The sequence below is a fragment of the Kytococcus schroeteri genome, from assembly GCF_002847825.1.
GTDB lineage: Bacteria > Actinomycetota > Actinomycetes > Actinomycetales > Dermatophilaceae > Kytococcus > Kytococcus schroeteri.
In genome coordinates this window covers 13,017-56,338 of record NZ_PKIZ01000015.1, presented here as the reverse complement: position 1 = coordinate 56,338, position 43,322 = coordinate 13,017, and the positions used below count along the sequence as shown (strand labels likewise).

General features: G+C 72.6%; 37 protein-coding genes. 8 read left to right on the top strand and 29 right to left on the bottom strand.

Translation table 11 applies throughout. The annotated features are described in order from the left end of the window. The 5 genes from CYJ76_RS08515 to CYJ76_RS08495 form a co-directional block, all read right to left on the bottom strand. Positions 1-1,631 (bottom strand): ribonuclease J (locus CYJ76_RS08515; protein WP_101849840.1); only part of this gene is annotated, 1,631 nt, incomplete at its 3' end. Positions 1,632-1,766: 135 nt separating this feature from the next. Next, a complete protein-coding gene (locus CYJ76_RS08510; protein ID WP_144043062.1) occupies positions 1,767-2,957 on the bottom strand; it encodes a cytochrome P450 family protein in 1,191 nt (396 codons plus the stop codon). Continuing rightward, a complete protein-coding gene (gene bioD, locus CYJ76_RS08505) occupies positions 2,954-3,733 on the bottom strand; it encodes a dethiobiotin synthase (RefSeq protein ID WP_101849838.1) in 780 nt (259 codons plus the stop codon). Before bioD ends, CYJ76_RS08510 begins: the two co-directional genes overlap by 4 nt. After that, positions 3,730-4,890: an aminotransferase class I/II-fold pyridoxal phosphate-dependent enzyme gene (locus tag CYJ76_RS08500; protein ID WP_180802260.1), complete on the bottom strand. Its 1,161-nt coding sequence runs from the start codon at positions 4,888-4,890 to the stop codon at positions 3,730-3,732. The genes bioD and CYJ76_RS08500 overlap by 4 nt, the downstream gene beginning before the upstream one ends. Beyond that, positions 4,887-6,263 (bottom strand): adenosylmethionine--8-amino-7-oxononanoate transaminase, encoded by a 1,377-nt coding sequence (locus tag CYJ76_RS08495; protein WP_238138202.1) that lies wholly within the window; start codon positions 6,261-6,263, stop codon positions 4,887-4,889. Before CYJ76_RS08495 ends, CYJ76_RS08500 begins: the two co-directional genes overlap by 4 nt. Before the next feature lie 70 nt (positions 6,264-6,333). Between CYJ76_RS08495 and CYJ76_RS08490 the strand changes: the two genes are divergently transcribed. Then, on the top strand, positions 6,334-7,128 hold the full coding sequence (locus tag CYJ76_RS08490) for a thymidylate synthase (protein WP_070705126.1): 795 nt from the start codon (positions 6,334-6,336) through the stop codon (positions 7,126-7,128). A gap of 84 nt (positions 7,129-7,212) precedes the next feature. Beyond that, entirely contained in the window at positions 7,213-8,217 is a 1,005-nt protein-coding gene (locus tag CYJ76_RS08485; protein ID WP_101849836.1) for a dihydrofolate reductase, read from the top strand. Positions 8,218-8,248: 31 nt separating this feature from the next. Here the strand turns inward: CYJ76_RS08485 and CYJ76_RS08480 are convergent, their stop codons facing one another. Both CYJ76_RS08480 and CYJ76_RS08475 read right to left on the bottom strand, forming a co-directional pair. Then, positions 8,249-8,743: a hypothetical protein gene (locus CYJ76_RS08480; protein ID WP_070705124.1), complete on the bottom strand. Its 495-nt coding sequence runs from the start codon at positions 8,741-8,743 to the stop codon at positions 8,249-8,251. A gap of 35 nt (positions 8,744-8,778) precedes the next feature. Next, entirely contained in the window at positions 8,779-9,696 is a 918-nt protein-coding gene (locus tag CYJ76_RS08475) for a PhzF family phenazine biosynthesis protein (RefSeq protein WP_070705127.1), read from the bottom strand. A gap of 122 nt (positions 9,697-9,818) precedes the next feature. Here CYJ76_RS08475 and CYJ76_RS08470 point away from each other — a divergent pair, with 122 nt between their 5' ends. Together CYJ76_RS08470 and CYJ76_RS08465 are read left to right on the top strand one after the other, a co-directional pair. Next, positions 9,819-10,214 (top strand): selenium-binding protein SBP56-related protein, encoded by a 396-nt coding sequence (locus CYJ76_RS08470; RefSeq protein ID WP_070705123.1) that lies wholly within the window; start codon positions 9,819-9,821, stop codon positions 10,212-10,214. 20 nt (positions 10,215-10,234) lie between these two features. Next, positions 10,235-10,921 (top strand): hypothetical protein, encoded by a 687-nt coding sequence (locus CYJ76_RS08465; RefSeq protein WP_238138201.1) that lies wholly within the window; start codon positions 10,235-10,237, stop codon positions 10,919-10,921. A gap of 91 nt (positions 10,922-11,012) precedes the next feature. On the opposite strand, the gene CYJ76_RS08460 is transcribed toward CYJ76_RS08465, so the two are convergent. Genes CYJ76_RS08460 through paaA form a run of 6 tightly spaced genes read right to left on the bottom strand, consistent with a single transcriptional unit; the run spans position 11,013 to position 16,630 of the window. Beyond that, positions 11,013-12,611: a DHA2 family efflux MFS transporter permease subunit gene (locus tag CYJ76_RS08460; protein ID WP_414467284.1), complete on the bottom strand. Its 1,599-nt coding sequence runs from the start codon at positions 12,609-12,611 to the stop codon at positions 11,013-11,015. A gap of 31 nt (positions 12,612-12,642) precedes the next feature. Next, positions 12,643-13,758 carry a 1,2-phenylacetyl-CoA epoxidase subunit PaaE gene (gene paaE / locus CYJ76_RS08455; RefSeq protein WP_070705236.1) on the bottom strand — a complete coding sequence of 372 codons (1,116 nt, stop codon included), beginning with the start codon at positions 13,756-13,758 and terminating at the stop codon, positions 12,643-12,645. 52 nt (positions 13,759-13,810) lie between these two features. After that, on the bottom strand, positions 13,811-14,359 hold the full coding sequence (gene paaD, locus CYJ76_RS08450) for a 1,2-phenylacetyl-CoA epoxidase subunit PaaD (RefSeq protein WP_371327515.1): 549 nt from the start codon (positions 14,357-14,359) through the stop codon (positions 13,811-13,813). Continuing rightward, positions 14,353-15,288: a 1,2-phenylacetyl-CoA epoxidase subunit PaaC gene (gene paaC, locus CYJ76_RS08445; RefSeq protein WP_238138200.1), complete on the bottom strand. Its 936-nt coding sequence runs from the start codon at positions 15,286-15,288 to the stop codon at positions 14,353-14,355. The genes paaD and paaC overlap by 7 nt, the downstream gene beginning before the upstream one ends. Next, complete coding sequence (gene paaB / locus CYJ76_RS08440) at positions 15,285-15,572, bottom strand: 1,2-phenylacetyl-CoA epoxidase subunit PaaB (RefSeq protein WP_070706257.1); 288 nt, start codon at positions 15,570-15,572, stop codon at positions 15,285-15,287. Before paaB ends, paaC begins: the two co-directional genes overlap by 4 nt. Then, positions 15,569-16,630, bottom strand: a complete 1,062-nt coding sequence (gene paaA / locus CYJ76_RS08435; RefSeq protein WP_101849835.1) for a 1,2-phenylacetyl-CoA epoxidase subunit PaaA — start codon at positions 16,628-16,630, stop codon at positions 15,569-15,571. Before paaA ends, paaB begins: the two co-directional genes overlap by 4 nt. A 68-nt stretch (positions 16,631-16,698) precedes the next feature. Between paaA and CYJ76_RS08430 the strand changes: the two genes are divergently transcribed. From CYJ76_RS08430 to CYJ76_RS08420, 3 genes are all read left to right on the top strand, one after another. After that, a complete protein-coding gene (locus tag CYJ76_RS08430; RefSeq protein ID WP_180802259.1) occupies positions 16,699-17,907 on the top strand; it encodes a heparan-alpha-glucosaminide N-acetyltransferase domain-containing protein in 1,209 nt (402 codons plus the stop codon). Between the two features lie 101 nt (positions 17,908-18,008). Continuing rightward, entirely contained in the window at positions 18,009-20,261 is a 2,253-nt protein-coding gene (locus tag CYJ76_RS08425) for a carbon starvation CstA family protein (protein ID WP_070706254.1), read from the top strand. Positions 20,262-20,263: 2 nt separating this feature from the next. Continuing rightward, positions 20,264-20,524, top strand: coding sequence for a YbdD/YjiX family protein (locus CYJ76_RS08420; RefSeq protein ID WP_070706253.1), 261 nt, complete (start codon positions 20,264-20,266; stop codon positions 20,522-20,524). Positions 20,525-20,568: 44 nt separating this feature from the next. Here CYJ76_RS08420 and CYJ76_RS08415 read toward each other — a convergent pair whose 3' ends face one another. From CYJ76_RS08415 to CYJ76_RS08360, 12 genes are all read right to left on the bottom strand, one after another. Further along, on the bottom strand, positions 20,569-23,031 hold the full coding sequence (locus CYJ76_RS08415) for a polyribonucleotide nucleotidyltransferase (RefSeq protein ID WP_070706252.1): 2,463 nt from the start codon (positions 23,029-23,031) through the stop codon (positions 20,569-20,571). A gap of 180 nt (positions 23,032-23,211) precedes the next feature. Continuing rightward, positions 23,212-23,538, bottom strand: coding sequence for a 30S ribosomal protein S15 (gene rpsO / locus CYJ76_RS08410; protein ID WP_237769858.1), 327 nt, complete (start codon positions 23,536-23,538; stop codon positions 23,212-23,214). Between the two features lie 40 nt (positions 23,539-23,578). After that, positions 23,579-25,843 (bottom strand): peptidoglycan D,D-transpeptidase FtsI family protein, encoded by a 2,265-nt coding sequence (locus CYJ76_RS08405; RefSeq protein ID WP_141494352.1) that lies wholly within the window; start codon positions 25,841-25,843, stop codon positions 23,579-23,581. Continuing rightward, complete coding sequence (gene mreD, locus CYJ76_RS08400; protein ID WP_070706250.1) at positions 25,843-26,331, bottom strand: rod shape-determining protein MreD; 489 nt, start codon at positions 26,329-26,331, stop codon at positions 25,843-25,845. Before mreD ends, CYJ76_RS08405 begins: the two co-directional genes overlap by 1 nt. Further along, positions 26,331-27,533: a rod shape-determining protein MreC gene (gene mreC / locus CYJ76_RS08395; RefSeq protein WP_070706249.1), complete on the bottom strand. Its 1,203-nt coding sequence runs from the start codon at positions 27,531-27,533 to the stop codon at positions 26,331-26,333. The genes mreD and mreC overlap by 1 nt, the downstream gene beginning before the upstream one ends. Next, on the bottom strand, positions 27,533-28,564 hold the full coding sequence (gene mreB, locus CYJ76_RS08390) for a rod shape-determining protein (protein ID WP_070706248.1): 1,032 nt from the start codon (positions 28,562-28,564) through the stop codon (positions 27,533-27,535). Before mreB ends, mreC begins: the two co-directional genes overlap by 1 nt. Before the next feature lie 80 nt (positions 28,565-28,644). Beyond that, entirely contained in the window at positions 28,645-29,097 is a 453-nt protein-coding gene (ndk, locus tag CYJ76_RS08385) for a nucleoside-diphosphate kinase (protein ID WP_070706247.1), read from the bottom strand. Positions 29,098-29,194: 97 nt separating this feature from the next. Beyond that, entirely contained in the window at positions 29,195-30,040 is an 846-nt protein-coding gene (locus CYJ76_RS08380; protein WP_070706246.1) for an undecaprenyl-diphosphate phosphatase, read from the bottom strand. After that, entirely contained in the window at positions 30,040-30,471 is a 432-nt protein-coding gene (locus tag CYJ76_RS08375) for a DUF4233 domain-containing protein (RefSeq protein WP_237769857.1), read from the bottom strand. The genes CYJ76_RS08380 and CYJ76_RS08375 overlap by 1 nt, the downstream gene beginning before the upstream one ends. A 22-nt stretch (positions 30,472-30,493) precedes the next feature. Further along, positions 30,494-31,876 (bottom strand): bifunctional folylpolyglutamate synthase/dihydrofolate synthase, encoded by a 1,383-nt coding sequence (locus CYJ76_RS08370; RefSeq protein ID WP_070706245.1) that lies wholly within the window; start codon positions 31,874-31,876, stop codon positions 30,494-30,496. Next, on the bottom strand, positions 31,873-35,259 hold the full coding sequence (ileS, locus tag CYJ76_RS08365; protein ID WP_101849832.1) for an isoleucine--tRNA ligase: 3,387 nt from the start codon (positions 35,257-35,259) through the stop codon (positions 31,873-31,875). Before ileS ends, CYJ76_RS08370 begins: the two co-directional genes overlap by 4 nt. Before the next feature lie 318 nt (positions 35,260-35,577). Continuing rightward, positions 35,578-37,149: an alanine/glycine:cation symporter family protein gene (locus CYJ76_RS08360; protein ID WP_101849831.1), complete on the bottom strand. Its 1,572-nt coding sequence runs from the start codon at positions 37,147-37,149 to the stop codon at positions 35,578-35,580. Between the two features lie 191 nt (positions 37,150-37,340). On the opposite strand from CYJ76_RS08360, the gene valS reads away from it, so the two are divergent. Beyond that, a complete protein-coding gene (gene valS, locus CYJ76_RS08355) occupies positions 37,341-39,995 on the top strand; it encodes a valine--tRNA ligase (RefSeq protein ID WP_101849830.1) in 2,655 nt (884 codons plus the stop codon). Between the two features lie 82 nt (positions 39,996-40,077). Here valS and CYJ76_RS08350 read toward each other — a convergent pair whose 3' ends face one another. The 4 genes from CYJ76_RS08350 to CYJ76_RS08335 form a co-directional block, all read right to left on the bottom strand. Further along, positions 40,078-40,704, bottom strand: coding sequence for a hypothetical protein (locus CYJ76_RS08350; protein ID WP_101849829.1), 627 nt, complete (start codon positions 40,702-40,704; stop codon positions 40,078-40,080). Between the two features lie 45 nt (positions 40,705-40,749). Then, positions 40,750-42,021, bottom strand: coding sequence for an ATP-dependent Clp protease ATP-binding subunit ClpX (gene clpX / locus CYJ76_RS08345; RefSeq protein ID WP_070706242.1), 1,272 nt, complete (start codon positions 42,019-42,021; stop codon positions 40,750-40,752). Positions 42,022-42,163: 142 nt separating this feature from the next. Next, on the bottom strand, positions 42,164-42,817 hold the full coding sequence (locus CYJ76_RS08340) for an ATP-dependent Clp protease proteolytic subunit (RefSeq protein WP_180802261.1): 654 nt from the start codon (positions 42,815-42,817) through the stop codon (positions 42,164-42,166). Between the two features lie 50 nt (positions 42,818-42,867). Beyond that, a partial coding sequence (locus CYJ76_RS08335) for an ATP-dependent Clp protease proteolytic subunit (protein ID WP_101849828.1) occupies positions 42,868-43,322 on the bottom strand: 455 nt, incomplete at its 5' end.

Here is a 43,322-nt window from a genome sequence, read left to right as displayed (position 1 = left end):
ATGTACCCGCCCATCGCCCGGCGCACGACCTGCTGCAGCTGGTGCACGTCCGTGGTGCCCTTCAGGCGGGCCTCCTCCAGGGCCTGCTCCACCTTGGGCACCGCGCGCTGCAGGATCTTCTCGCCCTCGGACACGCCGCGGGCGTGGATGTCCGGGCCGGAGATGATCTTGCCGGTGTCGGCGTCGCGCACCACGACGATGGAGACGAAGCCCTCGTCGCGCAGGATGCGGCGCTCCTTGAGCAGGTCCTCGTCAGAGGTGCCGACGTTGCCGCCGTCCACGTAGACGTGCGCGGCCGGCACCTGGCCGACGATCGAGGCCTTGCCGTCCACGAGGTCGACGACCACGCCGTCCTCGGCCACCACGACGTTCTCCTCGGGCACACCGGTCTGCTTGGCCAGCTCGGCGTTGGCCAGCATGTGGCGCCACTCACCGTGCACGGGCAGCACGTTCTTGGGCTTGACGATGTTGTAGGCGTACAGCAGCTCACCGGCGCTCGCGTGGCCGGAGACGTGCACCATCGCGTTGCCCTTGTGCACCACGTTGGCGCCCAGCTTCATGAGGCCGTTGATGACCTTGTACACCGACTTCTCGTTGCCGGGGATGAGCGAGCTGGCCAGCAGCACGGTGTCGCCCTCGCCCACCTCGATCTGGTGGTCCTGGTTGGCCATACGGCTCAGCGCGGCCATCGGCTCACCCTGCGAGCCGGTGCAGATGAGCACCACCTGGTGCGGGGGGAGCTTGGCCAGCTTGCGCACGTCCACCAGCACGTTGTCCGGCACGTCGAGGTACCCCAGGTCGGAGGCGATGCCCATGTTGCGGATCATCGAGCGCCCCACGAAGGCGACCTTGCGCCCGGTAGCCGCGGCGGCATCGAGGATCTGCTGCACGCGGTGCACGTGCGAGCTGAAGCAGGCCGCGATGATGCGCTTCTCGGACTTCGCGAAGACGCGCTCGATGGCCGGGGCGATGTTGCGCTCCGGGGTGGTGAAGCCGGGCACGTCGGCGTTCGTGGAGTCGGTGAGGAACAGGTCCACCCCCTCCTCGCCGAGGCGGGCGAAGGCCCGCAGGTCGGTGATCCGGCCGTCCAGCGGCAGCTGGTCCATCTTGAAGTCACCGGTGACCAGCAGCGTGCCGCCGGGGGTGTGGATGAACACCGCGAGAGCGTCCGGGATGGAGTGGTTGACGGCCACGAACTCGCACTCGAACTTGCCGAAGTTCTCGATGTCGTCCTCGCGCACCGTGATCGTGCGCGGGGTGAGCTTGTGCTCCTTGCACTTGGCCTCGACCAGGGCGAGCGTCAGCTTGGAGCCGACCACGGGGATGTCGGGGCGGTTGCGCAGCAGGTACGGCACGGCGCCGATGTGGTCCTCGTGGCCGTGGGTCAGCACCAGGGCGACGATGTCGTCCCAGCGGTCGTCGAGGTACTCGAAGTCCGGGAGGATGAGGTCGACGCCGGGCTGCTGGCTGTCGTCCGGGAAGAGCACGCCGCAGTCGACGATGAGCAGCTTGCCGCCGTACTCGATGACGGTCATGTTGCGGCCGACCTCACCGAGGCCACCCAGGGCGACGACGCGGACGCCGTTCTTGGGCAGCTTCGGGGGCTCGGGCAGGGTGGTACGAGGCGTCACGTGGATCCTTCGTGTCGATCGGTCTGGACGGTGCCCGCCACCGGTCATCGATGCCGTGGCTCGGGCAGGAAAATCAGGGGGGACCTGCGCTCGGGCGCGGGGTCCGTCGGGGTCCACGGTACTCGCCCGACCGCCTCAGGCCCCAAGCGGGAGGGGCGCGACCCGCACGGCGCCGGGCGACTGGAACGAGAAGAGGTCCACCCGCGGGCCGGTCGACCGGAGCTCGACCGGCCCGAGGGTCCGGGCGGTGGCCGCCAGGATCTCCTCGGTCTCCACGCGGGCCAGCTCCCCGCCCAGGCACCGGTGCGGGCCGACGCCGAACGCGAACGACCCGGGGCGGCCCACGCCGGTGAGCTCGACGGCCACCGGGTCGCCGGCGGTCACCCTCACCGGGCCGCCGGGGCCTTCCCCCAGGGTCGCCCCAGTGGTGGCGGTCCGGCGCCACCGGGGCACGGACGAGTGGTGCGCGAGCACCTCCTCGGTGGCCGCACCGGGGTCGGCGGCCAGCCGGGCCCACGCGTGCGGCTGCGCCGCGGCCCGCGCCAGGGCGCCCGCCACCAGCCAGCGCGTCGTCTCGTGGCCCGCCACGACCGTGAAGAAGGCGGCCGAGGCCGCGACCCGGTCGTCGCACCCGGCCCGCACCAGACGGCCCAGCAGGCCGTCGGCCTCGGCCCCGGCATCGGCCCAGGGCCCGGTGCCGTCCCCAGGGCCATCCCCACCGACGGCCGGCACGGCCGCCCGGACGCGCCGCAGCTCCACCCGGATGGCCCGGTACAGCTCGGCGCACGCGCCGGCGAGATCCACCTGGCGGGAGTCGTCGGCCTCGCCCCAGAACAGCTCGAGGGCCGGGGCGGCGGAGCGAGCCAGCAGGTCGTGCGGCAGCCCCTCACCGATGCCGAGCAGCTCCGTCATCACCGCGAGCGGCACCCGACCGGGTCCGACCACCGCGAGGTCCACCTCGCCGTCGCGCCGGGCCGCCGCCAGGGCCTCCTCGGCGCCCTGCTGCGCCAGGGCGGCGATGCGGGGGCGCCACGCCCGCACCCGGCGGGCGGCCAGCAGCGGTGCCACCGCCCCACGCAGCACCGGGTGGGAGGGGGTGTCGTTGTTGGCCAGGGCCGGGGGCAGCGCGAAGCCGGCCCGGGCCAGCACCCGCAGGGCGGCGGGGCACAGCGGACGGTGCGCCACCATCGAGCCGGCCGGGCTCCAGGTGGCGGGGTCGAGCATCACCGCGGCGCCCAGGGCGGGGTCGAGCACCGTGGGCACGCCGCGGTGCGGGACGACCGGGAGAGCGGGCGCATGGTGCCCGGTGACGGGGCAGCCGGTCACGGCCACACCAACCAGCGGGCCGCCCCCGCGACGAGGTCCTCCGGCGACAGGTCCCCGGCCCCCGCGGGGACCGACCCCAGCAACGGCAGGCCGGTGACGCGCGGCAGGTCCTCCACGTTGCACCGCTCGGCCAGTCCCGGGTCCTCGCTCGAGGCGCCCACGACGAGGCCGGCCAGCGTGCGCGCCGGGAGCCGCTCGCCGAGCGGGCCACGCAGGGCCTCGACCGTCAGCGCCGCGTGGTTGAGGGTCCCCAGACCGGCGCGCGCCACGACGACCACCTGCACCGACAGCGCGTCACCGCCCCCCTCGTGATCCGGCGTGCCGGTGGCGAGCTCGCGCACGAGGTCGCGCAGGGTTCCCCCGGCGGCGTCCATCTCCACCAGCACGCCCCCGGCGCCCTCGAGCACCAGGGTCGCGCCGGCCGTCTCCCGCGCCAGCGCACGGGCCAGTTCACGGACCTGCTCGGCGTGCCGGGCCACGGTCGGGGCCTCCACGCCCGCCCGCCGGGCCGCCGTCGCCGGCGCCAGCGGCTCGGGCAGCCGCACCCCCTCGGAGGTGGTGAGGCCGACCGGCGCCCCGAGCATCCGCCGGACGGTCTGCACGTCGCCCTCCTCGTCCGCGGCCACGCCGGTCTGGGTGGGCTTGTGCAGGTGCACCCGCTGCCCGTCGGCCAGCAGCCGGGCGCACAGCGCCGCGGTGACCACGGTCTTGCCCACGTCGGTGTCCGTACCTGTCACCACCACCACACGGACCACCCCCGGGGCCTGCCCGCTCATGCGCCCGCCTCCGGCAGCGCCCGCTCGAGCGCGCTCTCCGGCACCGGCCCCAGGACCGACTCCAGGACGGCCGTACCGCGCTCGAGCGCGGCGTCGTCCAGCCCTGCCGAGGCCGTCACCCGCAGGCGGGAGACCCCATCTGGCACCGACGGCGGCCGGAAGCACCCGACGGCCACCCCCTGCTCCTGGCAGGCGGCCTGCCAGGCCAGGGCCGTGGCGGCGTCCGGGGCGGGTCGGGCCATCACCGCCCCGGGCGGTGCCTCGACCCCCAGGGCACCGGCCAGGCGGTCGCGCACCCGGTGCAGCCGCTCCACCCGCTCGGGTTCGTCGGCCAAGACGCCGAGCGCGGAGAGGGCCGCACCCGCCGGGGCGGGGGCGAGCGCCGTGTCGTAGATGAAGGCCCGGGCCGTGGCCGCCACGTGGCGCACCACCGCCGCCGGGCCGAGCACCGCCCCGCCCTGTGCCCCGAGGGCCTTGGAGAGGGTGACCACCTGCACCACGTCGGGCCTCCCGGCCAGGCCCGCGTGCGCCACCAGCCCCCGGCCTCCGCCGAGCACGCCCAGGCCGTGCGCCTCGTCCACCACGAGGAGCGCGCCGTGGCGGGCGCAGACCGCGGCCAGCTCGGCGAGCGGCGCGACGGCCCCGGTGACGCTGTCCACGGACTCCACGAGCACGAGCGCCCGCGGGGAGCGGCTGGCCGCGAGCACGGCCTCGAGCGCAACCGGGTCGTCGTGGGCGACGACCTGCTCCTGCCCGCGGGCCAGGCGCACGGCATCGTGCACCGAGGCGTGCATCCGGTCGGTGGCCACGAGGGTGGTGCCGCGGTCGGCGAGCGCCGTGACGACGCCCAGGTTGGCCAGGTAGCCGCTGGAGAAGACCAGGGCCGCCTCGGCGCCGCACCAGTCCGCGAGAGCCTCCTCCAGCGCCGTGTGCACGGCGGTGGTGCCGGTGACCAGCCGGCTGGCGGTGGCCCCCGCCCCGTGGAGCTCCAGCGCCTCCCGGGCGCCGGCCAGCACCCGCGGGTGGCGGGCCAGGCCCAGGTAGTCGTTGCCCGCGAGGTCGACGGCGCCCCGCGGCAGCGCACGCGGCCGACGCACGAGGTCGCGCCGTTCCCGCACGGCGGCGGCGCGCTGCAGGTGCTGCTCCCAGGCGCTCACCGGGGGCCGGCCTCGGTGACGGTCTCGGAGACGGCCTCGACGAGGCCGGTGGCGATGGTGGCCACCTCCTCGGGCGTGGCGACGTAGGGCGGCATCGTGTAGACGAGCGTGCCGAAGGGGCGCACCCACACGCCGCGGCGCAGGGCCGCCTCGGTGAGGGCCGGAAGGTCCACCGGCGCGGTCGTCTCCAGCACCCCGACGGCCCCGAGCACGCGCACGTCCCGGACGGTCGGCAGGTCCAGCGCCGGGGCGAGGTGCTGCTGCAGGCCCGCCTCGATGCAGGGCACCTGCGTGCGCCACTCCCCCTCGGCCAGGAGGTCGAGGCTGGCGTTCGCCGCCGCGCAGGCCAGGGGGTTGCCCATGAAGGTGGGGCCGTGCATCAGGGCGCCGGTGGCGTCGACGGCGGCGGCCACCTCGTCGGTGGCGACAACGGCCGCCAGGCTGAGGTACCCGCCGGTGAGCGCCTTGCCCACGCACAGGACGTCCGGCACCACCGGGCGGCCCTCGGGGTCCACCCCCGCGGCGTGGTCGGCCCCGAAGAGCGTACCGGTGCGCCCGAAGGCGGTGGCGATCTCGTCGAGGACCAGCACCAGGCCGTGCTCGTCGGCGATCTCGCGCAGCACGTGGAGGGCGCGCGGGTCGTAGGCACGCATGCCCCCGGCCCCCTGCAGGACGGGCTCCACGACGATGCCGGCCAGCTCGTGCGCGTGCTCGGCGGCGATGCGGCGGGTCTCGGCGGCCCAGGAGGCCAGCGCGGCGTCCGCCGACGGGCTGGCCGCCTGCGTGCCCCACCCGGCGCCGGCCGCCAGGGAGGTGGGCGCCCAGATCGGCGGGCGCGGGGCGAACACGTGCTCGGTGAGCACCCCGCGGAACATGGCGTGCATGCCGTTGTCCGGGTCGCAGACCCCCATCGGCGCCAGGGTGTCGCCGTGGTACCCGCCGGCCACGGTGAGCATGCGGTGCCGGCCGGTGCGTCCGCGGCCCAGCTGCACCTGGGCGCAGATCTTCAGGGCCACCTCCACGGACACCGAGCCGGAGTCCGCGAGGAAGACGTGGCGCAGCGGCTCGGGGGTCATGGCGACGAGGCGCTCGGCCAGCTCCACCGCCGGGGCGTGGGTGAGGCCGCCGAACATCACGTGGCTGAACCGGTCCACCTGCGCGTGCACCGCGGCGTCCAGGCGCGGGTGCCGGTAGCCGTGCACCATGCACCACCAGGAGGACATCGCGTCCAGCGGGGTGGAGCCGTCGGCCAGGTGCAGGCGGCAGCCCTGCGCGCCGACCACCTCGCGGGGCGGCACGGCCCCGGAGCGGCGCGAGTACGGGTGCCAGAGGACGGCGGCGTCGCGGGCGGCGGCATCGGTGCTGCGGGTCACAGTGCGGGACCCTACTGCGCCGGGTGGCCCACGGTTCCCGGGTGGGCCCAGCCTCGGTAGTTTTGCCCCCATGCGCCAGTACCTCGACCTGCTCCGCGACGTGCTGGAGAACGGCGTCGCCACCGACGACCGCACCGGCACCGGCACCCTGGCCGTCTTCGGCCGCCAGGCCCGCTACGACCTGCGCGAGGGCTTCCCGCTGGTCACCACCAAGCGCATCTACCGCAAGGGCGTCGTCGGCGAGCTGCTGTGGTTCCTGCGCGGGGACACCAACGTCCGCTGGCTGCAGGAGCGCGACATCCACATCTGGAACGAGTGGGCCGACGAGAACGGTGACCTCGGCCCGGTCTACGGCGCGCAGTGGCGCTCCTGGCCCTCGCCCGACGGCGGCAGCGTCGACCAGATCGCGAAGGTGGTCCGCAGCATCCGGGAGAACCCGGCCTCGCGCCGCCACGTCGTCAGCGCGTGGAACCCGGCCGAGGTGGACGAGATGGCCCTGCCGCCGTGCCACGCGCTCTTCCAGTTCCACGTGGCCGACGGCCGCCTGAGCTGCCAGCTCTACCAGCGCAGCGCCGACCTCTTCCTGGGCGTCCCCTTCAACATCGCCAGCTATGCGCTGCTCACCCACATGGTCGCGCACGTCACCGGCCTGGAGGTCGGCGACTTCGTGCACACGATGGGCGACCTGCACCTGTACTCCAACCACCTCGAGCAGGCCCGCGCGCAGCTCGCCCGGGAGCCGCGTGCGCTGCCGACTCTGGAGCTCAACCCCGCCGTGCGGGAGCTGGACGCCTTCGACCTCGAGGACGTGACCGTCCACGGGTACGACCCGCACCCGGCCATCAGCGCCCCCATCGCGGTCTGAGCGCCGCCGTGGGGCTGACCCGGGCTGAGCCCGTCGGCGCACCGGCAGCCGCCCGCGGCGGGGCCCACCTGCGAGACTCCCCCCATGCCCTCCCCGCGCTTCCAGGTCGTCCCGTCCACCTACCTCGTGGTGCTGCGCCAGGCCCCCGACCAGCCCGGCCCCCGCACCGAGGTGCTCCTGCAGCTGCGCCGCGGCACCGGGTACATGGACGGGTGGTGGGCCTGCGGTGCCGCCGGGCACGTGGAGGCCGGCGAGTCCTTCCTGCAGACCGCCACCCGTGAGGCGGCCGAGGAGCTCGGCATCGAGGTGCACCTCGACGACCTCGAGCCCGTCAGCGTGCTGCACCGCCACGTGGCGATCTCCACCCCGCTGGAGGAGCGGATCGACGTCTTCGTGCGTCCCCGCCGCTGGACCGGGGAGCCCGCGCTGCAGGAGCCGGACAAGGCCGCCGACCTGCGCTGGTGGCCGCTGGACGCCCTGCCGGAGCGCACCGTGCCGCACGAGGCCCAGGTGCTCACCGCCCTGGCCGAGGCCCACGAGCTCGGCGAGCGCGTGCCCCCGCTCATGACGCGGGGCTTCGACCAGACGCTGACGCTCGTGGTGGCCGTGGGAGAGAACGGGGCGATCGGCCGGGACGGCGGGCTGCCGTGGCACCTGCCCGCCGACCTCAAGCACTTCAAGGACACCACCATGGGCGGCACGATGGTGATGGGCCGGCGCACGTTCGAGTCGTTCGGGCGGCCGCTGCCCGGACGCCGCCACGTGGTGCTCACCAGCGACCGGGACTGGCTGCCCGGCGGCCAGGTGGACCCGTGCGACCGGGAGGCCGGCCCCCGCTTCCCCGAGGTGCTCGTGGCCCGCACCTGGGCCGAGGCGCTGCTCATGGCCGGTGACGGGGAGGTGTTCGTCCTCGGGGGCGCGGGCGTGTTCGCCGACGCGCTGCCGCACGCGGACCGCCTCGTGGTGAGCGAGGTGCACCAGGCCCCGCAGGACGCCGACACGTTCTTCCCCGAGATCGGCCCGGACTGGCGCGAGATCTCCCGCCGCCCGGCCGACGGCTTCGAGGTGGTGGAGTACCGCCGGGGCTGAGGGGCGCGGGCCCCGGGCCCGCGGTGCGGGGTCAGCGCCGGTCGCCGAGGCCCGCGTCCAGGGCAGCGGTGATCTCCGCCCGCAGCCCGTCGTGCTCGGCTCCGAGAGCGCACGAGGCGGCGTCCGGGACCCCCGCCCACCAGGTCACACCAGCGGGCCATCGGACGAGGGGGTCGGGTTCCCAGGCGAAGCGGGGTGTGACGTGGGCGTGCAGGAAGGCATCCGTGTTGCCCTGCACCTCGAGGTTGATGCGGCGGTAGGCCGGGTCGCGCCGGCGCACCACGTGCTCCACCGCGCGGGCCAGCAGCGCGGCATCGGCCAGGAAGTCCTCCTGCCGCTCGACGGTCAGGTCGGTCAGCGTCGTGGCCGTGGGGTCGTCGGTGATGAGCACGCAGTAGCCGGGGAAGTGCTGCACGTCCCCGATCACGGCGAAGCCGGCCCGGAGGCGGCGCAGCACCGTGGGGTTCTCACCGCGCAGGGCGGAACCCACTCGGTCCCGTCTCCAGTCGGACGTGGCTGTCGTCATGCCGCATCGTAGACGGGGCAGGCCGAGGCCGTTCCTCACCCCAGGTGTAGGGTCCCGCTCACCCGGGTGGCGCACCGACCGCCCACCCACACGTCGTGCCCGTCGTCCAGGAGCTCCACCCGGCCGGCCCGACCCACGGACCCACCCTGCGCGGCCGTCCACCGTCGCGGCACCCGGCCACGCTCCCGCATCCACTGCGCCACGGAGGCCTGCAGGCTGCCGGTCACGGCGTCCTCGTGCTGGGAGGTGAAGGCGCGCACCTCGTAGGCGACGCCGGCACCCGGGTCCGTCTCGACGCCGACGACGCCACAGCGCAGACCCGTCCCCACGAGCGATCCGCCCACGGCCCGCACCGCCTCGGCGTCGGCGAGCTCCACCATCCGCCACTGCGGCCCGTTGCTGCCCCACGCGTGGGCCACGACGTCCGCGGCGGTGAGCCCCAGCGCGTCGAGGACGCGGGCCAGGTCGTCCTGGGCCAACGGGCCGGTGCGGGTGCGCTCCGGGGCGGCGAAGGACAGCAGCGCACCTGCCTGGTCCGTCCGGCCCGGTGCGCCCTCCGTCCCCTCCGCGCCCGCCCCGTCGCGGCGCACGGTGACCAGCCCGATGCCGCACTCCTGCACCACCGTTCCCGCAGTGCCCCCAGTTCCCACGGTGCCCGTGCCGCCGTCGGAGCGGCTCCCCGGCACCCCTCCGGCCCCGAGCCAGGCGTGGGCGGCCCCGAGCGTGGGGTGCCCCGCGAACGCGTACTCGGTCACCGGGGTGAGGATCCGCACCCGGTAGTCGGCGCCCGGCACGGTGGGGCGCAGCAGGAACGCCGTCTCGGAGAACTGGGTCCAGCGGGCGACGGCCTGCAGCTGCTCGTCGGTGAGGTGGTCGGCGCCGTGCACCACGGCCAGCCCGTTGCCGGTGAACGGGCCGGTGGCGAAGACGTCGACCTCGGTGACCCGGAGCATGGACCGCACGGTGACCTCCCGGACTGTGATCTCCCACCGGTCGGCGGGAGTTGGGGACACCCAGCCTCGCATGTGACGCTTCGTGATGCTGTCAATCACCTCAGCACACAATGATGACCTGCGTGTCCCGCACCTCGTGGAAGCCTGACGAGACCTTCTACCCCTCCCCCACGATGGCCACCCGCGCGCCCGCCGAGACGCTGGCGTACGTGGCCACCTTCCAGTTCGACGGCGCGGACCAGCCGAACGCGCTGGCCGTGGTGGACCTGGACCCCCAGAGCGCCGCGTACGGCTGCCGCGTTTACTGGACCAACAGCCTCTACGGCGCCTGGGACGACGACCTGTATCCCGAGGGCGTGGGTGCGTGGATGGCGAAGGCCGACGTCGACCCGGAGAACGGCGGCATGGTGCTGGACGAGACGTTCTTCCCGCACGGCGAGGACTTCCGCGGCAACCGGGTGCACCAGGTGCGCCTGCAGGGTGGCGACTCCTCCAGCGACTCGTACTGCTTCCGGTGACCGGTGGCGCGAGCCCGGGCGTGCTCCCGGCCCACGGCGGCCACGAGCACGCCCCGGCGGACCTCGGGCTCGGTGACTGGCTCGCCAGCGCCGGGCTCGGGGCCTTCCACGGGCTGAACCCCGGCATGGGGTGGCTCTTCGCGGTCTCCTTCGGGCTGCAGCAGCGCAGCCGTCGGGCGCTGCTCGGGGCGATCGTGCCGATCGCCCTGGGGCACGAGCTCTCCGTGCTGCCGACCGCCCTGGTGACCGCAGTGGTCGCCGGGGCGGTCACCCACGCCGTGGCGCTCGGCGTGGTCGCCGTGCTGCTCGTGGGCTTCGGCGTCTACCTGCTGGGGCGCCGCCGCCACTTCCGCTGGGTGGGCATGCGCCTGGGCTTCTGGGAGCTCGCCTGGTGGTCCTTCCTCATGTCCACCACCACCGGCGCGGGGCTGATGCTGGCGCCCGTCGTCGTGGGGGCGGGCGCCCCGACGCCCGAGGGGCTCACGCTGTCGCTGGGCACGGCCCTGTGGCAGGCGGCCGGGCTGGCCGTCGTCCACGCCCTGGCCATGGCCGTGGTCTCGGCCGCGATGGCGCTGGCCGTGTACGAGGTGATGGGGCTGGAGGTCCTGCGCAGCCACTGGGTGAACCTCGACCGGCTCTGGGCCTGGACGTTCGTGGTCGCCGGCGTCATCGTCGCGATCACGTGGGCCGTGGCGCTGCTGCTCTGAGCCCGCGGGCGCCCGCCACGAACGGCGCCACGCCGCGGTCGCCCACCCCGCCCCGCGAAGGGCACCGACGCCCCCACGACCCGAGCCCTGCTCAGGCCGTGGGGGCGTTCTCGTCCCGGTGCGCCACGAGGCAGACCGCCGCCAGAGCCCCGAGCACCAGCACGGCGGCGGGCAGCAGCATCGCCTCGCGCAGCGCGGCGCTCATGGCGTCGGCCACGACGGGCGGCACCTGGCCCCCGGCGTGGGCCATGGCCTCACCGCCGGCCGCGACACCGTCCGCGGACCCGCCGGCGCCGCTCCCGGCCGAGTCGGCCCCGCCGCCCGACGCAGGAGCGCCACCCGGAGCCCCGCCCGCACCCACGAGGTGCGCCGCCATCCGGGCCTCGATGAGGGCCGCGATGGCCGCCGACCCCAGCACCGACCCCACCTGCCGGGTGGTGTTGTACACGCCGGACCCGGCCCCGATGGCGTGCGGCGGCAGGGTGCGCGTGGCCGCGACCGACAGCGGCGCCCACACGAAGCAGCTGCTCAGCCCGATGAGCGCCCACGGCGCCAGGAGCAGCAGCAACGGGGTGCCCGGGGAGATCGTGAGGGCCGCCAGCAGGTAGCCGGCCGCCAGGCCCACCAGGCCGCCCGTGGCCAGGACCCGCGGGTGCAGCCGGTCGACCAGACCGCCGGCCCAGCGGGCCAGCAACATCGTGACCACGGACGAGGGGGCCAGCACGAGCGCGGCCTGCGTCGGCGACATGCCCCGCACGGACTGCAGGTACAGGATCATCGGGAACGCGGTGGCGATGGTGGCGAACCCCACCGTCGTGATGGCCAGGTTGGCCAGACTGAAGTTGCGGTGCGCGAAGAGCCCCAGCGGCACCAGCGGCTCGCCCCGCTGCACCGCCTGCCAGGCCACGAAGGCGCCGAGCACCACGAGGCCCGCGACGATGAGCAGGGGCACGCTCACCCAGCCGATGATGCGGCCCCAGTCGTAGGTCTGACCCTCCTGGATGCCGAACACCAGCAGGAACATGCCCAGGGCGCTGAGCACCACCCCCAGCCCGTCGAAGCGGTGCGCCCGCTGCTCGAACCGCGGCACGAGCCGGACGGCCAGCACGAACGCCAGCACCCCGACCGGCACGTTGACGAAGAAGACCCACTCCCAGCCCACCGAGTCCAGCAGCAGCCCTCCGAGCAACGGCCCCACGAGCGTGGCCACGCCAGCGGTCGCGCCCCACGCCGCCATCGCCCGGCCCCGGCGCTCACCGGGGAAGAGCCGCGTCATCACGGCCATCGTCTGCGGGCTCAGCAGCGCGGCCCCGAGCCCCTGCACCACGCGGGCGGCGACGAGCGCCTCGATGCTGTGCGCCAGCCCGCACCAGGCCGACGCGGCCGTGAAGACCGCCAGGCCCAGCAGGTAGATGCGGCGCGGCCCGAACCGGTCCCCCAGCCGCCCCGTCACCAGCAGCGGCACCGCGTAGGCGAGCAGGTAGGCGCTGGTCACCCAGACCACCTGGCTCACGGTGGCGTCGAACTCGCCCATGAGCGCCGGGGTGGCGATGGACACGATGGTGGAGTCCACCAGCACCATGAAGAAGCCCAGGCACAGGGCCCACAGCGCCGGCCACGGGTCCACCTCGCCCGGGTGGGGCGCAGCACGGTCCGGCACGGGGTGCGTCGTCGAGGGGTTCGCGGTCACGCGGCAACCCTAGGGCCGAGGACCGACGACCTCAGACGTCGAAGTCGACCTCGGCGGTGTCCGTCACCGGGTGGCTCTGGCAGGCCAGCGCGTAGCCGGCCTCCACCTCGTCGGGCTCCAGCGCGTAGTTGCGGTCCATGCGCACCTCGCCGGCGAGCACCTTGACGCGGCACGTGCCGCACACGCCGCCGGTGCACGAGAACGGCGCGTCCGGCCGCTCGCGCAGGGTGGCGTCCAGGATGGTCTCCCCGTCCCGGCTCGGCATCGGCACCTCGCTGCGGCGCCCGTCCAGGGTCACGGTCACCACGGCCTCCGGCGGGGCGGAGGTGTCCACCGGCTCCGGGGCGGACTGCGGCGGGGCGTCCTCCACGTGGAAGACCTCGTGGTGCACGACCTCCTCGGCGACGCCCTTGGCCGCCAGCAGCTCGCGGGCGGTCTCCACCATCCCGAACGGACCGCACAGGTACCAGTGGTCCACCTGGTCCACCGGCACCAGCGTGGAGAAGATGCGCTCCAGCCGCTCGGCGTCGATGCGGCCGTGGAGCAGCTCCACCTCCTGCGGCTCGCGGGAGAGCACGTTGAGCAGCTGGAAGCGCCCCGGGTACTGGTTCTTGTAGTCCGCCAGCTCCTCGAGGAACATGATCGAGTCCGTGCGGCGGTTGCCGAAGATCAGCGTGGCGCGCGAGCCGGGCTCCTCCTCCAGCAGGGTGCCCAGCAGGCTCATGACCGGCGTGATGCCCGAACCGGCCGCGATGGCCACGTGGTGGCGCACCGCATCGGGCTGCGAGGGGTTCACGAAGGTGCCCATCGGGGTCATCACCTGCAGCTCGTCCCCCTCGGACACGTGGTCCACGAGCCAGTTGCTCATCACGCCCTGTGGCACCGTGGAGACCGCCACGCGCACGTGCTTGTCGCGCAGGGCGCGCGAGCGCGGCAGGCAGATGGAGTACGACCGGCGCACGTCCACCCCGTCGATCTCGGCGCGCAGCGTCAGGTGCTGCCCGGGCTCGAAGGCGAAGTCCTCGGCCAGCTCGTCGGGCACGTCGAAGGTGATGGCCACCGAGGTGTCCGTCAGCCGCTCGACCCTGGCCACCCTCAGGGGGTGGAAGGTCGCGCGGCGTCGGGTCGGGGTGCTCAGGGGGCTCATCTCTCTCCAGGGTCTCGCAGGGTGTTCTCGGGTCGGGTCACGACGGCGGGCCTCACAGCGGCTTGAACTCGTCGAACGGCTCGCGGCAGGCGCGGCAGCGGCGCAGGGCCTTGCAGGCGGTGGAACCGAAGCGGGCCAGCTCCTCGGTGTCCGCCGAACCGCATGCCGGGCAGCGCACCTGGCGCACCTGCAGCTGCAGGCCCACCGGCCCGTCGGCGGGCCCGGACCGTGCTGCGCCGGCCGGGCCGGGCGGGGCGATGCCGAAGGCGCGCAGCTTCTCGCGGCCCTCGTCGGTCATCCAGTCGGTGGTCCACGGCGGGTCGAGCCGGCGCTCCACCTCGGGATCCCAGCCGCGCAGGGCCACCGCGCGGGCCACCTGGCCCTCCATGACCTCCATGGCCGGGCAGCCGGAGTACGTGGGTGTCATGACCACGTGCACCGTGCCGCGGTCCTCGTCGGCCTCCACCGAGCGCAGGACGCCCAGGTCCGCCAGCGTGATGACGGGGATCTCCGGGTCGGGGACCGACTCCAGGGCCCGGAGCACCTCCTCGACCGGGGCGCGCCCCGCCCCGGCCGCCGGCAGGTCCGCCCCGGTCACCACGAGGCGCCGGGGTGGGCCCGCGCCACCGACTGCATCTCGGCCAGCAGGTAGCCCAGCTGCTCGGAGTGCGTGCCCGTGCGCCCGCCGCCGGCGTTCCAGCGCCCGGCCGCGGGGCGCTCGAGGGTGGCCACCCGGAGCACCTCGGCCACGTACGCGATCGCCGCCTCGGCGGTGGTGCTCGGCAGCACGCCCAGCCCACGGCGCGCGGCCTCGGTGGCCACCGGGTCGTCCTCGGAGAGCTCGGCCACGAACGGCTCCAGGGCCGCCAGGGCGGCGGCGGTGCGCCGGCCGGACTCCTCGGTGCCGTCGCCCAGGCGGATCACCCACTGGGCCGCGTGGTCCCGGTGGTAGTCCACCTCCTTGAGCGCCTTGCGCGCGGCACCGACGCCGACGGCGTCGGCGCCCTCGGTGCGCACGAGGCGGGCCAGGGTCTCCAGCAGGTGGGCGGAGAACCACAGCATCCGCACCATCTCGTGGGCGAAGTCGCCGCGCGGCTGCTCGACGAGCCAGCGGTTGCGGAACTCCCGCTCGGTGCGGAAGTAAGCCAGGTCGTCCTCCGCCAGCTCCTGCACGCCGGGCAGGAGCTGGGCGTCCAGCTCGCCCACCCGGGTGTACAGCGTGCGCGCCTGACCGACGAGGTCCAGGGCCACGTTGCCCAGGGCCATGTCCTCCTCGATCTGCGGGGCACGGCTGATCCACTCCCCCAGGCGCTGGGCGTACACCAGGGCGTCGTCGGCCAGGCCCAGCAGGTAGCGCGCGGAGAGCTGCTCGTCGGTCATCGAGGCCGGGTCGCCGGCGGCGTCCCACGGGCGGGGCGCGCGGCCGACGGTCTCGGGGGTCGTGGGCACCGGCGCGCCGGGCTCGGGCTCGAAGCGCTGCGGCTCCTTCGGCGCGGTGCCGGGCATGGTGGCCAGCTGCTCGTCGCTCACAGGTACTCCACGTCCTCGGGGACGTCGTAGAAGGTCGGGTGGCGGTACACCTTGTCGGCGGCCGGGTCGAAGAAGCTGTCGCGCTCGTCCGGGCTGTTGGCCGTGATGTCGTCCGCCTTCACCACCCACACGGAGACGCCCTCACCACGACGGGTGTAGACGTCGCGTCCGTTGCGCAGCGCCATCTCGGCGTCCGGCGCGTGCAGCGATCCGACGTGCGTGTGGTTCAGACCGCGCTTGGCACGGACGAAGACCTCCCACAGGGGCCAGGCCTGCTCGCTCACGCAGCCACCTCCTTCTTCTCGTCACGGGCCTGCTTGGCGGCGTGGGCCGTCGCGGCCTCACGCACCCAGGCGCCCTCCTCGTGCGCCCTCACCCGGTGTGCGATGCGCTGTGCGTTGACCGGCCCGTTGCCCTTGACGACCTGCCAGAACTCGTCCCAGTCGACGGGGCCGAAGTCCCAGTGGCCGCGCTCGGCGTTCCACCGCAGGTCCGGGTCGGGCAGGGTCAGGCCGAGCTTCTGGGCCTGCGGCACGGTCATGTCGATGAACTTCTGGCGCAGGTCGTCGTTGCTGAAGCGCTTGATGCCCCAGGCCATCGACTGCTCGGTGTGGCCGCCGGAGGCGTTCTCGCCGGTGTCCGGCGGGCCGAACATCATGAGCGCGGGCCACCAGGTGCGGTTCACCGCGTCCTGGGCCATCTCGCGCTGCGCCTCGGTGCCCTGCATGAGCGCCCAGAGGATCTCGAAGCCCTGCCGCTGGTGGAAGGACTCCTCCTTGCACACGCGCACCATCGCGCGGCCGTACGGACCGTAGGAGCAGCGACACAGGGGCACCTGGTTCATGATCGCCGCGCCGTCCACGAGCCACCCGATGGCGCCGGCGTCGGCCCAGGTGAGCGTGGGGTAGTTGAAGATCGAGCTGTACTTCTGGCGCCCGGTGTGCAGGCGGTCGAGCATCTCGTCGCGGCTCATGCCCAGGGTCTCGGCGGCGGAGTAGAGGTAGAGCCCGTGGCCGGCCTCGTCCTGCACCTTGGCCATGAGGATGGCCTTGCGGCGCAGGCTGGGGGCGCGGGTGATCCAGTTGCCCTCCGGCTGCATGCCGATGATCTCGCTGTGCGCGTGCTGCGCGATCTGGCGGATCAGCGTGTCGCGGTACTCCTGCGGCATCTCGTCGCGGGGCTCGATGCGCTTGTCGGCCGCGATGAGCTCGTCGAAGTGGGGCGTGCCCTCGCCGTCCCGGTCCAGCACGCCGTCGGCCTGGTCCTGCAGGGCGGCGGAGTACTCAGGGGTCTCGGCCGCGTTCAGGGGTTCCTCGGGAACTGCGAAGTCGTTGCCGTACATGCACGCAGTATCGGCCACGGAATGTGATGCAGCAAACACCGGGGGGGTCACCTGAGAGACTGCCCCCCATGTCCCATGCCGTCCCCGCTCGCGTCGACGACACCCCGGCCCACCCCCGGGGCACCCGTCAACCCCGACTGCGGGGCATCGACCTCGCGCGGACCGCGGCGGTCGTCGGGATGGTGGGCACGCACCTCAACGTCCGCTACGTCGACGAGCCCTGGGGCGACCTCGGGTGGGTCGTCATCGGGCGGTCCTCGGCGCTCTTCGCCGTGCTGGCCGGGCTCTCCATCGCGCTGGTCACCGGGCGCAGCACCCCGCTGGTGGGCTCCCGGCTGCACGACGCCCGCATCAGCCTGTCGGTGCGCGCACTGCTGCTCTACCTGCTCGGGCTGGCCCTGGGCACCCTGGACTCCGGCATCGCGGTGATCCTGCCGGCCTACGGTGCGATGTTCCTGCTCGCGGTGCCCCTGGTGCACCTGGGGGCCCTGGCCCTGGCCACGTGGGCGGTGGCGTGGTGCTTGGTGGCCCCGTGGCTGGCCTCGCCGGCGCGCGCCTGGGTGGCCGACCCCAGCAGCCCCGTGCACTCCCTGCCCGACCACGGCGGGTGGCTGGCCACCACCGAGCAGCTCACCCTCACCGGCTTCTACCCGGTGGTGTTCTGGTTCGGCTACGTCCTGGCCGGCATGGCCCTGGGCCGGCTCGACCTCACACGCTGGACGGTCCAGCGCGGCATCGCCCTGGGCGGGGTGGCCCTGGCCACCGGCGCGTGGCTGGTGAGCCGGCTCGCCACCGCCCAGCCCTGGGTGCAGCACCGCATGCTGGCCACGTGGAACGACGCCCCCGTGGCGGACTTCGCCGGCCTGGACCGGGAGGCGCGCCACGGCCTGCACGGGCAGGCCCCGGCCGACTGGGTCTGGCAGCTCACCATGTACCCCCACGCCTCCACGATGATGGACCTCCTGCACACAGTGGGCACGTCGATGGCCGTCATCGGGATGGGGCTCCTGGTGGTGCAGGCGTGGCCGCGGGCCCAGCGGCTGTGGGTGCTGCTGGGCGCCATCGGCACCATGAGCCTCACCGCGTACACGCTGCACATCCTGGTGCGCACCTTCTACGACGGATCGGGCGACTACGGCGTGGAGGTGTTCGTGGTGCACCTGGCGGTGATGGCCGCCGTGGCCGTCCCGCTGGTGCTGCTCGGCCGCCGGGGACCGCTCGAGGCCCTGTTCTCCCGGGCCTGCCGCGGCGCCGCGGAGCTGGTGACGCGACCCTGAGGTCACGGTCGGGTCACGCCGTGCGCGGGGCCGGGTGCCACGGCCTCCGACGGGCGTAGGTTCGAGGCACCTCACGCCCCCATCCCCTCAGGAGGACCCCGATGTCAGCACCCCCGCAGGAGCGGCGGGCCCCCGAGGCCCGTGACCTGCCACCGGTCTCGGTCTCCGAGCCCCACACCGTGACGCCCAGGGAGAAGGTCGTCTTCGGCGTCGTGGCCCTGGCCGGAGCCGTCGCCTGGTGGATGATCGCGATCTCGCGCGGCGAGCAGGTCAACGCCGTGTGGTTCGTGCTCGCCGCCGTCGCCACCTACCTCATCGCCTACCGCTTCTACGCCCGGCTCATCGAGTACAAGGTCGTCAAGCCGCGCGATGACCGCGCCACCCCGGCCGAGCTGTACGACAACGGGCAGGACTTCATGCCCACCGACCGGCGCGTGCTCTTCGGCCACCACTTCGCCGCCATCGCCGGCGCCGGCCCGCTCGTGGGCCCCGTGCTGGCCGCACAGATGGGCTACCTGCCCGGCACCCTGTGGATCATCTTCGGCGTGGTCTTCGCCGGCGCCGTGCAGGACTACCTCGTGCTGGCGCTCTCCACCCGCCGCCGCGGTCGCTCCCTGGGCCAGATGGCGCGCGACGAGCTCGGCCCGGTCGGTGGCTGGGCCGCCATCGTGGGCGTGCTGAGCATCATGATCATCCTCATCGCAGTGCTCGGCATCGTCATCATCGGCGCCCTGGCACACAGCCCGTGGGGCGTGTTCTCACTGGCGCTGACCATCCCCATCGCCCTGTTCATGGGTGTCTACCTGCGCTTCCTGCGCCCCGGCCGCGTCTCCGAGGTCTCCCTCATCGGTGTGGCCCTGCTGCTGGCCGCCATCGTGGCCGGCGGCGTGGTCGCCGACACCTCGTGGGGCGCCGAGACCTTCACCCTCTCCCCGCTGGCCCTGAGCTGGTGGCTCATCGCCTACGGGTTCGCCGCCTCGGTGCTGCCGGTGTGGCTGCTGCTGGCCCCGCGCGACTACCTGTCCACCTTCATGAAGGTCGGCACCATCGTGCTGCTGGCCGCCGGCATCCTCGTGGCTGCCCCGGCCGTGCAGTTCCCGGCGCTGAGCCAGTTCGGCAAGGACGGCACCGGCCCGGTGTTCGCCGGCAACCTGTTCCCCTTCCTGTTCATCACCATCGCCTGCGGTGCCCTCTCGGGTTTCCATGCGCTGGTCTCCTCCGGCACCACCCCCAAGCTGCTGGAGAAGGAGGGCCAGGCCCGCCTCATCGGCTACGGGTCCATGCTCACCGAGTCGTTCGTGGCCATCATGGCGCTCATCGCCGCGGTCATCCTCGACCCGCACGTGTACTTCGCCATGAACGCCCCGGCGGCCGCCACCGGCGGCACCGCGCAGACCGCCGCGGACTACGTCAACGGCCTCGGCCTGGGCGGCACGCCCGTCACCGCCGAGCAGCTCGACCAGGCCGCCAAGCACCTCGGCGAGGAGTCCATCGTCAGCCGCACCGGTGGCGCGCCCACTCTCGCGTTCGGCATGAGCGAGGTGCTCTCCTCCTTCGGTGGTGGCGACGGCATCAAGTCGTTCTGGTACCACTTCGCCATCATGTTCGAGGCGCTGTTCATCCTCACCACGGTCGATGCCGGCACTCGCGTCGCGCGCTTCATGCTCAGCGACACCCTCGGCAACGTGCCGGGCCTGGGCCGCTTCAAGGACCCCTCGTGGAAGGTCGGCGCGTGGCTCTGCTCGGCCCTCGTCGTGGCCGGCTGGGGCTCCATCCTGGTCATGGGCGTCACCGACCCGCTGGGCGGCATCAACACGCTCTTCCCGCTGTTCGGCATCGCCAACCAGCTGCTGGCCGCCATCGCGCTGGCCGTGGTCACCACCATCGTGGTCAAGAAGGGCCTGGTGAAGTGGGCCTGGATCCCCGGCGTGCCGCTGGTGTGGGACCTCGTCGTGACGATGTCGGCCTCCTGGCAGAAGATCTTCTCGGACAACCCGAAGATCGGCTACTGGGCGCAGCACGACGCGTGCAAGGCCTTCCGCGACACCGGCCAGGGCGCCTGCGGCACGGCCAAGACCCCCGAGGCGGTGGACGCGGTCGTGCGCAACACCTTCATCCAGGGCACGCTGTCGATCGTGTTCGCCCTGCTCGTGGCCGTGGTGGTGCTGGCCGCCCTGTGGGTGTGCCTCAAGGCCGTCCGCGCCGGCGGGCTGCCCACCAGCGAGGACGAGCCGGTTCCCTCGCGCACCTTCGCCCCGCGCGGGTTCTTCCCCACCCCGGCCGAGAAGGAGGTCCTCGCCCAGTGGCAGGCCGCCGGTCTCGACCCGAGCGGCAGCCCGGCGCGGAGCCACTGACCGTGGCGCCCACCACCGACCGCTCCCCCGGCCCGGCGACCCCACCGCGGGCCGCCGGGCCGGGGGGCCAAGGCCCTGCCTGGCTCCGCGGGCTGCGCTTCGCCCGGTGGTACGTGGCCTCGATCATGGGCGACAACCACTACGAGCAGTACGTGGCCCGGATGCGGCGCGACCACCCGGACTGCCCGGTGCCCACCGAGAAGGAGTACTGGCGCGCCCGCATGGACGCCCAGGACACCAACCCGCAGAACCGCTGCTGCTGAGCACGCAGCACCCGGCACCGCTCGGCCACCCCGGCCGGTGGGGCTCAGTCCTCCGAGCCCTCACCACGGCCGCGGCCACCACGGGCGCCACGGCGGCGACGCGGACGACGACGCTCGCCGTCCTCACCGTCGGAGTCGCCCTCGACGGCCTCACGGGCCGGCTCGGCATCGGCGGAGTCCTCGCGGACGGACACCGGCTCGGGGCGCTCGGCCTCGTCCTCGGTGCGGGTCGCCCGGGCACCGCCACCGATCTTGCCGGACTGCGGGGCGGCCTCGGCCGCGCCCTCCTCGTCGGCCACCACGGCGCCCAGCGAGAGCTTGCCGCGCTGGTCGATCTCCTTGAGCTCCACCTGCACCTTGTCGCCGACGTTCAGCACGTCCTCGACCGCGTCGATGCGCTTGCCACCGACGAGCTTGCGGATCTCGGAGATGTGCAGCAGGCCGTCCTTGCCCGGCAGCAGGGAGATGAACGCACCGAAGGTGGTGGTCTTGACGACCGTGCCCAGGAAGCGCTCGCCGATCTCCGGCATCTGCGGGTTGGCGATGGCGTTGATGGCCGACCGGGCCGCCTCGGCCGAGGGGCCGTCGGTGGCGCCGATGTACACGGTGCCGTCGTCCTCGATGGAGATGTCGGCGCCGGTGTCCTCCTGGATCTGGTTGATCATCTTGCCCTTGGGGCCGATGACCTCACCGATCTTGTCGACCGGCACCTTCACCGCGATGACGCGCGGGGCGTTCGGGCTCATCTCGTCCGGGGCGTCGATGGCCTGCGACATCACGTCGAGGATGTGCAGGCGCGCGTCGCGGGCCTGGGTGAGCGCCTTGGCCAGCTCCTCGGCAGGGATGCCGTCGAGCTTGGTGTCCAGCTGGATGGCGGTGACGAAGTCCTTGGTGCCGGCCACCTTGAAGTCCATGTCGCCGAAGGCGTCCTCGGCACCGAGGATGTCGGTGAGCGCCTGGTACTGCACGCCCCCGTCGACCTCGGCGGACACCAGGCCCATGGCGATGCCGGCCACCGGCGCCTTGAGCGGCACACCGGCGTTGAGCAGCGACATGGTGGAGGCGCAGACCGACCCCATCGAGGTGGAGCCGTTGGAGCCCAGCGCCTCGGACACCTGGCGGATGGCGTACGGGAACTCCTCGCGGCTCGGCAGCACCGGCACGAGCGCACGCTCGGCCAGGGCGCCGTGCCCGATCTCGCGACGCTTGGGCGAGCCCACGCGACCGGTCTCACCGGTGGAGAACGGCGGGAAGTTGTAGTTGTGCATGTAGCGCTTGCGCGTCACCGGGCCGAGGCCGTCGATCTGCTGCTCCATGCGCAGCATGTTCAGCGTGGTGACACCCATGATCTGGGTCTCGCCACGCTCGAAGATGGCCGAGCCGTGGACGCGCGGCAGGGCCTGCACCTCGGCGGACAGGGCACGGATGTCCTTGGGGCCACGGCCGTCGATGCGGACGCCGTCACGCAGGATGCGCTCGCGGATGAGCTTCTTCTGCAGGGCCTTGAACGCGGCGGAGACCTCCTTGGCGCGACCGGCGAAGGGCTTGCCCTCCTCCTCGTCGGCCCCGGCCAGCTCGGCCTTGAGGGACTCCTTGATCTCGTCCAGGCGCGCCTCACGCTCCTGCTTGCCCGCGATGGTCAGGGCCTGCGCGGTGTCCTGCGCGGCGGCGGCCTCCACGGCGGCGTAGGCGTCGTCCTGGTAGTCCAGGAACAGCGGGAACTCCTGCACCTCCTTGCCGGCCTCGGCGTGCAGCTTCTGCTGGGCCTCGCACAGGGCGCGGATGAAGACCTTGGAGGCCTCGAGGCCCTGGGCCACGACCTCCTCGGTGGGGGCCGTCTTGCCCTCGTCGTTCACCAGGGTCCAGGTGGACTCGGTGGACTCGGCCTCGACCATCATGATCGCGACGTCGTCGCCGGCGATGCGGCCGGCCACCACCATGTCGAAGGTGGAGCGGGCGATGTCCGAGAAGTTCGGGAAGGCCACCCACTGGCCGTCGATGAGCGAGAGGCGCACACCACCGATGGGGCCGGAGAACGGCAGGCCGGAGATCTGGGTGGAGGCGCTGGCGGCGTTGATGGCCAGCACGTCGTACTGGTGGTCCGGGTGGTGGGCCAGCACGGTCACCACGACCTGCACCTCGTTGCGCAGGCCCTTGGTGAAGGTCGGGCGCAGCGGGCGGTCGATGAGGCGGCAGGTGAGGATCGCGTCGGTGCCCGGGCGGCCCTCACGGCGGAAGAACGAGCCGGGGATGCGGCCCGCGGCGTACATGCGCTCCTCGACGTCCACCGTCAGCGGGAAGAAGTCGAAGTGGTCCTTGGGCTCCTTGCCGGCCGTGGTGGCCGACAGAACCATGGTGCTGTCGTCGATGTCGTCCTCGACGAGGTAGGCGGCCACCGAGCCGGCGGCCTGCTGGGCGAGTCGCCCGGTCTCGAACCGGACCGTCTTGGTGCCGTGGGCACCGTTGTCGATGACGGCCTCGGCGAACGTGATCTCAGGACCCTCCATGGGGTCCTCCCTTCTGTTGGTCAGCACACGGGCATCGTCGTTGTGCCGTGTGTCTGGTGGTCCGGTGTTCCTCCCGGCGCGTGGTGCGACGGGTCACGAGGAGGCCGGTCGGACCGGCCGACCCCCTCTACTCATACCAAAAGCGGCCCCCGGGGGGGCCGCAGTCGGCAGAGAGCTCTTTCAGCGGCGCAGGCCGAGCTTCTTGATCAGCGCACGGTAGCGCTCGATGTCGGTGGACTCCAGGTAGCGCAGCAGGCGCTTGCGGCGACCCACCAGCAGCAGCAGGCCACGACGGGTGTGGTGGTCGTGCTTGTGCTGACGGGAGTGCTCGGTCAGGTCCTTGATGCGCTGCGTGAGCAGGGCGACCTGCACCTCCGGCGACCCGGTGTCACCCTCGGTGGTGGCGTACTCCTCGATGATGGACTTCTTCTTGGCAGCGTCCAGCGTGGTCAAGCGTGACTCCTCAGGGTCGTTGCGCGGCGCGCCCGGGCCTGTTCTCCGGGGCATTCGGCGTCCGCGGCCGATCGAACGGCAAGGTGTCACCTTATCACTGACGGGTGCGCCCCACGGCCGCCTCCGGGGCGGCCGACGCCGACGGGTTCTCCGTGGGCGCGTCGGCGGGTGCCCCGCCGTCCTGGAACTCCGTGTCCACCGGCCCCACGAGGGACTCCTTGGTGACGTCCTTGACGGTCACGGTCCGGGCCTTGGCCTCCTCGGCGCGCTTCGTGGCGGCCTCGATGTCGGCCTTCGTGTCGGCCGACGAGACGGGGGCGTCCGCTCCGTTGGCCTCGAGCAGGCCCTGCGTCTTCATCGTGTTCCAGATGGAGCGCGCAACCGGCGCCGCGTACTCGCTACCGGTCCCCGAGTCGCCGAGCACCACGAGCACCACGTACTTCGACTTCTGACCGGCGTCGTAGCTGACGAACCAGGAGGTGGGCGCCTGGTTGGCCACCTCAGCGGTCCCCGTCTTGCCGGCCAGGGGGTGGCGCGCGTTGTCCCAGTCCTTGAAGGCCCACGACGCGGTACCCCGGGTCATCACGCCCTCGAGGCCCTCGCGGAGCACTCGCAGCGACTCCTCGGTGAAGCCGACCCGCTGGCGGACGGTGGTGTCGTAGGTCTTGGCGACCTTGCCGTCGACGTCCACCGCCTCCTTGGCCAGCCGCGGCTCGATGACGTTGCCCCCGTTGGCGATGGCGGCGTAGACCACGGCCATCTGCAGGGGGGTGGTGGAGACGTCACCCTGGCCGATGGAGAAGTTCACCGCGTCACCGCCGCGGTACTGGTACCCACGCAGGCAGAACTCCTGCGCGCTCTCCTTGAGCTCCTTGCGCTTCTGGGCGTCGGGCACCTCCTTCTTGGTGTACCCGGTCTCCGCCCGCTTGCAGTAGCCCTCCTTGAGGGACTCCCAGTAGGCCAGCTTCCACTCGCGGTCCGGGATGCGGCCGGCCGACTCGTGCGGGAGGTCGATGCCGGTGCGCGAGCCCAGGCCGAAGCCGCGGGCCATCTCCACGTAGGGGTCGGCCACGTCCTTGGCGTTGAGGCCGCCCAGTCCGCGCCAGGTGCGGAAGGACCAGCGGTAGAAGGCGGTGTCGCAGGAGACCTCGATGATCTGCTGCAGCGTGAGGTCGCCGTGCTCCTTGGACTCGAAGTTGCGGAAGTAGCGGTCACCGATCTTGACGCGGGCCGGGCAGCTGTACATCTCCTTCGCGTCCAGCCCCTGGCTGAAGGCGGTCGGCAGCGAGACGGCCTTGAAGGTCGAGGCCGGCGGGAAGACCGAGGAGACGAGCTTGTTCGTCAGCGGCACCCCACCGTCCTCGTCCACCAGCTGCTCCAGCTGCTGGGAGTCCACGCCGCCCTTCCAGACCTCCGGGTTGTAGCCCGGCAGGCTCGCCGAGGCGACCACTCCCCCGGTCTCGACGTCCATGACCAGCGCAGCACCGGTCTTGGCGCTGCCCTTGTCGCCCGGCTGGGTCGCCCCGTTCTTGCGCGCCGCGGCCTGGCTGGCCTGCGCGAGTGCCTCCTCGGCCACGCGCTGCACCTCCGGGACCAGGTGGGTGCGCACGTCCAGACCGGCCTGCGGCTCGGTGTGGCTGATCTCCTCGAGGAAGCGGCCGGCCGGGGAGACGGCCACCTTGGTGACGCCGTTGCGGCCGCGCAGGTCGCCGTCGTAGAAGGCCTCCAGCCCGTCGCGGCCGATCATGGCCGTGGACTGCAGGTCGTCGCGCCCCTTGAGGTCCTCGGCGCTCACGCGCGTCAGGTAGCCCAAGGTCTGGGCCGCCAGGGCACCCTTCGGCTTGGGCCAGCCGCGCTCGGCGGTGGCGTCCACCTTGACGCCCGGGTAGTCCTCGGGGCGCTCCAGCAGCGGCAGCAGCTTCACCGGGTCCACGCCCTGGGCCATGGTGATGGGCTGGTAGGCGCCACCGGAGTTGCAGCGCGGCGGGCGGGGCGCGTCCTTGGCGCCGCAGGTGCGGGTGCGGCCCCACAGCGTGTCGGGGTCCTGCCCCAGCTCGGTGGCCACGGCCTCCACGATGCCGCGCCCCTTGTCCTCCTGCTCGCGCATCACCTGCGGGTCGATGGTCACCGTGGAGTGCGCCACGTTGCGCACGAAGGGGGTGCCGTCGGCGGCCAGGATGCGGCCACGCACCGCCGGGTGCACGATCGAGCGGGTGTTGGTGGTCTGCGCCGCGGTCGCGTACCGGTCGTGCTGCACCACCTGCATCTGGGCCATGCGTCCACCGAGCACGAGCAGCGCCACGAGCACCAGCACCCCCATGATCACGGTGCGGCGGCGGGCGGTCCTCAGGATCTGCATCACGTGGCGTTCCTCGTCAGGGCAGCGTTCTCCAGGTGCATCAGGGTGGGCACCACCACCACGCCCAGCAGCGCGGTGAGCAGCCAGGCCCACGGGTCGACGGTGTCGCCGGTCGGCTTCTGCAGGGCCAGGGCCATGACCCAGCGCACGCCCTGCACGGCCAGCGCCGCCACGGCGACGGTCACCGAGGTGAGCAACCACGAGCGGCGCACGGTGGCCGCGAAGGAGCCGGCCGCCCAGGCCACCAGGCCGTAGGTGAGGGCGGTGGCACCGGCCACCCCGGCGCCCGGCGGCACGAGGTCCACCAGCCAGCCGGCCACCAGGCCCCACACGAGGCCCGACCGCGCACCACGCAGCAGGGCCACTGCCAGCACCACGAGCAGCAGCAGGTCCGGCGCGGGGAAGGACACCCGCGGCAGCAGACCGGTGGTCACGACCGCCAGCAGCACCATGGCCACGACGCGGATGAGGCCGATCATGAAACGCATCACGGGGCTCCGGTGGGGGTCGGCGAGGCGGGCTGGGCGTCCGGGCGGGCGGCGTCGCTCGGGGCGTCGGTGGGCTGGTCCACCGGGGCCGAGGGGTCCACGAGCACCGACTCGTCGTCGCTCGGGTTGCCGTCCAGCGGACCGGTCTGGTCCCCGCTGGAGGACGGCTGGGAGGACGGGTCCGCCGAGGCGTCACCGCCCGGCGAGGCGTCCGGGCCCGACGGGCTGGGCTGCGACTCCGGCAGCGTGGTGGTCTCGCGCGAGCGGTCGCGCTCGGCGGTGCTCAGCACGCCCACCACCTCGAGAGTGGAGACCTGCACCCCGGGGCGCACCACGGCCGTCTCCTGGAGCTGGCCCTTGTCCGGGTCGATCGAGGCCACGCGGCCGACGGCCACGCCGGAGACGAACGGGCTGTTGGCCCCACCCAGCGTGGTGAGCAGGTCACCCTCCTTGAAGGTGCCCGGCTCGAAGGCCTGCAGGGTCAGCTGGTTGGCCTGGCGGGCGGGCGTGCCGGGGGGCGCGGTGGCCGAGAGCACCCCCATCGCGCCGGAGGAGGAGCGGACGCCCAGGGACAGCGCCGGGTCACCGAGGACCATCACCTCGCTCGTCCAGTCGGTCACCGAGACAACGCGGCCCACCAGGCCCCGGCGGGAGACCACGGTGAGGTCGGGCTCCACGCCGTCGCGCGAGCCCACGTCGAGGGTGACGCGGCGGTCCGGCGAGGTGGCCGTGGCCGCGGTGAACCCGATGACGCGGGCCGGGGTCAGCTCACGTCCGGCCACCACCTCGGAGTCGAACAGCCCCACGGCGGCGGAGTCCAGCCGGTTCTTCTCGCGCTGGGCGCGCAGCTCGTCGGCCAGACGGTCGCGCTCGGACTCCACGGCCTGCAGCTCGTCGGTGGGCGGCACCACCATCGCGCGCTGCAGGGGGGCGAAGGCCACCTCCGAGGCACTGCGCACGGGGTCGAGCACCGCCGGGGACACCGCGTCGACCCCCACGGCGGCGAGGGTGAGGGCCAGGGCCGCCAGGGGCCCCGCCCACGCGCGGCGCTCGGCGGAGCGGTCCCGCTGCTGCATGCCCAGCCGGCGGCCGGTGAGGCCCTCCCGGCGGACCACGCCCACGGGGACGCGGCGCTGGGAGTCACCCCGGCGCCGGCCCCGCACCCGACGGTCACCGGAGTACGGACGGATGCGGTCGGCCATCAGTACCGCTGCTCCCCGACCACGATGCGGCGCAGGCGCGCCAGGTCGTCGATGCACCGCCCCGCACCGCGGATCACCGCCCGCTGCGGGTCCTTGGCCACGTGCACCGGCAGGGCCAGCTCGCGGGAGAGGCGCTGGTCGATGCCGCGCAGCAGGGCCACCCCACCGGTGAGCACCACGCCACGGCCGGTGACGTCACCGGCCAGGTCCGGCGGGCACTGGTCCACCAGGCTGCGGGCGAAGGCGGCGATGCCGTCCAGCGGCGCCGCCATGGCCTCGCGGACCGCGGCCCCGGTGACGTCCACCGTCTCGGGCAGGCCGGTGCGCAGGTCACGGCCGTGCACGCGGGCCGTGGCCTCCTCGCGCTGCGGCACCGCCGAGCCCACCTGGGCCACGAGGTCCTGGGCCGTGCGCTCCCCCAGCAGCAGGTGGTGCTCGGTGCGCAGCCAGTCGCGGACGGCCTCGCTGAGGTCGTCACCGCCCACCCGGGCCGAGCCCGAACGGACGATGCCGCCCAGGGCCGTGATGGCCCCGTCGGCGGTGCCGCCGCCGAGGTCGAGCACCATCGAGGCCTGCTCGTCGTTGACCGGCAGCCCGGCCCCGATGGCCGCGACCATGCCCTGCTCCACGATGAAGACCTCGCGGGCGCCGGAGCGCAGGACCGTCTCCTCGACGGCGCGGCGCTCCACGGCGGTGATCTGCGAGGGGGTGGCGACCACCACGCGGGGGCGGTTCAGCCAGCTGGAGTGCACCTGGTCGACGAAGGTGCGCAGCATCGACTCGGCGACGTCCGCGTCGACGATCACGCCGTCGCGGACCGGGCGCATGATGTGCACGTGCGCCGGGGTACGGCCGATGAGGCCGCGGGCGCGCTCACCGGCGGCGAGCACCTTGCCCGTGCCCCCCTCGACCGCCAGCAGCGACGGCTCGTCCAGGGCGATGCCCCTGCCCTTGCGCCAGATCCGGGTCCGCGAGGTCCCCAGGTCCACCGCCAGGTCACCACCGCGCAGGCGCTGCCAACTCGAAGTCATGGGCGGCATCGTATGTCCCTCCCGAGACCGCCGGCCGGAGAACCGGCCGGCGGAGCCCGCTTCCGTGGGCGTCAGGGAGGTCACACCCCCTGCGGGAACCAGATGGCGATCTCGCGCTCGGCGGACTCCGGCGAGTCCGAGCCGTGCACGATGTTCTGCTGCACCTTCAGGCCCCAGTCACGACCCAGGTCGCCGCGGATGGAGCCCGGGGCCGCCTCGGTGGGGTTGGTGGCACCGGCCAGCGCACGGAAGCCGGGGATGCAGCCGTGGCCCTCCACGACGGCGGCCACCAGCGGGCCGGAGGCCATGAACTCCATGAGCGGCTCGTAGAAGGGCTTGCCCTCGTGCTCGGCGTAGTGGGCGGCCAACTGCTCACGGGTGGCCTCCACCACCGTCAGGGCGGCCAGGCGGTAGCCCTTGGCCTCGATGCGGGCCAGCACCTGTCCGGTGAGGCCGCGGCGGTAGCCGTCGGGCTTCACCAGCACCAGGGATCGCTCGATGGTCTCGTTCGTGTCAGCTGCAGTCGTGGTCACGGACCCACCCTAGCCAGCGAGCCGACGGCGCCCGTGGGGGCACCGCCGGCTCGCCGGTCGTGCAGGGGCGCGGCCCCCGCGTCGGGGCGTCCGCGACTCAGGCGCCCGTCGCCGAGAGCGTGCCGGTGCCCAGCAGGCCGAAGAGCACCAGGGCCAGCACGATGCGGTACACCACGAAGGCGGTGAAGTCGTGGCTCGAGATGTAGCGCAGCAGCCAGGCGATGACCGCGTAGCCCACGACGAAGCTGATGAGCGTGGCCACGACGATCGGGCCCCACTGCGGCGCCACCGGGTCGTCGGCGATCTTCACCACCTGCATGAGGCCCGAGGCCAGCACCGCCGGGATGGCCAGCAGGAACGAGTAGCGGGCGGCGGCCACACGCGAGTAGCCCATGAACAGACCACCGGCGATGGTGCCACCGGAGCGCGAGACGCCCGGGATGAGCGCCAGGGACTGCCACAGGCCGAACTTCAGGCCGTCGCCCCAGCTGAGCTGCTGGAGCTCCTTGGCCTCGCCCTGCGGACGGCGCGCGGCCAGCCGGTCGGCCACGCCGATCACCAGGGCGAACACCAGCAGCATCGAGGCGGTGAGCCACAGGTTGCGCAGCTTGGTCTCGATGAGGTCCTGGAAGAGCACGCCGAGCAGGCCGATCGGCAGGGTGCCCACGATCACCAGCCACCCCATCCGCACGTCCGGGTCGCTGTGCGGCACCTTCCCGGCCAACGCCTTGAACCACTTGGTGACGATGGTGGCGATGTCCTTGCGGAAGTAGATGAGCACCGCGGCCTCGGTGCCCAGCTGCGTGATGGCGGTGAACGCCGCTCCGGGGTCCTCGTCACCGAAGAACCGCCCCACCACCGACAGGTGCGCGCTGGAGGAGATGGGCAGGAACTCCGTGAGCCCCTGCACCAGTCCCAGCACGATCGCCTCGAGCCAACCCATCACCGACCACCTTCCGTGGAGTTCTCCTGCGCGGCCCCGGTGCCGCCGTGGCGGGCGGCGAACTGCCGGGTGAGCTCATCCATGCGGTGACCCCAGTAGAGCGCGGCCACCCACAGCCCGAGGAAGATCGCGGCGACCACGAACATCGCCGGCTCCACCAGGCCGCACAGGACGGTGAGCACCTGCAGGACCCACCCGAGGGTGACGCCCCAGCGGCGCTTGAGCACCACCATCGTCACCAGGCAGGCCACGGCCAACGCCGACCCGCCGACGAGGTAGGACGTGGAATGCACGTCACCCCGAGCGTGGGCCAGCGCCCGTGCGGTGAGGGCACCGAAGAAGACGGCGAAGGACTGGAAGAACAGGGTGACGCTGGTGAACCGGCGGGACATCTTGCCCAGCGGACCGACCACGGGGATGGGTGAACTCACGAGGGGGATCCTCCCACGCGGGTCACGAGACGTCCGTGGTGCCCAGCAGCATCCGCACGTCCGCAGCCGTGTGGATGCTGCCGGTGGCGATGACGCCGCCGCTCACGCCGCCCTCGTCGGCCAGCGAGCCGGCGAGGTCGAGCGCGTCGGGCAGGTTCTCGACCACGGTCACCATGTCGTCGCCGAGCAGCTCCCGGGCCAAACGGCCGAGCGCCTCGGGCTCCATGGAGCGCGGGCTGGAGTTGCGCGAGACCACGAGGTGGTCCACCGCCGGGGCCAGCGCGGAGAGCATGCCCTCGGCGTCCTTGTCCTCGAAGACCGCCACCAGGCCCACCAGGCGGGCGAAGGTGAAGGACTCCTCCAGGGCGCGGGCCAGGGTCTCCATGCCGTGCGGGTTGTGCGCGGAGTCGACCACCACGGTCGGCGAGCGCCGCACCACCTCGAGCCGGCCGGGCGCGGTCATGCCGGCCACGGCCTCGCGGAGCAGCTCGGGGTCCAGCGGCTGCTGGCCGTCACCGAGGAAGGACTCCACGGCGGCCACCGCCAGGGCCAGGTTCTGCGCCTGGTGCTGGCCGAAGAGTGGCAGCACGAGTTCGTCGTACTCCCCCGCCAGCCCGCGGATGCCGACGAGCTGGCCACCGACGGCCACGTCGTGCTCGGTGACGCCGAAGTCGACGCCGGCCGTGGCCAGGCGGGCGCCGGCGGCCTCCACCGCGTCGGCGACGACGGCGCGCGCCTCCTCGGCCTGCTCGGCCACCACCACCCGCGCCCCGGGCTTGACGATGCCGGCCTTCTCGGCGGCGATGGACTGCACGTCGCCCCCGAGGTAGCGCTCGTGGTCCAGCCCGATGGGGGTGATGACCGCGACGTCGCCGTCGGCCACGTTGGTGGCGTCCCAGCGGCCGCCGAGGCCGACCTCGATGACGGCGACGTCCACCGGGGCGTCGGCGAAGGCGGCCAGGGCGAGCACGGCGATGCACTCGAAGTAGCTCAGCGGCGGGCCGCCGGCGGCCTCGCTCTCGGCGTCGACGATGGCGATGAAGGGCGCCACGTCGTCCCACACCTCGAGGAAGTGCCGCGGGTCGATGGGCGCACCGTCGATGCTGATGCGCTCCAGCGGGTCGTGCAGGTGCGGGGAGGTGAAGCGCCCCGTGCGCAGCCCGGTCTCCCGCAGGATGCGCTCCACCATCCGGGTGGTGGAGGTCTTGCCGTTGGTGCCGGTCAGGTGCACCACCCGGTAGGTGCGCTGCGGGTCGCCCAGCAGCTCCATGCAGCGGGCCACCCGGTCCAGGGTGGGCACCACGTCGCTCTCGGGCATGCGGGCCATGAGCGCCTGGGTGACCTCCCGCACGCGGCGAGTGGTCTCCAGGTTCTCGGCGGCCTCTCGGCGGGGGTCGGCGCTCATGCGCGGGACTCCTTGCGGCGCAGCAGCACGGTGACGGTGCGGCCCTCGCCGAGGTCCACCTCGCCACGGTGCCAGTCGCCGCCGGCCGGCAGCGGGGTGTCCGGACCGCCGGCGCCGAACTGCACCGCGAGGGTCTCGTCCATGATGAGCTGCTGGTGGGCCACGGCCGCGGCCCACACCTGCTCGTCGCCCACCACGGTGAGCGAGATGCGGTCGCCCACCGAGAGCCCGGCGGCGCGGCGCTCGCCCTGCACGGCGCGGATGACGTCGCGGGCGGTGCCCTCGGCGGCCAGCTCGTCGGTGACCGTGGTGTCGAGCACCACGAAGCCGCCGCCGGGCAGCACGCCGGTGGCCGTGCCCTCGTCGTCGCCGGAGGTCACGGTCTCCAGGGTGTACTCCCCCTCGACCAAGGCGATGCCGCCGGAGGTGACGGTGCCGTCGGCGTCCACCGACCAGTCACCGGTCTTGGAACCCTTGATGACCGTCTGCACGTCCTTGCCCAGGCGCGGGCCGGCGGCGCGCGCGTTGACCACCAGGCGCTGCTCGACGCCGTAGGAGGCGGCCTCGTCGGAGTCCAGCGCCAGCAGACGCACCTCGCGGACGTTGAGCTCGTCGGCCAGCAGCGCCCCCTGGTCGGCCAGGGCCCGCGGGTCCTCGGTGACCACGGTGAGGCTCTGCAGCGGCAGGCGGGTGCGCAGCGACCGGGTCTTGCGCAGGCCCGAGCCGACGGAGGCCACCTGGCGGGCGGTCCCCATCGCGGCGGCCAGCGCCGGGTCGCTCGGGAAGTCCGCGGCGTCCGGCCAGTCGGCCAGGTGCACCGACTCGCCGCCGGTGAGCCCGCGCCAGATCTCCTCGGTGGCGAAGGGCAGGAGCGGGGCGGCCACGCGGCACACCGTCTCGAGCACCGTGTAGAGGGTGTCGAAGCAGGCGGTGTCGGTGCCCTCCCAGAAGCGGTCGCGGGACCGGCGGATGTACCAATTGGTGAGGGTGTCCAGGAAGTCGCGGACCAGCTCGCAGCCGCGGGCCAGGTCGTTGGCGTCCATGCACTCGGTCACCTCGCGTACCAGCGTGCCGGTGGCGTCCAGCACGTAGCGGTCCAGCGGGTCGGTCGAGGCCGTGGACCACTGGGCGCGGTGCCCGCCCTCGCCGGCGGCGTTGGCGTACATGGCGAAGAAGGACCACGCGTTCCACAGCGGGATCATCACCTGCCGCACGCCGTCGCGGATGCCCTGCTCGGTCACCACGAGGTTGCCGCCGCGCAGGATGGGGCTGCTCATGAGGAACCAGCGCATCGCGTCGGCGCCGTCGCGGTCGAACACCTCGGAGACGTCCGGGTAGTTGCGCAGCGACTTGCTCATCTTCTGGCCGTCGCTGCCCAGCACGATGCCGTGGCAGATGACATTGCTGAACGCCGGGCGGTCGAAGAGCGCGGTGGCCAGCACGTGCATCGTGTAGAACCAGCCGCGGGTCTGGCCGATGTACTCCACGATGAAGTCGGCCGGGAAGTGGTGCTCGAACCACTCGGCGTTCTCGAAGGGCACGTGGTTCTGGGCGTAGGACATCGAGCCCGAGTCGAACCAGACGTCCAGCACGTCCTCCACGCGGCGCATGGTGGAGCCGGTGTGCTCCCCCGGCGCGGCGCCGGCGTTGCGCGGGTCGTCCGGGTTGGGGCGGGTCAGGTGGTCCACCCACGGGCGGTGCAGGTCCACCTCGCCGGCGGCGTTGCGCGGCAGCTCGCCGAAGTCGGCCTCGATGTCGGCCAGCGAGCCGTACACGTCGGTGCGGGGGTACTCGGGGTCGTCGCTCACCCACACCGGCACCGGGGAGCCCCAGTAGCGGTTTCGGGTGATGGACCAGTCGCGGGCGCCCTCGAGCCACTTGCCGAACTGGCCGTGCTTGACGTTCTCCGGCACCCAGGTGATCTGCTCGTTGTTCTCGAGCATCCGGTCCTTGACGTCGGTGACCTTCACGAACCAGGACTCGACGCCCTTGTACATCAGGGGCGTGCGGCAGCGCCAGCAGTGCGGGTAGGAGTGGTCGTAGGTCTCGTGGCGCAGCAGCACGGTGCCCGGGCTCACCGACCCGGTGTCCTGCCCGGCCTGGCCGCCGACCGCCCGGGTGGAGGCCTTGAGGTGGGCGATGATCGGCGCGTTGGCGTCGAACACCTGCAGGCCCGCGTACTCGCCGACCGGGGCGGTGAAGGTGCCGTCGGCGGCCACCGGCATCACCGGCTCGATGCCCTCGCGGTCGGTGACCACCTTGTCGTCCTCACCGAAGGCGCCGGCCGAGTGCACCAGACCCGTACCGTCGGTGGTCGTCACGAAGTCGGCCTCCACCACGCGGTGGGCGTTCTCCTGGCCGCGGTAGTAGCTGAACGGCGGCTCGTAGGAGCGGCCCAGCAGGTCGGCACCCTTGAGGCGCTCCACCACGCGCGAGGCGGGATCCTCGCCGAGCTCGCGCGCGTACGCCTCGAGGCGCGCCTCGGCCACCACGTAGCGCTGGGAGGCGCCGGTCGGGTCGGTGGCGGGGTCGGACTCCACCACCACGTAGTCGATGTCGGGCCCCACCATCACCGCGAGGTTGCTGGGCAGGGTCCACGGGGTGGTCGTCCACACCAGCGCGGTCTCGCCGGTCTCCAGGCGCACGCCGACGGTGACGGCCGGGTCCTGGCGCATCTGGTAGACGTCGTCGTCCATGCGCAGCTCGTGGGCGCTCAGCGGGGTCTGGTCGCGCCAGCAGTAGGGCAGCACGCGGAAGTCCTGGTAGGCCAGCCCCTTCTCGTGGAGCTGCTTGAACGCCCAGATGACGCTCTCCATGTACTCCACGTTGAGGGTCTTGTAGTCGTTCTCGAAGTCGACCCAGCGGCCCATGCGGTGCACGTAGGCCTGCCACTCGTCGGTGTACTTCAGCACCGAGGCGCGGCACGCGTCGTTGAAGGAGTCGATGCCCTTCTGGAGGATCTCCTCCTTGGTGGTGATGCCCAGCTGGCGCATGGCCTCGAGCTCGGCCGGCAGGCCGTGGGTGTCCCAGCCGAAGCGGCGCTCCACGCGCTGGCCCCGCATCGTGCGGTAGCGCGGCACCACGTCCTTGACGTACCCGGTGAGCAGGTGGCCGTAGTGGGGCAGGCCGTTGGCGAAGGGCGGACCGTCGAAGAAGACGTACTCGTTCTCGCCGTTCGTGCCGGCCGGGCGGTTCTCCACGCTCTTGCGGAAGGTGTCGCCGGCCTCCCAGTGACGCAGCACGCCTTGCTCGATCTCGGGGAAGGACGGCGCGGTCACCCCGCTGCCGGGTGCGCCGGGGGTGCCGGTGCGCACGATGGGGTACACGCCCGGGCCGGCGGGCGGGGTCTGCTCAGCGGGGGTGGTCTCGGGTGCGGTGCTCATCGCGGCTCCTGGGAATCAGGCAGCGGGTGCTGCACGGTCTTCCTCGAGGACGAGACCTGCTGGGGGCAGGTTCCGCGGTACCACCTCGGTTGCCCCCGCAGGGGCCCCTTCATGACGGCTGTGACGGGCCTACCCGTCCGGGTCTAGTGGAACCGGCCCCTGGTGGGTTCGCGGTCCGTTCTTCCGGAGGCTCCCCGGTGATGGCCGGATCAGTGCCTGTGGTGCAGATGCTACCCGGTGCGGGCCGGCGGCCCCGACTCGTGGTGAGTCGGGGCCGCCGGGGGTCGAGCTCTCCGGGCGGGGCCGGAGGCGGTGGGGTCAGCTGCCCACCGTCATGCGGGTCGCACCCTCGCGGTCGTCCTCGCCGAGGATGTCCAGGCGGCCCGCCTTGCGGTCGGCCAGGTACTCCTTCATCTCCTGCTTGATGACCGGCAGCAGCAGGTACACACCGAGCAGGTTCAGGAAGGCGCAGAGGAACAACCAGCTGTCGGCGAAGTTCATGACCGCCGTCAGGGTCAGCACCGCACCCATGACCGTGAAGAACAGGTAGATGACCTTGATGGCGAACATCGAACCGCGGGAGTCACCGAACAGGTAGGCCCAGGCACGCATCGCGTAGTAGGCCCAGGTGATCTGGGTGGAGATGGCGAACAGGGCCACCGCCACGGCCAGCACGTAAGGGAACCAGGGGATCACGGTCTCGAACGCGTTGGAAGTCACCAGCACGCCGTCCAGGGCCTCGGTGGCCGGGTCGTCGTCCGTCGCGTTGGCGATGGACTGGTTGTACTCCGGGGTGTCGGCGATGATGATCGTCAGGGCCGTCATGGTGCAGATGATGACGGTGTCGGCCAGGGGCTCCAGCAGGGCCACGAAGCCCTCGGAGACCGGACGACGGGTCTTCACCGCGGAGTGGGCGATCGGGGCCGAACCCAGACCGGCCTCGTTCGAGAAGGCCGCGCGCTGGAAGCCGACGATCAGCGTTCCGATGACACCACCGGCGACGCCCTCGGGGTTGAACGCGTCGGTCACGATGCGGGTCGCGGCGTCCGGCACGTGGTCGATGTTGACCACGATGACCACGAGACAGGCCACCAGGTACAGCAGACCCATGGCCGGGACCAGCTTCTCGGTGACCTTGCCGATGGACTTGATGCCACCCATGATCACCAGACCGACGATCACTGCGAGGGCCAGGCCGAAGAGCAGCGAGGCGCCGGCGCCGCCGAGGAAGCCGTCGTCACCACCGGTGACGCTCTTCATCTGCGCGTAGGTCTGGTTGGACTGGAACATGTTGCCGCCGGCCGCGCCGAAGAACAGGATCGAGATGGCGAACAGGCCGGTCATGAGCGTGCCCACGACGGGGTGGATCTTGCCGTAGGCCACGGGCAGGTACTTGAACGGACCACCGTCGACGGTGCCGTCCTCGCGGACCTCGCGGTACTTCACACCCAGGGTGCACTCCGCGAACTTGGTGGCCATGCCGAGCAGGCCACAGATGATCATCCAGAAGGTGGCACCCGGTCCACCGACGGCCACGGCAACACCGACACCGGCGATGTTACCGAGGCCGACGGTGCCCGAGAGGGCCGAGGACAGTGCCTGGAAGTGCGTGATCTCGCCCGGATCGGACTTCGTGGAGTACTTGCCGCGGACCACGTCCAGGGCCGTCGGCAGGCCCCGGAACTGGACGAAGACGGTGTACAGCGTGACGATGATGCCGGCGAGCACCAGCCAGATCACGACGAAGGGGACCTCGATGTCGCCGAAGGTGATCGGGTAGAAGATGATCTCCGCGAAATCCTTCTGGATCGGATCGAAGAAATCGTTGATGTTCTCTTCAAGGGATGTCTTCCAGTCCGCTCGGGCTGGAAGGGGGCTGAGTGAGTTCATGTTCACCACCGAACCAACACCCGCCCCGGGCCACAAGCAAAGCGACACATCGTGCACAAAACGTTATCGACCCGGCACCTCAGGGTGACCTCCGCCGACCAGCAGCTCCCGGGGGCACCGGTACGAACCTGCCCTCCGCCGCCTCTCCGAGGAGCTGCCGACGGGGCGCCGGGAAGTGCGAAGATGGCCCCATGACTGACTCCACCGCCGGAACCCGCCCCGCCCAGCTGCCCGACAAGCCGTCCGTCGACGGCCTCGAGGACCGCTGGACCGCGGTATGGCAGGAGCAGGACACCTACGCGTTCGACCGCGAGCGTGCCGCCTCGCTGCCCCGCGACCAGCGCTTCACCATCGACACCCCGCCGCCCACCGCGTCGGGCTCGCTCCACGTGGGCCACGTCTTCGGCTACACGCAGGCCGACTGCATGGCGCGCTACCACCGCATGACGGGCAAGGAGGTCTTCTACCCCATCGGGTGGGACGACAACGGCCTGCCCACCGAGCGCCGCGTGCAGAACTACTACGGCGTGCGCGGCGACATCAACCAGCCGTACGTGGAGGGCTACGAGCCCCCGCAGCGCGGTGGTGAGGGCAAGTCCGTGAAGGCCGCCGACCAGCAGCCCATCAGCCGCCCCAACTTCATCGAGCTGTGCCACGAGCTGACCGTGGAGGACGAGAAGGCCTTCGAGGCGCTCTTCCGCCGCCTGGGCCTCTCGCTGGACTGGAACTTCCAGTACCGCACCATCGACGACAACGCCCGCGCCACCAGCCAGCAGGCCTTCCTGCGCAACCTGGAGCGTGGCGAGGCCTACTCCGCCGAGGCCCCCGGGCTGTGGGACGTCACCTTCCAGACCGCCGTGGCCCAGGCCGAGCTGGAGGCTCGCGACTACCCGGGCGCCTACCACCGGCTGGCCTTCCACGGCCCCGAGGGTGACGTGGAGATCGAGACCACCCGCCCCGAGCTGCTGCCGGCCTGCGTGGCCCTCATCGCCCACCCGGACGACGAGCGCTACCAGCACCTGTTCGGCACCACCGTGCGCACCCCGCTGTACGACGTCGAGGTGCCGGTGGTGGCCCACACCGCCGCCGAGATGGACAAGGGCGCCGGCATCGCCATGTGCTGCACGTTCGGTGACCTCACCGACGTCACCTGGTGGCGCGAGCTGCAGCTGCCGACCCGGTCGGTGATCACCCGCAACGGACGCCTGGTCGGTGAGACGCCCGAGTGGCTCGCCGACTCCCCGGCGGCCGACTTCTACGCCTCCTCGGTGGCCACCAAGACGGTGCACACCGCCCGCGAGAACACGGTCGAGGCCCTGCGCGCCTCCGGGGAGCTCATCGGGGAGCCGCAGAAGACCCAGCGCAAGGCGAACTTCTTCGAGAAGGGCGACAAGCCGCTGGAGATCGTCACCTCGCGCCAGTGGTACATCCGCAACGGCGGGCGCGACGCGGACCTCAACGCCGCCCTCATTGCCCGCGGGCAGGAGGTGGACTTCCACCCGGCCTACATGGAGCGCCGTCACGCCAACTGGATCGAGGGCCTCAACGGCGACTGGCTGGTGAGCCGCCAGCGCTTCTTCGGCGTGCCCTTCCCCATCTGGTACCCGCTGGACGCCGACGGCGAGCCGGACCACGAGCACCCCATCACCCCCGCCGAGGCCGACCTGCCGGTGGACCCGCAGTCCGACACCGCGCCGGGTTACGACGAGTCGCAGCGCGACCAGCCGGGCGGCTTCACCGCCGACCCGGACGTGCTGGACACCTGGGCCACCAGCTCGCTCAGCCCGCAGATCATCGGCGGCTGGCGCAACGACCCCGAGCTGTTCGACCTGGTGTTCCCGATGGACGTGCGCCCGCAGGGCCACGACATCATCCGCACGTGGCTGTTCAGCACCATCGTGCGCGCCCACCACGAGCACGGCTCGGTGCCGTGGCACAACGCCACCCTCAACGGCTGGATCCTGGACCCGGACCGCAAGAAGATGTCCAAGTCCAAGGGCAACGTGGTCACCCCGGTGGACCTGCTCGAGCAGCACGGGTCCGATGCGGTCCGCTACTGGGCGGCCTCGGCCCGCCAGGGCGTGGACACCGCCTTCGACACCCAGCAGATGAAGGTGGGGCGTCGCCTGGCCATCAAGCTGCTCAACGCCTCGAAGTTCGCCCTGGGCTTCGGTGAGGTGGCCGGTGCGCAGACCGCCGAGCAGCTCCTGGCCGCCGTGACCGAGCCGGTGGACCGCTCCCTGTTGGTGGAGCTGGCCGGCGTGGTGGAGCAGGCCACCGCCGGCTTCGAGGCGTGGGACTACACCAAGGCCCTGGAGGTCACCGAGACCTTCTTCTGGTCGTTCTGCGACGACTACCTGGAGCTCGTGAAGTCGCGCGCCTACGGCGCCGAGGACGGGGCCTCCGCCGCCACCACCTCGGCCCGCGCCGCCCTGCGCGTGGCCCTGGACGTCCAGCTGCGCCTGCTGGCGCCCTTCCTGCCGTTCGCCACCGAGGAGGTCTGGAGCTGGTGGCACGCCGGCAGCGTGCACCGCGCGCCGTGGCCCACCACCGGTGAGCTGGCCGTTCCCGGGGTCCAGGAGGGCGACGCGGCCGTGAAGCCGGCCGCGGCGGCCGTGCTCGCCGGCATCCGCAAGGCCAAGTCCGAGGCCAAGATGGGCATGCGCGCCCAGGTGACCGCCATGACCCTGGCCGGCCCGGCCGACCAGCGCGAGGCCGCGCACCGCGCGTGGGAGGACGTCGTCTCCTCGGGCCACGTGGTGTGCGAGGTCACCGAGACCGACGGCGAGACCCTGGAGGTCCGCGACACCGAGCTGGTGAAGGTGGAGAAGCCGAAGAAGGACTGAGGCCCCTCCCCCACGACGACGGCGGCCACCCCACGGGGTGGCCGCCGCCGTCGTGTGCGGGAGCGAGCTCGGCTCCGGGGGCTCAGACGCGGGGGCCGACCACCGCCCACGGCACCGGCCAGCCGCCCACCCGCTGGATGCCGGCGGCCAACTCGTCGACGTCGGCCTCCACCACGGTGCCGGCCGCGGGGTCGTAGAGCACCCAGCGGCCCGCGGCGTCCTCGGCCACCACCGCGACGTGGCGCGGCATCCAGCGCGTGCCCACGTAGAGCAGCGCCGGCTCGTGGGTGCCGGTGCCCGCCAGGGCTCCGGCGAGCTGCTCGGCCCCGCCGGTGCGCACGGCCCGCAGACCGTAGCGGAGGTGCTCCAGCCCCTCGGTGTGCACCACCTGCCGCAGCTCGGCCAGTGCGCCCCACGGCGGGGTCCCCAGCGCCATCGGCCACGGGAAGCGCAGCGCACGGGCCTCCCACGGGTTGTTGGTGCGCCCGAAGGTGGCGAACTCGGTGGTGCGGAAGTCCTGGCCCTCCACCAGGTCGTCGGCGGACGGCAGGGGCATGCCCTCCAGCAGGCGGCGCGCGACCACGAGGCTGGCCGCCCCGCAGGTGACGGGGCTGGACTGGCGCGGCAGCCGCATCCCCACCGCCAGGGTGTCGGGCTGGAGGGCGGCACGGGGGCTCGTGGGGGTGCTGTCGGCGGGCTGGGCGGTCACGTCGGTCTCCTCGCTGTCAGCAGGTCCTCGCCCACCCGGTGCGGGTCAGGCGCTCTTGCGCTTGGGCCGCTTGGCGCGCTTCTCGTCGCGGCGCACGATGGTCGGGTTCACGTTGTCGGCCACCACGTCGGCGGTCACCACGACGCGCTCGATGCCGTCGTCGCTCGGCACGTCGAACATCACCGGCTGCAGCACCTCCTCCATGATGGCGCGCAGTCCGCGGGCGCCGGTGCGGCGCAGCATCGCCTGCTCGGCCACCGCGCGGACGGCGTCGTCGGTGAACTCCAGCTCCACCCCGTCGAGGCGGAAGAGGTGCTGGTACTGCTTGACCAGTGCGTTGCGCGGCCCGGTGAGGATGTCGACCAAGGCGTCGGCGTCGAGCGGATTGACCGCGGCCACCACCGGCACGCGGCCGATGAACTCGGGGATGAGCCCGAACTTCACGAGGTCCTCGGGGCGCACGTTGCGCAGGAACTCCCCCTCGGTGCGGCGCGCCGAGAGGGTGGCCCCGAAGCCCAGGCCTCCCTTGCCCTCACGCTCGGCGACGATCTCGTCGAGCCCGGCGAAGGCCCCGCCCACCACGAACAGGATGTTGCGGGTGTCGATCTGCACGAACTCCTGGTGCGGGTGCTTGCGGCCGCCCTGCGGGGGCACCGAGGCCACCGTTCCCTCCAGGATCTTCAGGAGCGCCTGCTGCACACCCTCGCCGGAGACGTCGCGGGTGATCGACGGGTTCTCGCTCTTGCGCGTGATCTTGTCGATCTCGTCGATGTAGATGATGCCGGTCTCGGCCTTGGACACGTCCCCGTCCGCGGCCTGGATGAGCTTCACGAGGATGTTCTCGACGTCCTCCCCCACGTAGCCCGCCTCGGTGAGCGCGGTCGCGTCGGCGATGGCGAAGGGCACCTGCAGGAGCTTGGCGAGGGTCTGCGCCAGGTAGGTCTTGCCGGTGCCGGTCGGCCCGATCATGAGGATGTTGCTCTTGGCGACCTCGGGGGCGTCGGGGTCGTCGGAGGAGCCCTGTGCGTCGATGCGCTTGTAGTGGTTGTACACGGCCACCGCGAGGGCCCGCTTGGCCTCGTCCTGCCCCACCACGTAGGACTCCAGGAAGGCGTGGATCTCGCGCGGGGTGGGCACCTTCTCGAGGCGCTCCACGGAGGCGGCCGGGAACTCCTCGTCGATGATCTCGTTGCAGAGCTCGATGCACTCGTCGCAGATGTAGACGTTGGGCCCGGCGATGAGCTTGCGGACCTGCTTCTGGCTCTTGCCACAGAAGGAGCAGGTGAGGAAGTCCCCGCTCCCCGCAGTGCGCGCCATTGACCTCTCCCGTCCGTCCGGTGGTGACTGCGCTCCACGCTACCCCCGGCCTCCGACGACCTCGGGGCAGGGGCCACGATGCGCCGCAGGGGACCGCCACCTGCACGGTGGCGGCCCCCTGCGGGGTGCGGCGGGAGGGTACTCAGCCCTCCAGGGCGGCCTTGCGGCTCGGGAGCACCGCGTCGACGAGGCCGTACTCCTTGGCCTCCTGCGCGGAGAGGATCTTGTCGCGCTCGATGTCGTTGCGGACCTTCTCCGGGGTCTGGCCCGAGTGCTTGGCCCAGGTGTCCTCCAGCCAGGTGCGCATGCGCAGCACCTCGTTGGCGGTGATCTCCAGGTCGGAGGCCATGCCGCCGGTGCCCTCCATGGCGGGCTGGTGGATGAGGATGCGCGAGTTGGGCAGGGCGAAGCGCTTGCCCGGCGCACCGGCCGCCAGCAGCACGGCGCCGGCCGAGGCGGCCTGGCCGAGCACGAAGGTCTGCACGTCCGGGCGGATGAACTGCATCGTGTCGTAGATGGCCGTCATCGCGGTGAACGAGCCGCCCGGGGAGTTGATGTACATCAGCACGTCGCGGTCCGGGTCCTGGGACTCCAGCACCAGCAGCTGGGCGATGATGTCGTCCGCCGAGGCGTCGTCGATCTGCACGCCGCAGAAGATGATGCGGTCCTCGAACAGCTTGGTGTACGGGTCCTGGCGCTTGCTGCCGTAGGCGGTGCGCTCCTCGAACTGCGGGAGCACGTAGCGGGAGCTGGGGCCGGGCGCGTGCAGACGTCCCTGGGCGCTGGCGTGGGTCATGTTTCCTCCGTGCATCATCGGCATGTGGGCGGGAACCTGCGGGTGGTGGGTCACTTGCCCTCCTGGCCGGTCTCACCGGCGTGTGCGGAGGCCTCGTCGGCCACGTCGCCCTTGGCCACGTCGTGCGTGTCGGTGGAGGTCTGGAACACGTGGTCCACGAAGCCGTACTCCTTGGCCTCCTGCGCGGTGAACCAGCGGTCGCGGTCGGAGTCCTTGGTGATCTGCTCGGTCGTCTGGCCGGTGTGCTGGGCGATGAGCTCGGCCATCTGGCGCTTGATGTGCAGCAGCTGCTCGGCCTGGATCTTGATGTCCGAGGCGGTACCGCCCACGCCACCGGACGGCTGGTGCATCATCACGCGGCTGTGCGGGGTGGCGTAGCGCTTGCCGGGGGTGCCGGCCGAGAGCAGGAACTGACCCATCGAGGCCGCCAGGCCCATGGCCACGGTCGCCACGTCGTTGGGGATCCAGTTCATGGTGTCGAAGATCGCCATGCCGGCGGTCACCG

Excerpts from the sequence above, each read along its gene's own strand:
- CYJ76_RS08490 (WP_070705126.1), top strand. The coding sequence starts at position 6,334 with ATGCGCCAGTACCTCGACCTGCTCCGCGACGTGCTGGAGAACGGCGTC.
- CYJ76_RS08405 (WP_141494352.1), bottom strand. The coding sequence starts at position 25,843 with ATGCAGATCCTGAGGACCGCCCGCCGCCGCACCGTGATCATGGGGGTG.
- CYJ76_RS08415 (WP_070706252.1), bottom strand. The coding sequence starts at position 23,031 with ATGGAGGGTCCTGAGATCACGTTCGCCGAGGCCGTCATCGACAACGGT.
- paaA (WP_101849835.1), bottom strand. The coding sequence starts at position 16,630 with ATGTACGGCAACGACTTCGCAGTTCCCGAGGAACCCCTGAACGCGGCC.
- CYJ76_RS08340 (WP_180802261.1), bottom strand. The coding sequence starts at position 42,817 with ATGACCCACGCCAGCGCCCAGGGACGTCTGCACGCGCCCGGCCCCAGC.
- CYJ76_RS08480 (WP_070705124.1), bottom strand. The coding sequence starts at position 8,743 with ATGACGACAGCCACGTCCGACTGGAGACGGGACCGAGTGGGTTCCGCC.
- clpX (WP_070706242.1), bottom strand. The coding sequence starts at position 42,021 with ATGGCGCGCACTGCGGGGAGCGGGGACTTCCTCACCTGCTCCTTCTGT.
- CYJ76_RS08380 (WP_070706246.1), bottom strand. The coding sequence starts at position 30,040 with ATGGGTTGGCTCGAGGCGATCGTGCTGGGACTGGTGCAGGGGCTCACG.
- CYJ76_RS08475 (WP_070705127.1), bottom strand. The coding sequence starts at position 9,696 with ATGCTCCGGGTCACCGAGGTCGACGTCTTCGCCACCGGCCCGTTCACC.
- mreB (WP_070706248.1), bottom strand. The coding sequence starts at position 28,564 with ATGACTTCGAGTTGGCAGCGCCTGCGCGGTGGTGACCTGGCGGTGGAC.
- CYJ76_RS08360 (WP_101849831.1), bottom strand. The coding sequence starts at position 37,149 with ATGAACTCACTCAGCCCCCTTCCAGCCCGAGCGGACTGGAAGACATCC.
- rpsO (WP_237769858.1), bottom strand. The coding sequence starts at position 23,538 with ATGCCCCGGAGAACAGGCCCGGGCGCGCCGCGCAACGACCCTGAGGAG.
- mreC (WP_070706249.1), bottom strand. The coding sequence starts at position 27,533 with ATGGCCGACCGCATCCGTCCGTACTCCGGTGACCGTCGGGTGCGGGGC.
- ileS (WP_101849832.1), bottom strand. The coding sequence starts at position 35,259 with ATGAGCACCGCACCCGAGACCACCCCCGCTGAGCAGACCCCGCCCGCC.
- paaE (WP_070705236.1), bottom strand. The coding sequence starts at position 13,758 with ATGAGCCCCCTGAGCACCCCGACCCGACGCCGCGCGACCTTCCACCCC.
- CYJ76_RS08425 (WP_070706254.1), top strand. The coding sequence starts at position 18,009 with ATGTCAGCACCCCCGCAGGAGCGGCGGGCCCCCGAGGCCCGTGACCTG.
- valS (WP_101849830.1), top strand. The coding sequence starts at position 37,341 with ATGACTGACTCCACCGCCGGAACCCGCCCCGCCCAGCTGCCCGACAAG.
- CYJ76_RS08430 (WP_180802259.1), top strand. The coding sequence starts at position 16,699 with ATGTCCCATGCCGTCCCCGCTCGCGTCGACGACACCCCGGCCCACCCC.
- CYJ76_RS08485 (WP_101849836.1), top strand. The coding sequence starts at position 7,213 with ATGCCCTCCCCGCGCTTCCAGGTCGTCCCGTCCACCTACCTCGTGGTG.
- CYJ76_RS08370 (WP_070706245.1), bottom strand. The coding sequence starts at position 31,876 with ATGAGCGCCGACCCCCGCCGAGAGGCCGCCGAGAACCTGGAGACCACT.
- bioD (WP_101849838.1), bottom strand. The coding sequence starts at position 3,733 with ATGAGCGGGCAGGCCCCGGGGGTGGTCCGTGTGGTGGTGGTGACAGGT.
- mreD (WP_070706250.1), bottom strand. The coding sequence starts at position 26,331 with ATGCGTTTCATGATCGGCCTCATCCGCGTCGTGGCCATGGTGCTGCTG.